Raw genomic sequence first — 51857 nt, forward strand, 5'->3', positions numbered from 1 at the left:
AAGCCGATAGCCATCCATCTCTGGTTTTGGCTCATGGTGCAAGTTACATGAATCCGACTTTTACTCAAACAATAATTAATTTAGATAATATTAGTCAGCAAAAATATCTCAACAATGATAATTCAGCCAGTAGCGAGTGCAATGAATGGTTTGTCGATACTCGTAAAAAGTCATTACTGGCGGAAGTTGGGGTTGGTACATTGGATCAAGCTTTGATGGCTGTAATGCCGTTTAAACATCAATCGTTACGATTATTAGGGTTGCGTCATAAATTACTTATTTTAGACGAAGTTCATGCTTATGATAGTTATATGGTAAAACTATTAGAATCATTATTGCATTATCATGCATCGCAAGGTGGCAGTGCAATTATTCTTACTGCGACTTTACCATTTTTTCTGCGCGAAAAATTGCTTAACGCCTTCTATAATGGATTAACATCAACACCATCATCTTTAACACTTAATACAGATTTACCTTTTCCTTTATTTACTCAACTAAATCAAAAAAACTTAGTCGAACAAGCAATAGAAACAAGAGATGAAGTAAAGCGACAAGTTAAGATTGACTGGATTGATAATATCAATTCCGGTATAGAAAAAATAAAGAAAGCAATTGAGCAAGGAAAAATTATTTGTTGGATAAAAAATAGTGTGGCTGATGCCATTAGTTTATATCAACAAATAAAACAAAATTTGCATCTTGATAGTAAGCAAATTTTGCTATTTCATAGTCGTTTTGCTTATTGTGATCGTTTGGCTATCGAGCAAAAAACTATCGAATGGGCGGGAAAAACCTCAAATAACAACATTCGCTCGGCAAAAATCATAATTGCGACTCAAGTCATTGAGCAATCATTAGATCTTGATTTTGACGAAATGATTAGTGACATTGCACCTATTGATCTATTGATTCAACGTGCAGGGCGTTTACAACGACATGTGCGAGATAAACACGGAAATATCAAATCACCCACCCACCAAAATCAACCACGTGATGAGCGAAATCAACCTATATTGACCGTATTTGCGCCAACATGGCAGGATGATCCAAGTGAAGATTGGCTAGATAATCCAGAATTTTGCAATACTAAATATGTTTACGCTAATCATGCCTATTTATGGTTTACCCAACGGGTTTTACGTGAAAGAGGTGTTATAACAATGCCTGAAGAGGCAAGACTACTTATAGAAGCTGTTTATCGCCATGATCTTGAACCACCAGAAGGTTTACAAGAGGCTTTTTATCAAGCATTAGGACAACAACTAGGACAAAGTTCACAAGCTAAAAGTATTATATTGAATTTTAATAAATGCTATAGCCGTGAACAGTTCAATGGTGAATGGGATAAGGAAATTGAAGTTTCAACCCGTTTATCAAAAGATAATATTGATCTTTATTTAGCATATCAACAAGATGGAAAAGTTATTCCTTACTGTAGTAGTAACGAATACGCATGGGAACAAAGCCATGTTACAATTAGTGCATCTAAATGGGCTAGAGTTAAAAAAGCCGTCCCACAACTTGACCAACAGCATCTAGAAAAATTGAGACAACAAATACATAGACCAAATGCCATTATTGTGTTAATTGAGACAGAAAAAGAACCTTCTTTTTATTCCAAGGAATTAGGCTTTTATCTAAATTAATTTAAAGTTAAATATTAATAATTTTAACTGGCAATAAGTTGAGTGAATTTCATACAGAAAAAATCGGTAAAAAATTACTCCCTTATATTTCAATTATAAAACAATTAGTTATAATTAGGGTGTTCCCTATACACATAGGGATAAACCGCGTGTCGCTGGCAGAGTGACAGCCGTTTTTAAGTGTTCCCTATACACATAGGGATAAACCGTCTCTCCTCGAGCAAATTCTTAACTGTTTTATGTGTTCCCTATACACATAGGGATAAACCGTTTGCTCTTTATAAGATAGCACAATATTGTGAGTGTTCCCTATACACATAGGGATAAACCGAGATATCGCACACATGAAGGATATGTCTAAAAGTGTTCCCTATACACATAGGGATAAACCGCGTGCCAACCGCCCACGTTTTGACGAGCGAATGTGTTCCCTATACACTTAGGGATAAACCGCAGTTTGCACTAGACATGATCCGGGTTGGCTTTGTGTTCCCTATACACTTAGGGATAAACCGCCGATAATTCTTTCCCTGATTTTGTTGATGGTGTGTTCCCTATACACTTAGGGATAAACCGGTAAGTTTAGTGCGACCGTTCGTGGTGTTGGAGTGTTCCCTATACATATAGGGATACACCTTATTACTGGCTAATTCGTTAAAACTGCCTGGCTAGATTTGGGTGAGGATGGAATACTTTGATCATCTGCAAAAATCAGTAGTTCGCCGTCGCTATATCTAACGTTTTATGATTGATGGTGAGGTTAAGACAATGTTAGCTGTATTAGAGTGTTTAAATGAGCATAACTTAAAACCCAATCGCCGACACGTTGGATAGGCTGCGCGTGGGATTGGAGGTCCTGTCGGAGACTGCCCGCGAATACCTTTTAAATAGTATAGGTAAAAAAATGACTGGCGTAAATATTGAATTCAATGTACAAGATGCACTAGACGCACTAATCAACATAGAATTTGCTTTGCTCGATACACATTGTTTATTTAATCATATAAGTGAAACATTACTTGATATTCATGAAGTACGCTTTAATACACAGGAATCACCTGATGGTATACACCATGGCAAGCATTATCACCATGGTATCAAGAAAGTAAGCCAAAACAAAAAAATAAAATCTTAACGCTCGATGGCACACTGCGCAGGTTGTTCCTTATATACATAGGGATAAGCATAGATTTAGTAATTAGTTAGAATAAAATATTAATTAGCTTTGATTAACCCAAGCCAAAATATTTTGGATGGCTGTTTTAGCTTGATGGCTATTTTTCCAACATGATGATCCAGTTAGTAAAGCACCTTTATTTAATATTTCATCTAAATTGCTATTACGTAGTTTTTCGAAGGAATCTAATTCCATCTGTTGTAATCTTTCAATAATTTTATCGCCAACATATTTAAGTTGTAGCAATTGTTCTTTTTCTAATTCTGAAAAGGCCATTTTTTTCCATCCATTTAAAAAAATTGTTATGATGTTACTAATGTGAATTTAGTTTTTTCCATTTCCTGATTTTAGTTCTAAAGGATTTAAATGGTGCAACTGAATTAATGTGAATAAATCGTGCCACAGGCCATGCTGAAGGATAAGGTTTTGTCCAATTGCGAGCATCTTTAGTAAAAAGCGTATTATCATCTAATGACTCAATCCAACTATTCCAAGTAGTCAGTTTTTGCTTAAATAATTGGATCAGTTCTTGTAATGAATAATCTTGATATATTTTATAAAAATGTTGGTATAATTCACCTAACTGATTCCATTTATATCCTTCCGCTGGTAGTATAGGCGTTTGCCCAGCAAGTTCGGCATCATCCCAAGATTTTACAAGATCTAACCATCCTAATTGATAAGCTATCATTTGGGCTGGTGTTCGATCAACACCTTCAATCAGTTTATCTTTCTCCGCTTCGGTTAATCCACTGAATTCATCAATAAATAGCTTAGCTGTTTTATTAATTTCATCTAATAGTTGTTGTTTATTGGCGTAATTCATTTTATTTACCATTATTATTAAAATACTTTAATTCTTCATCAATAAAATATCTAACTAAGTTAGCATACAATTCTTTAATTACATCGCCATTGAGACCTAACTCATCAGCCCAAAGTTTACGTTGCTCAAGCATGCTATTAAAACGTTCTTTAGCTTGCACATCGGTAGCATTTTTTTTGAATTGGCTTGCTGTTTTAACATAGTCAAAACGAGTTGCGAGTAATTGAATTACCAGATGATCTATATTATCAATTTCCGCTCGAATATCATTCATATCACGACATTCATTTGCTAAGATTTTTGGATTGTATTGAATCATATTTAATGACTAATAATTGCTAGTTTTGCTATCTTAGCACTGTATAAATATTTCTAAAAGGATTTGAATTGCAGAATTTAGAATTGGTGGAGCCAAGGGGGATCGAACCCCTGACCTCAACGCTGCCAGCGTTGCGCTCTCCCAGCTGAGCTATGGCCCCTAAAGGGATAAAAAACTGTGGCTAATAATATGCAACTAGTTAAAGGGTGTCAAATAAATTAATATTATTTGCTCAAAAAAAAAGCTAACAAAGCTCTGTCAGGCTATGACAGAGCTTGAATGATTAACGTAAAATTGCGTTTTGATCCGCGCCTTCTGCTTCAACTTTTGGTGGCATAAAGTGTTCACGTTTCACACCTAATTTAAGCGACATATATGCTGCTACGTAAATTGATGAAATTGTACCTAACACAATACCAACCCCTAATGTTTCAGAGAAACCTTTTAACATTGAACCACCGAAAATATATAAGATAATAACAACGGCTAACGTTGTGCCAGATGTCATTAAGGTTCGATGTAATGTTTGAGTTAATGAGATGTTGATAACATCATATGGCGACGCACGTCGTATTTTTCTAAAATTCTCACGAATTCGATCGAATACAACGATAGTATCATTAAGTGAATAACCAATTATAGATAACATTGCTGCAATAATGGTTAAATCTAATTCACGATCAAAGAGTGATAAATAGCCAGCGGTAATGACTACGTCATGCGCTAATGCTACAACAGCACCAGTACCAAATCGCCATTCAAATCGAAATGCAATATAGATTAAGATACATATTAATGCGGCGCAGATCGCCAAAATACCATCTTGAGCTAATTCAGAACCAACCGTAGGTCCAACGAATTCAACTCGCTTAATTTCAGCATTACTATCAATATCTTTATGTACTAAATTAGAGATTTTAGTACCTAATGCATTATCAATTGCAGATGATGCACTACCCTCATTTTGATTGGCGGTGGCTAAACGGATAATAATATCTTTACTGCTGCCATAATACTGAACGACTGGTTCATGATAACCTGCATCACGTAAACTATTACGTAAATCATCAAGATTTACGGCTTTAGTTACTGTCAGTTCAACTGTGGTGCCACCGGTAAAATCCTGTCCAAGATTAAAGCCTTTAACAAGAACAACCACAAATGAAGCAATAACCAATAACATTGAGATAACAAAAGCGATGAAGCCAAATTTTAAAAAGTCGAGTACTCTTCGTCCATGATTTAATTCTCTAACATCATGATTTTCTTTTTTATTAATAGTCACAATAAACCTCTAAATTGATAACTTATTGACGCGACGACCACCATAAATAAGATTGGCCAGAGCTCGAGTCCCTACGATCGAGGTAAACATCGATGTTACAATACCGATACCTAATGTAATGGCAAAGCCTTTGATAGAACCTGTACCTACTGCATAAAGAATAATCGCAGTTATTAATGTGGTAATATTGGCATCAAAAATACTACTCCAAGCGCCAGCATAACCTTCGTTAATTGCATGTTGGACACCTCGACCATTACTGAGCTCTTCTTTTATACGCTCATTAATTAAAACATTCGCATCAACCGCCATACCTACAGTTAGTACGATACCGGCAATACCTGGCATACTTAATGTTGCCCCAGGTAATAAAGACATTGCACCAACAATAAGAATTAAGTTTGCAACTAATGCAAGGCTAGCGAATACACCAAATAAACGATATACCACTAACATAAAGATTACCGAAATTAATAATCCCCATACACAAGATTCTAAACCTTGAGTAATATTTTCTTGCCCCATTGACGGACCAACGGTACGTTCTTCAATTATTTGGATCGGCGCAATCAATGCACCTGCTCTTAATAGTAGTGATAAGTTTCTAGCTTCATCAACACTACTAATCCCAGTTACTTGGAATCGGTCACTAAAAATACCTTGGATCGTTGCTACATTGATAACTCTCTCTTGTTTTTCAAGAATAGGTTTATCATTTTCATCACGTTTTCCTGTATCTTTATATTCAACAAATAATGTTGCCATTGCTTTTTTCAGATGTTTCTGCGTGAAATCAAGCATAGTTTTGCCGCCAGCACTATCTAAGTTAATAGAAACTTCAGGCTGGCTATATTCATTTACTCTAAATGAAGAATCGGTAATATGATCACCTGTTAATACTACACGTTTATAAAGTAAGACCGGACGACCATTTTCCATATATTTTATTTCAGAACCATATGGAACACGCATTTCACCTTTTAAAATAGCTTCTAAGTCAGTTGAACCATCTTCATTTACTTGTCTAAACTCGAGGGTTGCAGTTGCACCTAAAATTCGTTTAGCTAATGCAGTATCTTGAATACCAGGTAACTCAACAACAATACGATCAGAACCTTGACGTTGAACAATTGGTTCAGCAACACCTAATTGATTAACACGATTACGCAAAATGGTGGTATTTTGTTGTACAGCATCACTTTTAGCTTGTTGTAGCCGCTGTTGGCTGACACTAATAACGATGCTATTTTCACTTTGCGAAGTTAATTCATAATCTTGCAATCCATTAATTTTAGTAATAGCTTTGTTTCGATCTTCTGTATTATCGAATTGCATTAAGATTTGTTGATTACTACTTTTATTTAATGCTTTGTAATTTAGATTATTTTTATTGAACTCTGCTTTTAAATTTTCAATCGATTGTTCTGTCAATTTACTTAACGCAGTAGTCATATCTACTTCCATTAAGAAATGCACACCACCACGCAAATCAAGCCCTAATTTCATGGGTTCGGCACCAATCATCGTTAACCATGATGGTGTTGCAGGCGCTAGATTTAGTGCAACAGTATAATCATCACCTAATTCTTGTGATATTAATTCCTTAGCTTTCAGCTGAGTATCATTATCACTTAAACGAATTAAAATAGATTTATTTTCATAAACTAGTGATTTAGGTTCAATTTGATTTTTCACCAAAAGTTGTTTGACTTTATCTTGCGTAGCAACATTAATTTCGGCACTATTTGAACCTGAAATTTGTATAGCGGGATCTTCACCATAAATATTTGGAAGAGCATAAAGTAGGCCGACGCAAATCACGACGACCAACATAATGTACTTCCACAAAGGATAGCGATTTAGCACGACATATTCTCTTGTGGGATTAGATAATTAATACAATGAATTATAATAGCAAAATCTATTATAATGATTTCATTGTTCCTTTTGGTAATACCGATGTGATGAAGTCACGTTTGATAACAACTTCAGTTGTATCATTTAACTCTAACACAATATAACCATTTTCATTAACTTTTGATACTCGACCAATAAGTCCACCATTAGTTAATACTTCATCACCTTTTGAAATAGAAGCCATTAACTCACGATGTGCTTTAGCACGTTTTTGTTGTGGACGCATAATCATAAAATAGAAAAATAGCCCAAACACCACCAACATAATTGGCATTATGTAATCGCCACCAGGCTGAGCACCATCAGCTGCGTATGCATTAGAAATAAAAAAGTCCATATTGGTCCTCTTAATGAATATAAAAATATTAAAGTGCAGAATTATAACACAATAAATAAATCGATTATTAACTATTTCTTGCCAATATCTTTTAAGTCAACAACAAATATCTCTATTATTAACAATTTTATTCAATTAACTAAATAAATACAGTACCCGCCAACAATGAACCAGCAAAAAAATTAAGTCGTTAAATATTGTGCCATACTAACCAAGTTAAATAACCATTTAGGATAAACACCACATACCATGGTTAATAATGCTGCGATAACAATAAATAATTCACTCACTTTTATATCTTGCCATTTCAATTTAATAATAGAATTATTACTTGAGAAATCATCATGGCTGATAGGCGGCCTAATATAAAGATTAAGAATAAGTCGTGAGTAGAAATATAAACCTATAGTACTACCAATCACTACTGCAGCAATTAACCACCATAACTCAGCCGTCACACCTAATAGTACTAAAAGAAAACGTCCTACAAAACCTGCTGTAAGTGGTGCACCTGCTAGAGATAATAAACCAACTCCCATTGCCAAGGCTAAAATAGGGCGACGCCAAAATAATCCTGAAAGATCAATTTCCTTTTCATGATCCTGTAACTCATTGGAATGGGATTCTAAGCTGATCACGCCTAAAACACAGATGTTGGCAAAAATGTAGCCAATTAAATAAACACCTATTGTTTCTAAAGCGAGCACCTGATACTGCACGGCAATTAAAGCCAGCAAAAGATAGCCAAAATGGGCAACTGAGGAATAAGCCAATAACCTTTTTAAGCTACTTTGCATTAATGCCAATAAATTTCCCCATAAAATTGAACAAAAGGCCATGATAACCAAAATAATACGGATTGTTTCATTATTTACTATTGGTGCTAATAAAAATAGTCTGGCAATAGCACAAAACACGGCGACTTTACCTACCGTTGATAGTAGTAATGAAACAACTGTCGGAGCCCCTTGGTAAACGTCAGGTAACCAAAGTTGGAAAGGTACCAGCGAAAGTTTAAAACCAATACCAACTAGCATTAAACAAATACCAATTAATAATAATGTACTTGGATAGGTCATGGTTGATAATTGATAACTTAAACCACTAAATGTCAGTTCGCCAGTCGTAGCATAATAAAAAGCAATACCCATTAACAAAAATGAACTAGCAATGGCAGACAAAATCATATATTTAATCGCAGCTTCTAGCGCATGGGTTTGGATGTATTGATAGCCGATTAAGCCAATAAATGGAATCGAAAGTAATTCAATTCCAAGAAAGAATGACATTAAATGACTAGCATAAACTAAAGTGATTCCGCCTAATGTCATAAATAGTAAAATTATATAGAATAATCCATGGTTGATTTCTTCTTGTACAAACCATCGATAAGCTAATGATGCGACCACAATTGAAATGATTAAAATTAAGCTTGTATAAAGTAACCCATAACCATCACAAGTAAATAACGCAGTAACATGATGAGCTCCCCATTCGTTATTAGCATCATTCTGCTGAGTATCATCTACATTAGGTGACGATCCAACCATATCATTATTTTCTGTAACAGACTCTGTAATTTCCGAATTTTCCGAGGTAGTGATTTCTTGTTCTGTAGGTACGGCATCAATAGCTACCGTTTGTTCAGTTGCAGGCGTTTTATCACTAGTATCTAGTGGCGAAGAAACAGATATTTGCATATTGTCACTACTAATATCTGATATTGCTTGGGTATTAAATGAAATTTTATACCCCAAAATTGCTGAGAAAACTAATGCAAAAATTAATCCCGATATGGTTAAAGTAGCACATTTTTTAGTATCTATTTTGAAAATAAATAATGCGATGAGCAAAACTATTATGGCAAAGCTCAATATAAATATTGGCAATAAAGCTATCATAAGTTATTACTCTCCCACTCTTTCAGTAATTATATATTGCAGTGTTTGGTTGACAATAGAATAAGACATATCTAAAACCATTTTTGGATATAATCCAATAAAAATTAATACAATAAGCACACTAGACAATAGAAAAATATCTTTTTTACTCAGCAAGTGTTTTGTAACCGTAATTTTATCAACTACGCCATAAAAAATAGGTTGCATGCGAATAATTAACGATATCGACAATAACAATAATCCAATTGCCAGTAAGATAGTGTAATAAGGATATGAGTTATAACTACCTAATAACATCATATAATTACCAACAAAGTTAGCCGTTCCTGGAATACCTAACACAGCTAACATAAAAAATAGAGTAAAAGAAGACAAATACTTTACTTGCTCTTTTAAGCCAACGAATTGATTAATGTTTCGGGTTAAATAACATTCTGCTAACAAACCACTTATTATAAACATACCAACAATAGCTAAATTAACAGCTATCATTTGAATAACAACACCTTGGAAAGCAATAACTGAGCCGCTATAAATAATAGCCGTGACAAATCCCATTAAAGCAATATGGATATAAGCAATCAGCTTCTTAATATCTGTCTGATTAAAAGCAAGTAAAGCGGTATAAAACAACGTACATATAGCCAACACTAAAATAAACGGCATAATCGTTAGCGAAGCATTAGGAAAAAGTGGGATCACAAAACGTAATAAACCAAATGCCGCTGTATTAACTAACAAACCACTTATCATCATCGAACCACTTGTTGACGATTCAATATGTGCTTCAATAAACCAATTATGAAAAGGGATTAAAGGAATACGTATAATAAAAGCAGCTAAAAAGCCTAGCATTAATAAAAATTCGGTATTACTTGAAATCGGCGTATTAGTTAAAATTTGATAATCAAAAGTCCATTTCGCCGTTATGTTCCAGTTGATTAAAGCCAATGATACAATCGATATTAGCATTAGTAGGCTACTTATCTGAGTGTAAATTAAAAATTTGCTAGCACCATTAAAACGTAATTGTGAATTTAAATCTCGTCTGCCCCACAACGAAATTAAAAAATAGATTGGAATAGCTACCGCTTCCCAGAAGAAAAACATTAAAAACAGATCAGTGATTACAAATAACATCATAATGGCTGATGCCATAAATAATACACATAAATAAAATAATCCGACATTATTAAGATTTTCTTTACTAGAATAAACAATAACTAACAATACAACAAAGAGTGTTGAACTAATAACAATCAAAGATAAACCATCTAATACCAAATGAAAATGAATACCAAGTAAAGGGATCCAATCAATATTAACTTCTTTAATCCAGTTTGGACTTTGTTCTAAAGAACTGCTTGCATCTGCCCATAAAACAATTACCAAAATAAACGTGATTAATATGGTTATAAGAGCAATCATCATTGGTAAACGTTGCCAACGCAACTGTATATCGGTTGAAGTCATGATTCTCTGTAAAAATACATGACAAAGCCAACCAATAAATCCGCCAATTACAGGTAAGAAAACAAGCCATAACAACATTAAGTTCACACCTTTATCAAATAAAAATCAATAACATTAATATAATAATGCTACCTATTACCATTGAAACCATATACCATCTTATTTGTCCGTTTTCTAAACTGACAATATAAGCATTTATTTTCTTTATCCCCCACATAATCCAATCATCCCATAAGGCTAATGGATCCTTTTTCAATAAGTTTGCTAAATAAATATATGGTTTTACAAAAACATTATTTAACAAATAGTCAAATCGCCAATCACTTTTACATAATTTTCCTAACGATTTGATCATCGGAGTATTGAGAATTTCATGAACTTCAGCGTTCGGATGAGCATAAAGAATATAGGCAATGACTAAACTTAATAAGGTTACTGCACACAGCAATATTCTAAATGGGATCTGACCTTGCGTATCTAAATTGGCTATTGGGATTATCCCTTTTATCGGCAATGGCAAGTAAATAAACAGTGCCGTAGTAAATATCAATAAGATAAAAAGCGGATAATAATTTATTTTTCTGATTCTTATTATCTTTTCAATTTTAATTGAATGATGGAAAACCAAAAATATCAATCGCCAAATACATAAACTAGACAATAAAATACCTAATAAGCCGATAGTACCGGCCATTAAACTATCTTGAGCCATTAATCCCCAAATAATATCACCTTTAATATAAAATGATGCTGACACCCACGGTAAGGCACTAAGTGATAACATGATTACTAAGAAGATTGCATATAAAACTCGATTAGACTTTAACAAGCCACCAAGTTTATTGATGTCTCGTTCACCTTGGCACTGTTTGATTAAAATTGCAGAAGCAAGAATGAGTAATGTGCTAGTTACAGCATAATTAATCAAACAACTTAATGACAAATTCCAGCTCTGGGTCGAAAATGCATAAAATAGATAACTTATTTGCGCTAAATTGATATAAGTTATAATCTGTTTTATATCATTTTGAACCAAAGCAATACTACTGGCAAAAATAACAGTCAAAGAAGCAAATAAAAGCATTATATTAAGCGTATCACTTGACATCATAAACAGATTGCTTAGTCTTAAGACCAGATAAACACCAGCAAATATAACAGTAGAAGATTGCAATAACGCAACCGCTGGCATCGGTGCTAGTGTTGTTTCTTTGAACCATGAATGCATTGGGAAAAGCGCAGATTTACTCATAGCGCCAAGAAATAACATTAACGTAATCCAAAAAATAATATCTGAATCAACAGCTAAATCATTATGCGCTTTTATTAAAATATCGCTAATTTTTAATGTTTCTAAAGTCTGATAAAGTAAGAATATACCTATGATTAGAAAAATATCAGTTAAATGCATCATAACAAATGCTTTAACGGCAGCATAACTATTGCGAGCTTGTTTGTAGTAGATACCAATAAGTAAGTAAGTACTTATACTCACCCCTTCCCAACCAAGTAACATCACAAACAAATTATCAACAAGAACAACCGTTAACACACTTGCTATAAGTAAATTGCTATATGCATAAAAAGTATAAATATCTTTTCTCGATTTTAAATAACAGGCGGCAAAAAAATAAATCAATAAACCAAAGAATGATATTAATACTAAGAATGTTAGTGATAAGCCATCTAGTGTTAAAGATATAGGAACTTCAAAATCACCGACTGAAAACCAAGTCCATAAATTTCTTGTATAAACCAATGTCATATCAGGAACAGTATTGGTAGTAAAATCAATACAAGAAAATATTGTTATTAATCCAACAAGAAACATCGTACAAATCCCGATTAACATAACATTAATGGATTGTATTTGTCGCCCAAAACAGACTAATATCAAGAAAGATAATAATGGAACAATGATAGTTAAATAAAGTAAATTCATCCTTTCATTTCACTCAATGAGTCAATATTAAAGTTTTTACGTCGATAAATTAATTTTACCAGTAAAGCAAGCCCGACAGATATTTGAGCTAATACCGCCGTTACCGCTAATATAGCAAGCACCTCTCCATCAGATTGCTGCCAATAACTACTTGCAACAAAAAGTGCTGCAATGGCTCCATTATTCATGATGACAAGACTTAACAATAAGAAGTAGAGATTACGTCTAATCATTACCCCTAAAAGCCCTATTACAAATAAGATAGAGGCAAAAATCAAACCATACATAAGTGGTATCACATTATTTCTCCGACAGCATTCGATGCATAAAATGATAAGATATAACTGCAGCACCTAATAATAAAAATGTAGCTAACTCAGCCATTAATACATAAGCATAGATTGACATTTGGTGCATCAATTCATGAGATTCCGTGAACTGTGTATAGTCAGTGCTTACTACGCCATAAATAAGAACAACTAATAAAATAAACGCTAAAACTAATGGTCCTAGCCAAATTTTGGGACTGATACCATGTTTACCATTTTCAACATTGTCGCGACGCATTTCGAGCATTAAAGAAACAGCCCTAAACAGAATGACAGCTCCACCAATAAAAAAAAGAATATATAAAACAGCCGAAATATATGTTTCAAGGAGAATAAATATTAATGCTGATGCAAAAAGTGATATAGCCAGATATAAAATTGCTTTTTCTACTCGCCGACAAAAAATCACTTTTATACTTGCAAAAACAGCAATTATCGATGCGATATAAAAAACAACGATCATTAATTCATCCAATACTTATTCATAATGGCATTAGTATATACTTAATTGACAACAATATACAGTTTACTAACGCAGTGTTAATACAAAAAAGTCTTTCTAAATAAAATTTTAACTTTTCATAATAGTAAGAATATTTATTTAGCAAATATAATAAAAACAATAGAAATAATAAAATCCATAAAATTTTATTATTTAAATTCAATACAACATTGTTATAAAGTATGTATCCTGAGCAATTAATCTATATTTATACCTTTTTCTTTAAATTGTCATTTTAATCATACAGTTTAAACGCACTTAGGCAAAAATATAAACAAGTAGAGAATAGAATGAATAATCAATACTCATCAATGCGAAGTAACGTCAATATGTTAGGCACCCTATTAGGCGATGCAATTAAACGCGCAACAGGTAATGAAACTTTCGATTTAGTCGAAAAAATCCGTCAGTTATCCAAATCGGCGCAACAAGGAAATAAACAAGCGCATAGTGAATTACTTAAGTTAATTGAGAATCTTAATGATCAAGATCTACTTCATGTTGCACGTGCATTTAACCAGTTTTTAAATTTAGTTAACACTGCTGCAGAGTATTATGGTATTTCGCCTCATGGCGAAGCATCAAGTAGTCCTAAAAAGATGACTGAATTATTCAAATCACTTAAAAACTTAAATTTTGCTCCTCAGACTATTTCACAAGCGATTGATAATTTATCTATTGAGTTAGTACTTACTGCTCATCCAACCGAAATCAATCGCCGCACAATGATTAATACTTATACCGCAATTAATAGTTGTTTATCACAACTTGACCATAATGATTTAGCCGATTATGAAAAAGAACGGATTATGCGTCGTTTAAAACAGCTCGTTTGCCAAGCATGGTATACCGACGAAATTCGTAAAAAACGCCCTACACCTCTTGATGAAGCTAAATGGGGATTTTCGGTTATTGAAGATAGTTTATGGGAAGGTGTTCCTCTATTTTTACGTGAGTTCAATGATCAACTAGTTGATTCATTTAATGAAGAGCTATCCGTTGAACATGTACCAGTTAAATTTACCTCATGGATGGGCGGAGATCGAGATGGCAATCCAAATGTCACAGCTAAGGTGACAGAAAAGGTCATGTTACAAGCCAGATTAAAAGCAATTGAATTATTTTTAGCGGATATTCAGATTCTAGTTCGTGAATTATCCATGACAGAATGTAGTCAATCGGTTATTGATTTATTAAACGAACAAAATAAAACTGCATCAGAGCCTTACCGAGCCGTAATGAAACAACTACGATCTCGTTTAGTTAAAACCCACGGTTATATCATTTCACTATTAAACAATGAGCAAGTTTTAGCGCCAGCCGATCTTTTGACTAAAAATGAACAATTATGGACACCACTTTATATCTGTTATGAATCTTTAATAGAGAATGGCATGTCAACTATTGCTCATGGGCCATTATTAGATACATTAAGACGTATTAAAAGCTTTGGATTGCAATTAGTTCGATTAGATATTCGTCAAGATAGTTCTATACACACAGAAGCATTAGACGCTTTAACTAAAGAACTTAATTTAGGTAGTTATGCCTCATGGACAGAAGAAGAAAAACAGGAATTTTTATTAGCTGAATTACAATCTAATCGACCATTACTTCCTTATAATTGGCAACCTGATGAAATGGTTCAAGAAGTGTTAGATACCTGCCGAGTTATCAAAAAAGCTGGTGAGGAATCAATTGCTTCTTATGTAATTTCAATGGCCAAAGCACCTTCTGATATCTTGGCCGTTTATTTACTTCTAAAAAGTGTTGATTGCCAAAAAAATATTCCTGTTGCGCCATTATTTGAAACCTTAGAAGATTTAAATAATGCTAAATCTGTTATGCAAAAACTTTTAGATATTCCTTGGTATCGTGAAAAGATCAATGGCAAACAGATGGTAATGATTGGCTATTCAGATTCTGCGAAAGATGCAGGAACACTTGCTGCGTCATGGGCACAATATCGGTCACAAGAAGAATTAGTCAATTTGTTTGAAAAATATAATATTAACTTAGTATTATTCCATGGTCGTGGTGGTTCAATTGGACGTGGTGGTGCACCAGCTCATGCGGCTTTACTTTCACAACCACCAGGATCACTTAAAGGTGGTTTACGTGTTACAGAACAAGGCGAGATGATTAGATTTAAGCTTGGTCTACCTGAGGTTGCACTTAGTAGCTTAATGCTTTATGCATCAGCGATTTTACAAGCAAATTTACTTCCACCTCCAGAGCCTAAGCAAGTCTGGCGAGATATTATGGATGAAATGTCAGATTATTCTTGCCAATGCTATCGAAGCTATGTTCGAGAAAAAGCTGAATTTGTTGATTATTTTAGAGCAGTTACACCAGAAGCAGAACTAGGTAGATTACCATTAGGTTCCCGTCCACAAAAACGTCGAACAGGTGGTGGAATTGAGAGCCTACGTGCAATACCATGGATTTTTGCTTGGACTCAAAACCGTTTAATGGTGCCTTCATGGCTTGGTGCAGGTAGTGCACTTAGAGTTGTTATCCTTGAAGGTAAAAAAGAGCAATTGCAAGATATGTATCATAATTGGCCATTTTTTAATGCTCGTTTAGGAATGCTAGAAATGGTTTATGCCAAAGCAGCACCAAATATTCATGAATATTATGAACAACGTCTAGTTTCCTCTACATTATGGCCATTAGGTGATGAATTAAGAAATTTATTAACTGAAGATATCAATACTGTACTAACCATCACGGATGATATTAGCTTAATGGCTGACTTACCATGGATTGCCGAGTCAGTCGCATTGCGTAATACTTATATTGAACCACTTAACTTATTGCAAGCCGAATTATTGAGTCGTTCTCGTAAAAATAATGATGAAAATAGTATTGTTGAACAAGGATTAATGATAACAATTTCAGGTATTGCAGCAGGAATGCGAAATTCAGGATAATAAAAAAGGGCTTATTCGCCCTTTTTATTTTGAGAAAGTTGTTCCAAATATGCTTTAGCATCTTCATCACCTTGCTCGCTAGCTTTGGTGAACCAATAAATAGCTACATTAATATTTTGTTTAACATCCTGACCTTCAAGGTATTTAATAGCTAAATTATATTGAGCATCAACACTTCCTTGATTGGCGGCTTTATTATACCAATCTATAGCTTTTTGTTCGTCTTTAGGGACCCCACCACCGACATCATACATAACAGCAATATTATATTGGGCATCAGCATTACCACCCTCGGCTGCTTTAGTAAACCAATGAGCTGCTTGAGTATTATCTGGTCTTGTCCCCGAGCCAGTTGCATACATAATACCTAAATTATACATCGCCAATACATGACCTCGTTCTGCGGCTTGCGTATAAAAATAAAGTGCTGCAACATAATCCTGAGTTAAACCATCACCATTTTGAGACATTAATCCTAAATAATATTGTGCTTCAGCATTATTATCTTTTGCAGCTTGACTAAACCAATCAGCAGCAATCATTCGATCTTTTTCTACATCATCACCAAAAAAGTACATAATACCCAGATTTAAATAGGCATCATAAATACCTTGATCGCCTGCTTGGGTAAAATAATTAATCGCAGCAGAAATATCTTTAGCAACTCCTTCACCATTTTTATACATTAACGCCAAATTATATTTAGCTAAAGGATAATTCTGATCAGCTGCCAATTTAAAAAATTTGAATGCTTCAGATAAATTCGCTTTGGTTCCTAATCCATTTTGATACATATAAGCTAAATTATTTTGTGCTTTAGCTAATCCTTGTTCCGCAGCTTTATTGAACCAAAAAAATGCTTTTAAATCATTAACTTCAACACCTAACCCTTGTTTATAAATGGTACCGAGATTATATTGTGATTGCATATCACCCTTTTCAGCAGCAAGCAATAAAGAAGGTATTAGTGAACCTGGGTCGCTCACTTTTAATTCCGTATCAGGCTGTGTTTTAGCTTCACTTGCCATTACTCCATAAGAGATAAATAACATCAAAGCCAATATAATTTGAAGTTTTTTCATAATTGTCTAAATGCCATAATATTGGCAATAATTATACATAATTGCTCCAAAAGGGAATAGTTTTGTTTTGCAATTAACTTTATCCATTACTTTCCCATTAATTAGTTAAATATATTACAAACCAAGTTCCTGCCAAATTTTATCAACATGGGCAACCACTTTTTCATCTTTAGTAATAATGCTACCCCATTCTCGATTTGTTTCACCCTGCCACTTATTTGTAGCATCCAATCCCATTTTAGACCCTAAGCCAGATACAGGTGAAGCGAAGTCTAGATAATCAATTGGAGTATTATCAACAAATGTAGTATCTCTGTGTGGATCCATTCTTGTTGATATAGCCCACATAACATCTTTCCAATCCCTTGCATTAATATCATCATCACAAACAATAATAAATTTAGTATACATAAATTGTCTTAAATAGGACCAAATACCCATCATGACTCTTTTGGCATGCCCTGGATATTGTTTTTTGATTGTGACAATAGCAATTCGGTAAGAACATCCCTCAGGTGGAAGATAAAAATCAACAATTTCAGGAAATTGTTTTTGTAATATTGGAATAAACACTTCATTTAATGCTAATCCCATTACTGCCGGTTCATCTGGTGGCCTACCGGTATAAGTGGAATGATAAATGGCATCTTTGCGTCTAGTTAAATGAGTTACCGTGAACACGGCAAATTTTTCAACTTCATTATAATAACCAGTATGATCACCATAAGGGCCTTCAGCAGCTAGTTCATTGGGATCGATATAACCTTCGAGAATAATTTCAGCTGTTGCTGGCACTTCTAATTCATTTGATAATGACTTAACAACTTCAGTTCGACTATTTCGTAACAATCCTGCAAAAGCGTATTCTGATAATGTATCTGGCACTGGCGTAACGGCACTTAATATAGTGGCTGGATCTGCGCCTATTGCGATACTAACCGGAAAATTTTCATTTGGATGAGATTTTTGCCATTCAGCAAAATCAAGCGCACCACCACGATGTGATAACCAACGCATGATTAATTTATTTTTACCTAATAATTGTAAGCGATAAACACCAATATTTTGACGCTCTTTATGAGGACCTTTGGTTATTGTTAACCCCCAAGTTACAAGTGGGGCTACATCTCCTGGCCAGCAATGCATAATAGGTAATTGAGTTAAATCGACTTCATCATCTTTAAAAATTAATTCCTGACAAGGTGCTGAAGAACGACGCTTTACCGGCATATTGAGAACTTGTTTATATTTAGGCAAAACATCAAAAAATTGTCGCATACCTTTCGGTGGTTCAGGCTCTCGTAAAAAAGCGAGCAATTCGCCAATTGCTCGCAATTCTGTAGTTTCTTCTCGCCCCATCGCCATAGCAACTCGTTTAGCCGTACCAAAAAGATTACACAACACTGGGATTTTATAACCAATTGGATTTTCGAACAATAATGCCGGACCTTGTGAACGTAATACACGATCAGCGATTTCTGTCATTTCAAGATGAGGATTAACCGGATAACTAATTCGTTTCAGTTCGCCTTGCTGTTCAAGGTAATCTAAAAAATCCCGAAAATTAGATAATGCCATTATTGCTCCTTTCAACTCTAAATTACATTAATCAAATACAAGCTGATAAATATTAATTAATCTGCATCGAAATTTTCACTATATATAGGAACTTCTTTGATCTGATTACACCCAACAATTTTAGGTAATAAAATTTGAAACTGTTGCTGATCAATTTCAGTAAATTTATTTTGATCTACTTGATAAAATAAATAATCTTCAGTTTTATTATCAGTTTGAATCGAAGCTAACCAATAATTACGATCATCACTATTTTCATTGGCGAAAATTTTAATAATACTATTTTCTCGTTTCTCGGGTTGATTATGTAATTTATAATCGATGATTTTTTCGGCGATTTGAGAATCATACTCATCAAAAATGATGTAGTCACCTTGATTAACTTTGCACCTTTTTATATTTATCTCAGCATAACTGTTTGATATTAGAAAGGATAAACTAAACAACAAAAAGATATATTGATTAAATTTCATTTTTGATCTCTTAAATTAATTTTCTCAATTGAACCAATTTTACCAATAGCCTCACCATTATTTGGTGATACAGTAAGATTGGCTGCACTATTTATAGTTAACCATTGATAAGATAAATGTTCAGTAAGTACTGGCGTTACCTCATCACAAAGAGGTAAATAAAACCAATGCTCTTTATTTATCTTTACTTCTGGTGCATACCGATATCTAAACTGAGGGAAAATTTCAAATTCAACCACATGTTTTGCATCAATTAATTTAAGATTTTTTCCATTAATATCTATACCGGTCTCTTCAAAAACCTCACGAATTGCCGTATCCCTAGGCAATTCATTTTTTTCCAAACTACCTGTAACTGATTGCCAAAAATTAGGATCATCTTTACGTTGCAACATAAGAACTCGCTGAGTGCTTTTACAATAAATAACAACTAAAACTGACTCAGGGTTCTTATACTTTTGCATATAAATACCGTTACTTTTGGCTCACTTCAATACCAAGTTCCTTTAACGCTGCTGGATTAGCTGGGCTAGGTGCATCAGTTAACAAACATGTTGCTGCAGTTGTTTTTGGAAAAGCAATAACATCACGGATATTATCAGTTCCAGTTAACAGCATAGTTAATCTATCTAAGCCAAAGGCTAAACCTGCATGCGGTGGTGTACCATATTTTAGTGCATCAAGTAAGAAGCCAAATTTTTCACGCTGATCATCTTCATTAATACCCAAAATTGAGAATACAGCTTGTTGCATTTCGTTTCGATGAATACGTACAGAACCACCACCGACTTCATAACCATTAATAACCATATCGTATGCATTAGCTACCGCATTTTCAGGATTATTAATTAATTGCTCTGGCGTGAAATCCTTCGGTGATGTGAATGGATGATGCATAGCACTTAAACCTTCATCTGTTTCTTCAAACATAGGGAAATCAACGACCCAAAGTACCGCCCATTTGTTTTCATCTGTGAGGCCTAAATCCTTACCAACTTTCAAACGTAAAGCCCCTAATGCATCACTAACAACTTTATAGCTATCAGCACCAAATAGTAAAATATCACCATCTTTCGCATCAGCACGATTCAATAAAGCTTCCATTTGAGATTCATTAAAGAATTTAGCTACTGGGCTTTGTACACCTGCTAAACCTTTGTTACGTTCATTAACTTTGATCCACGCCATACCTTTAGCGCCATATACCGAGATAAATTGCGTATAATCATCTAATTGTTTGCGTGTCAATTGTGCACCATTTGGTACGCAAAGTAGCGCAACTCGACCTTTTGGATCATTCGCTGGTGTTGAAAATACTTTAAAATCAATATCTTTTACTAAATCAGCCACATCAATAATTTCCAGTGGATTACGTAAATCTGGCTTATCACTACCGTAACGACGCATTGCCTCGCTAAAAGTCATAATTGGGAATTTACCTAAATCAACATTTTTAACATGCAGCCAAAGTTCGCGTATCATTTTTTCCATGATTTCACGCACTTGTTCGGCTGTCATAAATGAAGTTTCAACATCTATCTGTGTAAATTCTGGCTGACGATCAGCACGAAGATCTTCGTCACGAAAACATTTAACAATTTGATAATAACGATCAAAACCAGACATCATCAGTAACTGTTTAAACAGTTGTGGAGATTGAGGAAGTGCATAAAACTCACCATTATGAACACGACTTGGTACAAGATAATCACGAGCACCTTCCGGCGTCGCTTTGGTTAACATTGGTGTTTCAATATCTAAAAAGCCATGTTCATTCATGAAAGAACGAACAAATGCGGTAATTTGGGCTCTAGTTTTGAAAATGGTAGACATTTCTGGTCGACGCAAATCAATATAGCGATATTTTAAACGTTGTTCTTCACTATTGTTTTGATTAAAATCAAGAGGTAAGACATCACTACGATTGAAAATAGTCAGCTCAGTAGCCAAAATTTCAACTTCGCCAGTTGCCATATCTTTATTAACTTGACCTTCAGGTCTTGCCCTTACTTTTCCTTTAATTTGAATACAAAATTCATTACGTAATTCGCCAGCTAATTCGTGTGCTTGTGGGTAATCAGGATCAAAAAAAACTTGCACAATTCCTTCACGATCACGCATATCAATAAAAATCATTCCACCTAAATCTCGGCGTTTATTGACCCATCCACATAGTGTGACTTCTTGATTAATATAACTTGCGTTTAATTGTCCGCAATAAATTGTTCTCATTAAATATATCCTGTGTACAATTATCAAAAATGATAATTATTATAGAGCAATTTATCGGGGGATAAAGACTATCTATAAAAATAATCCTTATTTAATTTATTTATACTCAGTTTATGATAATAATTTTAATTTATATAATCATTTGTAAATTTATTTAAATTCAATAAGATAATTAATCAAAATACATCTTTTATAAATAAATTTGAAAAATGATTAATTTAATAACTTGTCATAACTGATATTTATTAATAAGCTTTAGGATTATTTAAATATTGTTTATTGGATATGAAAGCTTTAATTTCAATTGATTATACTAATGATTTCATTGCTGATAATGGAGCTTTAACAACCGGTTCCGTAGGTCAACAAATTGAATCAGAAATGATAAACATAACTCAATTATTTATTAAAAATAATGAGTTTATCGTTTTTGCTATTGATGCTCATAATCCCTTAGATAAATACCATCCGGAAAATTCGCTATTTCCCCCTCACAATCTTGTTGGGACTGTTGGCCAACAATTATTTGGTAAATTACAGCAACTTTACCAACAACACCGATATTCAGACAATATCTACTGGATCAATAAACGTCACTACTCAGCATTTTGTGGTACGGATCTTGACCTCCGTTTACGCGAAAGACATATCACTGAAATCCATCTGATTGGCGTTTGTACTGATATTTGTATTTTACATACGGCTGTAGATGCCTATAACTTAGGTTATAAATTAGTTATTCATCAAAATGCTGTTGCAAGCTTTGATCCTATTGGCCATCAATGGGCTTTAAAACACTTTCAAAATACCTTAGGAGCAACAATAGTATAAGAAGTGCAGTGTAAAAATAGATAAAAAAATGAAGAAGGAGCAAGAATGGAAGTTTTACGAGACTATAAATTGCATTTAATTGCCTTTTTAGTAGTAATTATTTGTGAGCTTATCGGCAGACAAACTATATGGATTATTGCTGTTTATCCAATGCTATATGCAATGATTTTTGGTGGCATTATTAGCTTCCCAAAACTAAAAATATTAACCAATAAAAATATGCAAAATGCAAGTCTTGTGATGATGGTTACATTAATTCTACTTGTGGCAAAACTTGGTGTAGCTGTAGGCCCGAAAATTGATATGATTTTAGAAGATGCCAAACTAGCCCTAATTTTTCAAGAATTAGGTCATTTTGCCGGAACCATTTTACTGGGCCTACCATTAGCAATGATCTTAGGTATGAAACGAGAAGCTGTTGGGGCTACTTATTCGGTAGCTCGCGAACCTAATATCGCCATAGTTGCAGATAAATATGGTTTAGATTCACCCGAAGGTCGAGGTGTTATGGCTATGTATGTCTGCGGTACTCTTTATGGTGCGATTTGGATGAGTATTCTTGCCAGCTTAATAGCAAAATTGAACATTCTACACCCATATGCGCTAGCAATGGGAGCTGGTGTAGGTAGTGGAAGTATGATGGCAGCCTCACTTGCACCAATAAGCGATTTATATCCTGACTTATCAGAAAACATTAATGCTTATGCTACCACAGCGAATTTAATGTCGGGAATGGTGGGTATGTATATTTACACACTATTTTCTTTGCCTTTCGCTTCTTTTATGTATAACACTTTAGACCGTTTTCGACGCAAAAAATAAGGATGTCATAATGAAGATTTTCGAGACGATTTTTGTATTTATTTTAGTCGCCATTATTATGGCAGCTGGTAACACTGTGGGATATAAAATTGATTTGATTTCATCGCTTGAAGCAGTAGCGATGCTAGTTATTATCTCTATTGTAGGGCTATTAATAAGTAAGTTACCCGGATTTAATAAATTACCGGTAATTTTATGGGTATCTGTGGTTGCAGCTATCATGTCAGCACCAATATTCCCATACCATCAAGAAATTGTTGCAATTACTGATCAAGTGTCATTACTTGCAGTTTGTACGCCTATACTTGCTTATGCAGGATTAGCTATCGGTAAAGATCTTGCGTTATTTAAAAATATCTCTTGGCGCATTATCCCTGTATCTTTAGCTGTTTTTTCTGGTACATTTATTTTTGCAGCTATAATTGCTCAAGTCACACTACACTGGGAAGGCGTTATCTAAATTTAGATAAGGATTTTATTTATGACAAAAGAAGAACTAAAGAAAAAAGTTTGCGATGCAATTGCCAATCGAAAAGCAGATATCAAGTCAATTGCCGAGGCAATTTGGTCAGAACCTGAGCTTGGCTACAAAGAACACAAAACCGCTAAAAAAGTAGAAGATGCTTTTGAGAAATTGGGTGTTCCTTTTAAAAATAAATTAGCCTTAACCGGTGTGAAAGGTCGTCTTAAAGGTGGTAAAGGTAGCAAATATAGTGTAGCGGTTATTGGTGAGCTTGATGCGATCATCTGTGCCGACCATCCTGCTGCTGATGAAACATCAGGTGCGGCTCACTGCTGTGGACATAATGCGCAAATCGCTAATATGATAGCTGTCACTATGGGACTAATTGACTCAGGTGCCATGCAATTTTTAGCTGGTGATGTAGTACCATTTGCTGTCCCAGCAGAAGAATATGTTGAAATAACCTATCGCAATCGATTAATTGAAGAAGGTAAAATCAAATACATTGGTGGCAAACCAGAATTGATTGCTCGCGGTGATTTTGATGATGTTGATATGGCATTGCAAATCCATTTAACCAGTGTACCAAATGAACGTCAAGATGGTTTTATTGAAATCTCAACAACAAGCAATGGCTTTATTGGTAAACTAATTAAATATAAAGGTGAAGCATCCCATGCCGCAGCGGCACCTCACGCTGGTGTAAATGCGTTAAATGCAGCTATGATGGGAATGATGGGTGTCCATGCTATCCGTGAAACATTTCAAGAAAAAGATTACATTCGATTCCATCCAATTATTACCCAAGGTGGTGATTTAGTAAATGTTGTACCAAGCGATGTAAGAATGGAAAGTTATGTGCGAGCAGGTAATGTACCAGCCATGATTGACGCGAATGAAAGAATTAATCAAGCACTAAAGGCAGGAGCAATGGCTGTTGGTGCTACTTGCGAAATTAAAGATCTTCCAGGTTATCTGCCGTTAAATAATAATCCAACACTGAATGATTTTCTAAAACAAAATGCTGAAAATTTAATTGGTGAAGAAAACGTTTCAATTGCACCTCATATGACAGGAAGTACCGACACAGGTGATCTATCGCATATTATGCCAGTAAGTCATCCTTGGATTGGTTCGGTTAGAGGCGTGTTACATGGCAAAGATTACACTGTATTTGATGAAGATATGGCTTATATTCGCCCTGCACAAATGATGGCATGTACCATTATTGATTTACTTTATGATGATGCGAAATCGGCAGAAACGCTAATGGCAAATTACCAACCACTTATGACAAAAGAAGAATATTTAACATTCCTATCTGGTTTTGATAAATAAAGTTAAAAACTTGGCACAATCATGTGCCAAGTTTTTGTTATACTATACAAATCATTATCAACAATAACTATCACTTCATATGTTAACGCTTTCTGATCAAGAATTGCTACGCTACGACCGACAAATCACTTTGCATGGATTTGATATCGACAAGCAGCAAATTTTAAAAAATAGTACAGCCTTAATTATCGGGTTAGGCGGGTTAGGTTGTGCTGCTGCCGTCTATATAGCAGCATCAGGCATCGGTAAACTAACATTGATTGATTTTGATACAATATCAGCGTCGAATTTAAATAGACAAATTTTATATACTCAACAATCAATAAATCAGTATAAGGTTGAAGTCGCAAAACAAGCATTATGTAATATTAATGCCGATATGATTATTGAAACAATTAATCAGAAACTGAGTGATAATGAGCTAATTTCCCTAATCAAACAACATAATATCGTTATTGATTGCACCGATAATTTAACCAGCCGTGAACAAATTAATCGCTGTTGTTTTCTCGAAAAGAAACCATTAATTTCTGGTGCGGCAATCCGCATGGAAGGTTTACTCACTGTATTCAATTATCAAGATAATCAACCATGCTATCAATGCTTAAGTCAATTATTTGGGCAAAACCAGCTGACTTGTATTGAAGCGGGTGTAATGGCACCATTAGTTGGTATGTTCGGTTCAATGCAAGCTCTAGAGGCAATCAAAGTACTTACCCATTATGGAAAACCTTTAATTGGTCGAGTTCTAATGATTGATACTATGACGATGGAATTTAACCAAGTCATATTTACTAAACAAACTAATTGTATTGTCTGTGGAAACCAACATGCTAAACAGGAGCTAAAATGCAAATAAATCGCATCATTTTAGCACCAATGGAAGGGGTTCTTGATTATCATGTGCGGCAGATATTAACTGAAATTAATCAATTTGATTATTGTGTAACTGAATTTGTAAGAGTAACCCAGCATAAATTATCAAACCGAACTTTTTATCGACTATGTCCAGAACTCTATAATGAAGGAAAAACCTTATCAGGAACGCCAGTCCGAGTTCAACTATTAGGACAATCTCCTGAATGGATGGCAGAAAATGCCATTAAAGCGCTTAAACTTGGTTCTTGTGGCATAGATATCAATTTTGGTTGTCCAGCTAAAACCGTTGTTGGCAGCCATGGTGGTGCTTATCTATTACAATATCCTGAGCAAATATTTAATATTGTAACTCAAGTTAGGACAGCAATTGGCTCTGCCTCAACTTTATCGGTTAAAATTCGATTAGGTTGGGATGATAAATCTCACTGTTACGAAATAGCTGAAGCAATTGAACAAGCTGGTGCTAATGAAATTGTTATTCATGGACGAACCAAAATAGATGGATATAAAGCCGAGAAAATTGATTGGCCAACCATTGGTAAAATTAAACAAAAATTAACCATTCCGGTTATTGCTAATGGCGAAATATTTTCTGCTGAAGATGCTAAAAATTGCATAACACAAAGTCATACAAATGACATTATGCTAGGACGAGGAATACTTAATATTCCTAATTTAGCCAATACAATTCGCTTTAATCATTCACCATTAAATTGGCATAAAGTTATACAATTACTGCTTCGTTATGCAATGACATCCATCGAAGATGCTAAACCACTTTACCATTCGGCTAGGATAAAGCAGTGGTTAGCTTATTTAAGACAATATTACCCACAAGCATCAATATTATTACCTGAAATCAGGCAACTAAAATCACAAAATGAAATCTGTAATTTTTTGAAAACCAAATTAGATAATGAATCTAACTAATTTTGACTCTTTCTAAATACTGCCTTACCAAAATAATATTTAGTTGTTTTATTAATAGTTAGACAAATCAATGAAATAAGCAATATCACTAAAAGTAATTTATTAATATTGTTAAAAACAGATATAAATGAATCAATATAGTATTTTGATGGATTATTATCAATGATAGTAAAGGCAATAAAAATAAAGAAGAAAATTAAACCACTTGATATTGATACACTTTTAAAAAGTTTTTCATATTGAATTTTATCAAAGAAAACATGAAAAGATTGTTTGCTTAATACCAAACCACATAATATCGCAACCAAATAAATAGCCGTTAAATAATTATAAATAGAACCATTAAATACATTTAAAAAGGCTCGATTTAGAAAGATAAAAGATTTAATCAATATAAAGCAACTAAAAATAGAAAAAAGAACGAAGTGAATATTTGGGGAGTCTTTTTTCGTTAAAATAAACTGATTTTGGCTTTTAATAAAATAACCTTTACAAAAAACAATCAAATAACATAAAAGTAAAGCATCAAGTACATAACGGATAATAGCAAATGCTATATTAAAAAATATTAGAAACAAAGGCGATTCTATTTTTAAATAAACGTTCGTATTAATTGTTATGAAATAGGCAACAATACAATAAATCAACATTATAATAATCAACAAAATAATATTAACTTTATTAACAACATAAACATGGGCAGAATGAAAGAATAGAGTTAAAAGGCCAAAAACTAATAAGGAATCTATAAAATAGTGTGCAAAAAAAAACTGTAATAAAGATGAAAAAGGTACATTAAAAAATACATACCAAGTAAAATTACCTAAGAAAAGTTCATCTGCGTGCAAATATAAAGAAAATATATTCAATAATATGTTTAACAAAAAATAGATTAAACAACCTATCAACGGTAGTTTAAAAAAACTCTTTTCCATATGTATATTATACTCCATTCCATTGATTATTTTTTATTATCAAATTTTAAAAAATAATATTTAGTCACTTTATTGAAAATTAGATAAGTTAATAAAAGAAAAAATACAACTAAAAAAAACAGTTTATTATAATCTAAGATTAACGAGGAATAATCAAAATAAAAACTTCTAGACTTTCCTCTTAGAAGTAAAAAAATTAAAACATTAAGTAACAACAAGACACTGGATACGAATACACTTTTAAATAACCTTGCATATTGAATTTCATCAAAAGAAATCATGAAATTTTTTTTACTAACACGCATACAAAATAGTATAAAAAGAACAAAAGTAAATTTTAAATTAGGATTAACAGATAGATCGTAAAAAACTTCAATTATTTCAAATCCACTAAAAAAAATTGGACAAATAAATGCTAAAAAAAGTATCGCATGAATTAAACTACTATTTTGGGGCGTTAAACGAAAAGCTTGCCGATGTTTTAAAAAAAATTTTTTTGATAGTTCAATCAAATAATACAGAAGTAAAGAATAAAAAATATAATGAAGAAAAATGAATACAGAATAACATAATATACGCTGTGATAAAGAAGATAGCTGATCAATATAAGTGTCAATAAAACACCATATACAAAAAGTGATGCCTGAATACATTAATATTAATAGCATTAATAAAAGGACATTATGTAAGTTAACAAGATAAATATTATTAAAATGAAGAAATAATGTTAATACTCCAAAAAGCCATAACACTTCAAAAAATTGATATAAAAAAAACGAATCTAATAAGCTAACGGAGTTAAGATAATCCCAAAATAATTCTTGTGAAAAACCTGTATCTGGTAGACAAGAGCAATAAAAGATAATCAATAAAAAACTCAGAAACAAATAAATTGTACTACCTATCATCGACAATTTAAAAAAAGATGCTTTCTCCATCTTACTTCCTTGTTATCTATATTTATTCAATCCGTTTAATAAAATGCTTTATTTTAAAACCCATTAAAGCCAGTGTTCCAAAATAGATAAAAATACCGATAATAACCAACAGTAATAACCGTCCGACTCTGGCTAACATTGAGCCAGTTGACCAATCGGGTAATAACTGTGCACCAAACCACAAAGTAAAAGACATCAATATAACAGCAATAATTACCTTGATTAAAAATCGGTACCAGCCCGGTTGAGGTTGATAGAGTTTCTTTTTGCGAAGTTGCCAAAATAACAGCCCAGCATTAAAACATGCTGCCAGCCCAATTGATAATGAAAGTCCTGCATGTTGTAATGGCCCAATAAATGCCAAATTCATTAACTGAGTTAATATCAAAGTGACAATAGCTATTTTAACGGGTGTTTTAATATCTTGTCTGGAATAAAACGCAGGAGCCAATACTTTAATTAAAATCAGCCCGAGTAAACCAATTGAATACGCAATTAATGCACGTTGAGTCATTAACGTATCATTCAAAGTAAATTGCCCATACTCGAAAAGAGTTGATATTAATGGTTTTGAAATAACACCTAATGCTACGGTACTTGGCAAAGCTAATAAAAAGCAGAGACGAAGCCCCCAATCTAATAGCTCTGAATATTGTTTTTGGTCACCTTTGGCAAAACTTTTAGCTAAAGATGGCAATAAAATAGTACCTAGAGCCACACCGAGCACACCGGCAGGAAACTCCATAAGTCGGTCAGCATAATACATCCATGAAACAGAACCTGAAATTAGGAATGAGGCAAAAATCGTATTTATAATCAGTGATATTTGTCCAACTGATACACCTAAAATAGCTGGCCCCATCTGTTTTAACACTCGCCAAACACCACTATCTTTGAAGCTAATTCGCGGTAAAACTAACATACCAATCTTTTTTAAATATGGTAGCTGATAAAGCAGTTGTAAAACACCACCAATAACTACCGAAACAGCGAGTGCAAGTACCGGAGGATTAAAATAAGGTGTTAAAAATAATGTACCAACTATCATACTTAAATTAAGTAAAGTTGGCACAAACGCAGGAACAGAAAAACGATTCCAGGTATTAAGTATGGCACCAACTAATGATGCGAGTGAAATAAAAAAGATATAGGGAAATGTTATTCTCAACATCACAGTAGCAAGCTCAAACTTTTCAGTTGAATCTTGCATAAATCCGGGGGCAGTTAACATTATAATAAAAGGTGCAGTTATAACACCAATTAAGGTAACAATAGCCAATACTAGCGTTAATAGCCCCGCAACATAGGCTACAAAAGTACGTGAAGCCTCAATGCCTTGTTGATTTTTATATTCAGCTAAAATCGGTACAAACGCCTGTGAAAACGCACCTTCGGCAAAAATACGGCGAAGCAAATTTGGTAATTTGAATGCAACAAAAAAGGCATCCGTTGCCATTCCCGCACCAAAAAAGCGGGCAATAATAGCATCACGTACAAATCCTAAAACACGTGAAACCATTGTCATCGAGCTAACTGTAGCTAAAGATTTTAAAAGATTCATATATAATTTATGTACAAAGTACATAGCCAAAAACGATTAATTAGGCATAGTCTACAAACTATTGTTCTAAATCACCACGATTTTTTAATAAGCAATATTTTTAGCAGCTACCGTCAGGAAATACTGACGGTAAATAAACTAACGATCTTTTAAAGGAGTAAATGACATAAGTTGGCCAATATTTTTATAGGCCGGACGGATAATTCGACGATCATCAAAATTGAGTTCTTCAATGCGATGAGCACACCAACCAACAATTCGCGACATAGCAAATAAAGGAGTATAAACTTCTTTAGGTAAACCAATCATGTCGTAAACAAACCCAGAGTAAAAATCAACATTGGCACAAACTTGTTTTTTGGTTCGGGCATTTTTACGATTCACCACCGCATGAATAGCTCGTTCTTCTAGTAAATTTAAAAAGTTATACTCTTTTTCTCGGCCTTTTTCTTGAGCGAGTTTATATGCCATCTCTTTTAGTAACATTGCCCGTGGATCTGATACCGTATAAACAGCATGACCAATACCATAAATTAGCCCTTTTTGATCAAAGACCTCTTTATTTAAAATACGTTGTAAATAAGCATCAATTTCATTCACATCAGTCCAATTTTTAATCTCATCAGCAAGATGTTTAAGCATTTTTCCGACTTGTAAATTTGCTCCGCCATGTAATGGGCCTTTCAATGAACCAATCCCAGCGGCAATTGATGAGTAAGTATCAGTACCCGTTGAGCTCGTTACTCGAACAGTAAAAGTTGAGTTATTCCCGCCACCATGTTCAGCATGAATTATCATGGCTAAATCAAGTACTCTTACATCTAACTCTGTATATCCTCCTGAGCCTTTCATCATATAAAGAAAATTTTCCGCAATTGAATAATCCTCATGAGGATGGCGGATATGTAAGGATTTTCCTTTAGCGCTATGGCTTAACATATTATAAGCATACGCAATAATAGCTGGAAATTTAGCAATCAGATCTATGGATTGACGCATTAAATTATCACGAGAAGTATCATCTGGCAGTGAATCATAAGTATACATTTCTAGAACAGTTCTAGCCAAAATGTTCATTACATCGTGCCCTTCAAGCTCCATAATTGCAATCTTGGTTTGCTTTTCTAATGCCATGGATTCACAAAGTAAACGTGAAAAATCACGTAATTCTTCTTTATCGGGCAAAGAACCAGATAAGAGTAAATAAATGGTCTCTTCAAAACCTGTACGTTGTTCTTTTTGAGCATTATGTACAAGCTCTTCAATATCAATACCACGATATAATAATTTACCTGCAATTGGTTTTAGTGAGCCATCATCTAAGCGTTCATAACCTAATACATCACCAATTTTGGTTAACCCAACTAAAACACCGGTATGGTCAGCATTACGTAATCCACGTTTTACATTAAATTGTTCGAATAGCTGAGATTCAATTTTACTGGTATTTTTAATGGTTTCCGATAATTTATAAACTAAAAACTTTTCTTTCATTAACCATCCCCTTTGAATTATAAATTATCGATAACGGCTTGAGTAAATTGGGTTGTTGATAATGGTTGCCCATTTTGCATAAAGCGCGCTAAATCTGCAGTTGCTTTGCCTGATTGAAATAAGCTTTCCATTGCATTAGTAATTAGTTGCCCAACTTCATGCCATCCTAAATATTCAAACATCATCACGCCAGATAATAAAAGTGATGATGGATTGGCCTGATTTTGGCCGGCAATATCAGGAGCGGTACCATGGGTCGCTTCGAATATAGCATGTCCGGTTAAATAGTTAATATTAGCGCCCGGTGCAATACCAATCCCACCTACCATGGCGGCAAGCTGATCGGAAACATAATCACCATTAAGGTTTAATGTCGCAACAACCGAATAATCCTCGGGTTTTAACAAGGTATTTTGTAAAAATGCATCACAAATCACATCTTTTATAATCAATTTACCGGCTGATTTCGCGGCTTGTAATGCTTGTTCAGCTGCTGCCTTACCTTCGGCTTTTTGAATTTTAGCATATTGATTCATGGTGAATACTACGTCAGTAAATTCTCTTTCCGCAAGTTCATAGCCCCATTGCTTAAATCCACCTTCTGTGAATTTCATAATATTACCTTTATGAACTAAAGTAACCGATGGTAATTTATGTTGTAATGCATAGTTAATTGCGGCTCGGATTAAACGCTCAGATCCCTCAATAGAAACAGGTTTAACCCCGAAAGCCGAAGTGTTAGGAAAACGGACTTTGGTCACTTTCATCTGGTCAGCTAAAAAATGATAAAACTTTTCAGCTTCAGCTGTACCTTGTTGCCACTCAATACCGGCATAAATGTCTTCAGTATTTTCACGAAAAATGGTCATACTGACTTTTTCTGGGTGCTTTAACGGTGATTCAACACCTTTAAACCAACGCACTGGGCGCAAACAGACATAAAGATCTAACTCTTGACGCAAAGCAACATTGAGTGAGCGGATCCCACCGCCAACTGGTGTCATTAATGGTCCTTTGATACCGATAAGATAATGTTTGAAGGCATCCATGGTCTCTTGCGGTAACCATGATCCATTTGCATTAAACGACTTTTCACCAGCAAGTACCTCTTTCCATAGAACACTACGTTTGCCTTGGTAAGCCTTTTCAACTGCTTTATCAAAAATAGTTTGAGCAGCATGCCAAATCTCTTTACCAACGCCATCGCCTTCAATAAAAGGAATCGTTGGATGATTTGGAACGACTAATTTTCCATTTTCAATTGAAACTTGCTGATTCATATTGTCTCTTCCTCTTATTTCTTATTTAAATTCTTTTTTTAATTTATTCAATGCGCTACCCGCTTTGAACCATTCAATTTGTGCTTGATTATAAGTATGCGCTACTGCAAAAGAATCTTGACTACCATCACGATGATGAAGGGTTAATGTCAAATTTTTACCCGGCGCAAAATCGCAGAGTCCTGTAATGCTAATTTGATCATCTTCCCGAATCTTGTCATAGTCATCTTTGTTAACAAAGGTTAATGCAAGCATGCCTTGTTTTTTCAGATTAGTTTCATGAATTCGTGCAAACGATTTAACCACAATTGCTTTAACATTTAAAAAGCGCGGCTCCATTGCGGCATGCTCCCTTGACGAACCTTCACCGTAATTCTCTTCAGCAACGACTATTGAGCCGACTCCTTGTGCTTTTAATTTACGAGCCAACGCAGGGACTTCAACATAATCGCCAGTTTGTGCATCCAACACACTGTTGGTTTTCTGATTAAAAGCATTAACCGCACCAATTAACATATTATTGGAAATATTATCTAAATGACCACGAAATTTTAACCATTTACCGGCCATTGAAATATGGTCGGTGGTGCATTTACCGGTTGCTTTAATCAATAACGGTTGCGAAATAATATCTTTACCATCCCAAGGTGAGAAAGGTAACAGCTGTTGCAACCGTTCTGAATTAGGTGCAATACGAACTTCAACTAAACTACCATCAGCCATCGGCTCAATATAACCGGCATCATCGACAGTAAATCCTTGTCTTGGTAACTCATCGCCGATGGGTTCAGGAAGCTTCACTTTTTCACCTTTATTATTGATGAGATTGTCGGTTAATGGATTAAAACTTAATTTACCAGCAATTGATAGCGCTACTACAATTTCTGGCGAGCAAACAAATGCATAGGTGTTTGGGCTACCATCATTACGTTTAGCGAAATTACGATTGAACGAAGTGACAATCGAATTTTTGTGTTCATCGGCAACATCATCTCGACGCCATTGCCCAATACAAGGCCCGCATGCATTAGCCATAATAGCTGCACCAGCTTGTTCAAAACGACTTAAAATACCATCCCGTTTTGAAGTATATTTAACTTGCTCTGAGCCTGGATTGATAATTAATTTGGCATTTACTTTCAAACCTAACTTATTGGCATTATCAATCACTGAAGCTGCGCGCATCATATCTTCGTAAGAAGAGTTAGTGCATGATCCAATAAGTCCAACTTCCATATTATCAGGATAATCATGTTGTTGAACTGCGTTTGCTAGCTGTGAAATTGGATAAGCTAAGTCAGGTGTAAATGGACCATTTACATAAGGCTCTAACGTCGACAAATCAATTTCGATAACTTGATCATAATAGCTTTCTGGGTCATCTAAAACGGCTGCATCAGGATTAAAACAAGAGATTAATGTATTAGCTAAATCAACCACCTCTTGACGACCGGTCATGGCTAGATAATCAGCTGATTTTTGGCTATAAGGAAATATTGAGGTGGTCGCTCCCACTTCTGCCCCCATATTACAAATCGTTGCTTTACCGGTGGCGGATAATGACTCAGTACCTTCGCTAAAATATTCAATAATGGAATTAGTACCACCTTTAACCGTTAAGATACCGGCTAGTTTTAAAATGACATCTTTTGGTGATGCCCAACCCGATAATTTGCCAATCAATTTTACGCCAATAATTTTTGGCATTTTCAGTTCCCATGGCATACCAGCCATTACATCAACAGCGTCAGCACCACCAACACCAATTGCAATCATGGATAAACCACCGGCATTAGGGGTATGTGAATCGGTACCAATCATCATACCACCAGGAAAGGCATAATTTTCCAGCACCACTTGGTGAATAATACCAGCATCAGGCTTCCAAAATCCGATACCATATTTGTTCGAAACATCACGTAAAAATTGATAAACTTCGTGGTTGTTACTTTCAGCTATAATTAGATCGTCATGGGCATTTTTATAAGCTTGGATAAGGTGATCACAATGAACAGTTGAAGGCACAGCGACTCGTTTACGGCCTGAATTCATTAACTGCAATAGTGCCATCTGTGCGGTTGCATCTTGCATCGCGACACGATCGGGGGAGAAATTTACATAATCTTCCCCTCGTTTATAAGCTTTAAGTTCCTCTCCTTCAGCCAGATGAGCATAGAGAATTTTTTCCGTCAATGTTAATGGTTTTCCAATTTTCTGGCGGATAACATCAATTTTTTGTGGATAACTTTGATAAATACCTTTTATTAAATCAATATCGAAAACCATAATTAAGCTCCCATTGCTGATATTATAATATCCTTTAAAGCTCTATTCATAAGCACAATAATTGAATATTTATTCTATTTTTTTGATTAATTATTCATATAATATAGCATTGTTTTTATTTTATGCAATCCTAACGTAATTACTACTATCAATAGTATTAACAGTAATTAGTTTAGCCTTGTTAACTAGTACAAATTCTATACTAGCGAAATATTAAATATTATGCACATTAAAGAAAATTCAAAATTAGCAAATTGTATAAGTAAAAATAATGTAAAAATTTTGAGGAGAGGGGTTTTTAAGTCATAAAATAGCTAAATAAGGATGTTTTTTGATATTAATAAATGATTTTTTGCTACATCTAAATTTTATTTTAAGTTTTTTAACATTAATCTCATTATTCAAATTAGTTGCTCAGAATTATTTAATCAGTCGTTAAAAGATAAGAATAATTAAAAAAGGGAATACTATTCCCTCTTTAATGTATCAAAACCTAATTTAGCTCTGACAAATTCTTATTAACAATTATAATTTATAACTAGCAGTTAGTAAGAAAGCTCTAGGTGTTCCCGGCATACTACTTGATCGCCAATACTCTTTACCCAATAAATTAGTTACTGCTAAAGTTATATCAACAGATCGTGTTTGATAACCTACTGCCGCATTCCATATTCCATAACCAGAACGTTTAACCAGATTTTTATCATCGTTATACATTGGGCCCTTATAATTGAATTCAATTTCGGTAAACCAATTTTCATAAGGTAAATAACGAACACCTAAATAACCGCTATGTTTGGCTGTGTTAGATAAATACTTATCTTTATTATCAGGTGATTTTTTATCTTTATGAACTTTAGCCTGTTGATAACCAACACCACTATTGATATACCAATTTTTGCTCAATTGTCCTATTGCACTTAATTCTATACCTTGGCTTCGATCACTACCTCTAACCTGCCAATTATAAGGGTCATTGACGGCATCTGGTTGATAACGAACATTATATAGTTCAAGGTCATAGAGGGCAATTTGAGAAGATAGCTTATCATTAAACCAATCACTCTTAATCCCGATTTCATACTGGCGTGAATATTGAGGTTTGTCATCATAAACCGTCTTAGAATCAGTAGCAATGGTAATCAAGCCTCGTCCCCCATAAGGTGCAAAATTTTTACTATAAGAAGCATAAAAACTTTGTGACTCTATCGGCTGCCAAATTAATCCTATCCGTGGACTTAAAGAGTGACCATCATAAGAACGACTTTGTTGATTTAATTTATTATCCGAAGCAAACTCATACTTATCATAACGTAATCCTGCCAGTAATTTCCATTGTTCAGTGAAACTGATGAGATCTTGCCAATATAATCCTTTAGATGTAGCTTTATGATTTGTCTTAGTATTTAATTTATTGTAGCGAGGCTTTTTAGAGTTCCAATGAGGATGAAACGGATCAATTGCTTCTGGATATTCACTAGTTAAAGCTAATCGAGGTTGTCGTTTTTCAATATTATATTCAATTCCGATTAACATATCATGAGCAATACTTGCCGTAGCAAATTTACCCGCTAAATCAAGCGTATTACTATAGGTTTTGTTTGAGGTTTCTTGCCAAGCTCGACGGAATTTCAATTTACCTTTGTAGTTACAAGAGGCTTTTCTGATAGTTTTTCCATTCAGATCACAATAAGTACCCGCATAAAGATGATCAAAATTTTGATCAGCTTTACGATACATATTCGTTAATTTGATAGACCAATTATGATTGAATTGATATCCCATTACCGAACGTAATGAATTAAAATTATCTTTGACATAGTCATCTGGATGCGCATAAGCCGTTTTAATCGAAACACCTTTAGGTAAATCATAATAAGCTGGAGCCCGATCAGGTTTACGCCATAATTTATCATTAGTATATTGTACTAACCAATTAAATCCTTCCAAATTATCGTACAATAAACTTGGAGAAATCATTGTATCTCGTTGTTTAATACCTTTACGAAAACTTTTATCCGATTGATGATCAATGGTCATTCGTACCGCAAGCTTATCATGTAAAACATGGTTAATATCTACCATTCCACCATATTTATCCCAAGATCCACCACGAATACTTAATGTCGTTGGTGAATCAAAGTTGGCTTGTTTACTGATCATATTTATTATTCCGCCACCAGAACCTCGACCGTAGAGTACCGAGGCTGGCCCTTTTAGTACTTCAATTCGCTCAATATTAGCGGTACTTTGCCTAACCTGTCCGCTTGCACGAACACCATCTCGGTAAATATCACCAGAACTTGCCGAAAAGCCTCTAATTTTTATGCCTTCATCCCGCATATCATAGGTTGCATCTACACCAGGCAATTTATTGACAATAACACTTAGGTCGTTTTGTCCATAAATTTTCTCTTGTTCAAGATTAACCGAATTGATGGTTTGTGGTATATCCTTAATATCAAAGGATGTTTTAGTTGCTGTTGATGATTTTTTTATGCGCTGATCATTATTATCCTTAATAGTTGCGACAACTTTCATAGTTTCAATATCATTATCACCATTAACTTTTTCTTGGGCATTAACTATAAAAGCTGATGAGCCCAATATACAAGGTAAGACTAATTGATTAACTAATTTCATTATTTTTCCTATTATTTGCTGTGTTATCTAATTAATTTCAAAATAACAACAAATAATGATAATGATTATTGTTTGCATTTACAAATTATTTTATATTTTTTAATCAATTAAAAAAGGTTATCAACTCATATCTTATTGAAATTAATTTATATAATTAGGAAATTTAATTAATTTTAGTTAGGGACCAATTTACTAGTTTAAGCAAATTTTAGAAATGATAAAAAATTGAATAAACGATAATTGAAATAATTCAGACGAATTTATCGAACGCTAGCGTTCTCATCGCTTTATCTATTAATTTTATTTGAGTTGTTTTTTATATTAATGAAAAAGGGTGGTGGGTCGTGAGCTAGATTATTCGACACATCCTGTGTCTCACCCTTTCAGGGCCAACACGTTGTGTTGTTCAAATTCGTTCCTGACGAATTTGTCGAACGCTAGCGTTCTCATCGCTTTATCTATTAATTTTATTTGAGTTGTTTTTTATATTGATGAAAAAGGGTGGTGGGTCGTGAGCGATTCGAACGCTCGACAAACGGATTAAAAGTCCGCTGCTCTACCGACTGAGCTAACAACCCATTTTGAAAAGATAACTTCTGTGAAATTACTTTATGTTTCAAGCAATTTCGGGTTGCTATAATACTTAGAATTGTAAAAAGGCGCAACCCTTTTATTGCTATTTTTATTCGATAGCTGGTTATTTATACACTTTGTTACAGCGATGCTAGCTTTTTATTTGCTTGCTCAACTGCATTTTTATCTTTAGCGTATTTATTTACCACTTGTTGAAAAACAGCTTTAGCATTCTTTTTATCACCTTTATCAAGTAAGATAACACCTACTTTATAAAGACTATCTGCAGCTTTTGGTGAAGAAGGAAAATCTTTTACTACTGTTGCATAATAGAATGAAGCATCATCTTTTTTACCTTTTTTATAGCAAAGTTGACCAAGCCAATAGTTAACATTTGCACGATAGTTGGTCTTTGGATAAGCTTTTAAGAAATTTTGGAAGGCAACAATAGCATTGTCACTTTGTTTGTCATCATTGATAAATTGCATGACAAAATTATAATCAGCTTTATCATCTCCCGATGTCGACCATCCAGATAGTTCTGAAGATGATTGTTCAGGACTCGCAACCGAATCAGAACTGTTTTCTTGTGATCCTGTATTGGAATTACTTGCGGAGAAACCTGTACCATTAGCCATTTCCTGCAAAATCATTTTTTGACGTTCAATAGTTTGATTAAGTTGGTGCCTTGTTTCTTCTAATTGGCCACGAAGTGTATCTAAATCAGATTGTAGATCACTAATTTTTTGTTGATTCTGAATGATTAACTGCCCTTGAGCTTGTATTGTTCTATCAACATCAGAACTACCAGCAGCACAACCATAACCAGCAAACAAAAGAAATAAGGACAATGTGATTATTTTTTTATACATATTATATAAACTCAACGTGAACATTGGAAATAAAAAACGGCTGATGATTCAGCCGTCATTAGATGGGATTAGTATCCAGCGTAAGTAACTACTGCACGACGGTTTTTAGCATAAGCTGCTTCGTTGTGACCTAATACTGCTGGTTTTTCTTTACCATAAGAAACGATTGATAATTGTTCACCAGAAACACCATTACCTTGTAGGTAAGATTTAACTGCTGATGCACGACGTTCACCTAAAGCGATATTATATTCTGGAGTACCACGCTCATCGGCATGACCTTCAATAACAACATTTAAGTTAGTTGAACGAATAAATACAGCATGTGCATTTAACAATGTTTCATATTCTGATTTAACATTGTATTTATCATAATCAAAATAAACAGTGTTAATTTGTTGTAGTTTTTGAAGTTGCTCTAAAGCTTCTTTTGATAAAGCACCGTTACCGCCTGCTTTACTGCTACTGTTTGATGAACATGCAGTTACAGCGATTAATGGTAAAGCAACCGCGGCTACTTTAAGAAATTTAGAAAATTGCATTGTATTAACTCCTTTGTTTTTAAATAAATTTTACTTATTTTTTTATACATCTAACCAACTTCAAAGTAACGCACGGTTACTAACTAGAAAGATTAGAAGTATATATTATAACGACCTTAACATTTACACAATTTTAATAATGTCATTATTGCCTAAAATTTAGCCGTTCTTATAAATAAGGTGACCAAGAAGGGAATTTCACTTGCCCATCCGTTGCTGGTAACCTTGCTTTAAAATTACCATCAGTAGAAACAAGATTTAAAATTGTACCCAAACCTTGTGAAGAACTGTAGATAATCATAGTGCCATTTGGAGCAATACTCGGTGTTTCATCTAAAAAAGTATCGGTTAATCTTTGATATGTATTAGTTTCTACATCATATCGAGTAATATGTTGCTCACCATTATTAGTAGAAATTACAGCAATAAACTTGCCGTCTGGAGATACACGAGCATTTTGATTTTGGGTATTATCCCAAGTTACCCTTTGCGATGCTCCACTACCAATATTAATTGAATAAAGTTGCGGACGTCCAGCCTGGTCAGAGGTATAAACTATGGTCTGATTATCTGGCATCCAAGAAGGTTCTGTATCATTGCTACGTCCTGATGTAATTTGGGTAATTTTTTTAGAACTCAAATTCATCATATATAAATTTAAACTGCCCCCTTTTGACAAAGCAAAAGCTAATTTACTACCATCAGGCGAAAATGCTGGCGCACCATTATGTTGAGGGAATGAAGCAATAGTTTCAACTGCACCACTATCTAAAGTCTTTAATACAAGAGCAGAACGGCCACTTTCAAAAGTTACGTAAGCTAATTTTTTACCATCAGGAGACCATGTTGGCGACATTAATGGCTCTTTAGAACGATGTACTGTAATTTGATCATAACCATCATAATCTGATACACGCAATTCATGGGTATAAGGTCCTTTATTATTTTTTACCACATAAGCAATACGTGTTCTAAATGCACCTCTAATACCGGTTAATGCTTCAAAGATTTCATCACTTGCAGTATGAGAGGCATAACGTAACCAACGTTGCTCTATAGAGAATTGGTTTTCTGCTAATACTGAACCTGGTCGATCAACTGTATCAATTAGTTGATAAGTTATAAGATATTTCCCCGACACATCTGGTTGAATTGATCCTACTACAACAGCAGAAATACCCATATTACTCCAAACGCCAGGATTAACTTCTGATGCTGTAGTTGGTTTTTGTGGCATTGCTGCGACGTCAATAGGATTAAATTTACCACTATTACGTAAGTCAGATGCGACAATATTATCTACAAGTTGGGGAGGCTCTCCGCTACCAGTCCATTTAAATGGTACGACAGCAATTGGTTTGGCCGAACTGACGCCATCAGTAATTACAATCTTAACTTCAGCTGTAGCCATCATTGTTGATAATAAAACAAAACAAGCTATCAAAAAGCGAGAAGCAAATTTGATCATCTTAAATTCCTTAATCAAAGCGAAATACACTAGGTTAAAATAAACTTAACCCCATATAAAGAAAAGTATTTTAAAATTAAAACATTATAATTAATTTAAAATAGATACTATGCTTTACAAAATATAGTTAATTTTACAGCGAGAAAGATAGCCGATATTGTGTAACAAGTCCATAGCCTTTTGAGTAAAAAAGATTTTTTAATTGATACTATTATATTCTTTTTGATTCCATAAATAAATTGTTTATTATCTATACTATTCCGAAATAAACTAAGTGAAAAGAGATTAATAAGTATTTTTATATGATTGATAACTAAAAAGAGTTGAATTTATATTACTATCAATAATTAAAACAATTGTTAGAAAAGAAAAATATAATTAAATTTATCTATTATTTTTGGCAGGTTTCACAATAAAATGTATTACGTTGTCCTATTCTATTAGACTTAATATTAGATTGACAAATTAAGCATTTCTCACCTTCTCGGCCATATACTTGAAGGTTCTGGACAAAATACCCCGGTTTACCATCAGATTGAACAAAATCTTTAAGTGTCGTTCCTCCTTGCTCTATAGATTTTGTAAGTACCAGCTTAATTGCTGTAACTAATCGTTCATATTCAACTAATGTTAAGCTACTAACTTTTCGATTTGGATTAATTTTTGCCAAAAACAATGATTCTGAAGCATAAATATTACCAACACCAACGACAATATGATTATCCATAATCCAACTTTTAATTGGTATTTTTCGATTGTTAGCTTTTTCAAATAAATAATTAGCTGAAAAGTTATCACTAAGTGGCTCTGGCCCTAAGTGCTTCAATTGAGTTAATTCATCAATAGTGTGGGTCCATAGCCATGATCCAAAACGTCTTGGATCGGTATATCTTAATATCACTCCATTCGCTAATACTAAATCGACATGATCATGTTTAGCTGGTTCTTGGTATGATTCTAATATGCGTAAACTACCTGACATTCCCAAATGTATGACAATCCAATCATGTGTCAGTTGTAACAGTAGATATTTGGCACGCCTTTTAATATCTACTATAACTTGACCTTTAGCACCAGAAATAGCCGTATCAATAGGCCAACGAAGTTTTGAGTTTCGGACAATAATCTGCGCGATAGTTTGGCCTTTTAAATAAGGTAAAATACCTCGTCGACTCGTCTCAACTTCAGGTAATTCAGGCATATGATAACCTCATTTAATTATTTAACATGTCAGTCACCCAACTTGGTGCTTGTTGATTAGATACAGCCTGAGGACTAGCCGAACATAAACTTTGAGGATTGATTGTCCATGCAGGTAAACTACGTACACCACCACCATTACACTGCCATTGACCATTACTATCAATAGGTACCATAAATATATTTTGCGGTACGGGAAGTTGTAACCTTTTTGGCGGATTATTTTGTAAGTATTCACTATATATTTTTAAGGCACCTGTTGCACCCGTTAATTTCATCGGAGAATGATCATCAAGACCTATCCAAACTACCGCAACATTTTTACCATCAATTCCGGTAAACCAGCTATCACGAGAATCATTACTAGTCCCAGTTTTCGCGGCTAAATTAAATGATCCATATTTAGCTTTTAACGAGCGCGATGTTCCTGATTCAACTACTTGTTGCATAGCATAAGTCGTCAAATAAGCAGATTGTTGAGAAACCGCTTGAATTTGCTGTGGGTAATTTTGATAAACAAGTTCGCCCTTATCGGACAATACATATCTTAAAATTGTTAGTGGTGACCGTTGACCATTATTGGAAATAGTTTGGAACATCTGTGCTGTTTCTAAAGGTGTTAACTCTAGTGCACCTAATAATCGTGATGGTAAATTCGGAATACGATCTTCTGGCACACCCAGTGCTTGTAAAGTATTTTTGGTTGCATCTAAACCTAATCCCATCCCTAAATTAACGGTAGGGACATTAAGCGAAAGGGCTAACGCATCAATTAACATCACTTTATCGCGAAACTTGCGGTCAAAATTCTTTGGTTGCCAATAAGTACCATTATCCAACTTTATTGATAATGGACTATCATCAAGCCAACTATTAAGCTGATAACGCCCCGGTTGACCTAATGCTGTTAAGTAAGTTGATGGTTTTGCAAGTGAACCAATTGCTCGCCTTGTCAACCACGCGCGGTTATAACCAGGATAACGAGGTTCAGCACTACCAATAATTGCACGAATTTCACCAGTTTCACGACTGACAATGACCATTGCCGTTTGTAAATCTTTATTCGTCGATTTGCGTAAATTTTCAATTTCATTGGTTACGGATTGTTCAGCTGCAGCTTGAGCAACCGGATCAAAGGTGGTAAAAATTTTCATACCAGAAAGATGATCTGCTTTATCGCCTAACTGTTTTCTCAGCTCACTACGCACCACTTGCATAAATGCTGGTTGTGGAGATATTACTCCCCCTTTTGGTAAAACGGAAAGTGGACGCTGACTAAGTAAGTTGAATAACTCCTCATCAATAATCCCTTGCTGTTCAGCAAGCTTTAAGACAACATTACGACGTTCAATCACTTGTTGTGGTTGAGTCCAAGGATTATAGTATGAAGCACCTTTTACCATCCCCACTAATACAGCTTGTTGATCTAATGTCAATTCATTAACTGGGCGGCCAAAGTAATAAAGACTCGCTAATGGGAAACCATGTATCTCTTCACTACCAGCTTGCCCTAGATAAACCTCATTTAGATAAAGTTCTAAAATACGTTCTTTACTATAACGAGCATCTAAAATTATAGCCATATATGCTTCACGTATTTTACGGCTTAAGCTTCTTTCATTGGTCAAAAATAAGTTTTTAACCGTTTGTTGTGTTAATGTGCTGCCACCTTCTGTTCGGCCAGTGGTCAAATTGACAAAAATAGCCCGTCCAATTGAGTATAAACTTACACCATGATGGTCATAAAAACGTTTATCTTCAGTTGCAATTAAGGTTTTTATTAACGAATCAGAAAACTCTTTCAACGGAACAAAAAGTCGTTGTTCACCGTTAGGTGAATGCATCATAGTTATTAATTTAGGATCAATTTTAAGTAAGCCAAAGTCACGGCCGGTATCTAAATTAGATATACGATCAATTCTGTTATCATAAAAAGTTATTCTAACTCGAAAAGCTTGTTCTTCACCATCAGGAAAAGTAAATGGTCGTCGATAGATTTCAACAGCATCGTTTTGGACAATAAATTCACCAGGACGTGTTGCTTTACTATCTTGCTGACGATATTGTGCACCTTTTAACAAAGTAACAACATCACTAAGACTATAATCACTATCAGGTTCAAGATCAACAATTTGACCATATACAGCAGCCGGTAATTCCCAGACATTACCATCGATCCGTTCTTTAATTTGTTGATCTAAATAAATCCCATAAACAACAGTTACTGCAACAAATATAAGAAATAACTTAAATAGCAACCACCAGATACGGCGCCACCATGATTTGTTATTTTTCTTCGAAGCTTTTTTAGTAGATGTCTTTTTCGTTGGTTTGTTCAAACTACACCCGATATTTATTTTAAATAAAATTACCTTATGATAGCACAACTTTTTACTGACGCATTGGCCTTCTTTCGAATAAGAATTTTTAGTTTAAATAATGAATTTGAAGACAAAATCAGTTAAAAGTTAAGTTTAGGTTTAATATTTTTAACTTTTTCAATAAATGCTTTTTTAGATTTACCAGTCAAACCTTCATTAATTGGCAAACTAGCAGTTAATGGATTAACCGGTTTGTTATTGATATGTAATTCAAAATGCAAATGAGGTCCTGTTGAACGCCCAGTATTACCGGACAACCCAATTTTATCGCCTTGCTTAACTTGTTGCCCTGGTTTTACTAAAATTTTATCCAGATGCATATAAGCTGTCATATATTGCCTACCGTGTCGAATAGCCACATAATTACCAGCAGAACCACTATATTTAGCAATAACGACCTCACCATTACCAACTGATAAAACAGGTGTTCCCCGAGACACAGCAAAATCAACACCATTATGCGGAGTAACGATGCCTGTAACAGGATTTAAACGGCGAGGATTAAATCCTGATGATACGCGAGCTTGCTTCGCCAAAGGATAACGGAAAAAACTTTGCGACAAACTACTCGCATTAATATCATAGTATTTACCATCATCAGCCAAAATAGCGTAATAATCTTTAGTTCCATTTTTAATTCGAACACCAAGAAGTTTGCTTTTAGATAATCTTTTACCATGCATTTCTCGTGACAAATATACGGCAAATTTATCTCCGACTTTTAAACGGCGAAAATCCAAGCGCCATTGCAAGGCTCGGGTAATAATACCAATTTCATTGCCAGTTAGACCGGCTTTACGTGCATCAGCAACAAAACTCGTTTTAAGATCTCCAGTAATGACAACATTTTCAGATGTACCTTCTATAGTTTCAGAACTTTCTATAAATTTATTGCCTGACTTTTCAAAAATTCGAACGTTATTACTTGATATTGTCCAATTGAAAGTTAATAAATTATGGTTGTCATCAGTTGTCCAACTCACTTGTTGCCCTATTCTTAAATTGGCGAGCTGTTTAAATTTACTGGTTAGTTGTGAAATATCATTTCGATTAACATTATAACGAACTAAAATATCGTGTAATGTATCTCCACGTGAAATAGTATATTGTACGGTGTTATCTTTTTCTTCAGCAATATCGTCTAATTCATCTTTAGCTATAGCATCTTCTGGAACATCGGACGATTCAGTGACGTTTTCTGATTTTGATTTATCACCAACCATATCTACTCGGCCATCACCAATAACAACTGATGATGTTGATGTATCTGTCACTGTGGTTTGCGCTTGTGAATTTAAAGGAACATACTCTGTACGATCTAAATTTAAAGGACGCCACAATATAGTTACTAAAATCACAGCAACAAGGACTCCCAATATTGAAAAATAAGGAATTTTCAAATTATTTTTTTCAATATCAGAGGATTTAATCTGCCGTACCAAAATTAACCTTAACTATCTATTATCTAAATTATTTTTCATCTAAACAATCCAACAGTTCTTGTGTCAATGCAAATAAAAAGTGTGAATATGAATCTTTTGTTATAGGGATACCTGTCCCTAATGGATTTAACTCACCAATTCGAACATCCGTACCATTCACTATCTTTTTAATTATTGCAGGGCTAAACTGTGGCTCTCTAAAAACACAGACCGCTTGGTGTTCAGCTAACTCTTTTTGAATTGCATAAACTTTTTGAACACCAGGTTGTACTGCTGGATTTATGGTAAAACTTCCTAGATTTTTTAATCCGAAATATGATTCAAAATAGCCATAAGCATCATGAAACACAAAATAGCCCCTATTTTGGACGTTAATTAGTTTTTTTGCAATGTTTTGTTCCGTTTCTGATAAATTTGTAATGAATTTGTCTAGATTTAAGTCAAGTATTGCCGCTTTATTGGGGTATAAATCAAGCAGCTTATCATGAATTGATTTAGCAATGATTTTAGCAATAGTAGGAGAAAGCCAAATATGTTCATCATATTCACCATGATGCTCATCATCTGCGTGCATATCATGATGTGTATCTTCTTCATGGTTTGTGCGGAGTAAGTTTTTAATTTCGCCAACATCCATTAATTCTATTTGTTTATGGTGATCAATATTTTTTAATACAGTTGGCATAAAAGTTTCCATATCCTCACCAATCCAAATTATTAAGTCTGCATTTTTGATTTTAATTAAATCGGAAGGTTTCAATGAATAAGTGTGTGGTGAAGCACCATCCGGTAATAATATATCAGTATCTATTACACCTGATGCGATTGCTTCGGTAATAAATCCAATAGGTCTTACTGAAGAAATTATTGTCGCATTGGCATTAGCTATTAGCCCGAAAATAAATAAAAAAGCTAATAAAAAAAAACGGATAAACTTTATAGTACTATTAATAGAATTTTTCACTTTATCATCCAATATTTATAAAATATGATGGAATAAACCAGAATATTGTTATAATATAACATAACATATTGACCAGCAAGGACTAATAATATCATGACGCAATTAATGTCACTTGATAATGTTTCCATTGAAATAAATAACCAGAAAATATTATATGATATTTCATTAACGGTTAATTTAAATCAAATTATTACAATATTAGGACCAAATGGCGCTGGTAAATCAACACTTGTCAAAATTATCTTAGGTTTAATTCAACCAACCACTGGTACCATTAAACGTGCATCTGATTTAACTATTGGCTATGTTCCTCAATCCATAAACTTAAATCCAACTTTACCGATTAATGTAAAACGTTTTATGCGGTTAAATAAACAGTTAAGTGAAATAGATATCCATAAAACATTATCATTAGTCAAGGCCGAATATTTGATAGATCGATCCATGCATCAACTATCAGGTGGTGAACTACAGCGAGTTCTTTTAGCACAAGCATTAGCCAAACGTCCAAAGTTACTCATTCTTGATGAACCGACACAAGGCGTTGATGTTAATGGACAGGTACTGTTATATGATTTAATTATTGATGCAAAAAATGAGTTTAACTGTGGTGTATTAATGGTTTCACATGATCTACATCTAGTCATGGCAAAAACTGATGAGGTAATTTGTTTAAACCACCATATTTGTTGTTCAGGAACACCAGCAAGTGTTTCAAATGATCCAGAGTTTATTTCGCTTTTTGGACAACATGGTGCATCACAAATTGCTTTATATAAACATCATCACAATCATGATCATGATTTTTGCCAACATCAGCATCAACATGATCAAAAAATTATATTACCTGACCAACTAGGAAAAAAATAATGATAGAGTTACTGTTACCCTCTTTACTGGCAGGATTAAGCTTAACCTGTTTGACAGGACCTTTAGGCACATTTGTTGTTTGGCGAAGAATGTCCTATTTTGGTGATACTTTATCTCACGCTGCATTATTAGGGGTAGCTTTTGGTTTTCTTTTAAATATCAATCTATTTTATGCCATTATTTTAGTAACATTGATATTAGCTATTGGATTATTATGGTTAGAATCTCAAAAGCAACTTCCTGTTGATACTTTACTGGGTATTTTAGCGCATAGCGCTCTTTCATTGGGTTTAGTTGTAATAAGTTTAATGAATAATATACGTATTGATTTAATGGGCTATCTATTTGGTGATCTTTTATCTATAACAATGTTTGATGTTTACCAAATAGTCATTTGTGTAGTAACAATTGGATTATTGCTAATATGGCGGTGGAATCATTTTTTATTTATTACGGTTAGTGAAGAATTAGCATTTAGTCATGGAATTAATGTACCAATAACAAAATTTATTCTAACCATACTATTAGCATTAACGATAGGTATTGCTATGAAATTTGTTGGCGCTTTGATAATTACAGCACTGTTAATCATCCCAGCAGCTACTGCAAAATACTATGCTAAAAATCCTGATTCAATGGCAATCATTGCAATATTAATCGGTATGATCTCAATCATTGGTGGCATACTATTTTCATTATTTTATGACACCCCAACAGGCCCTTCTGTTGTATTAAGCAACACTTGTTTATTTTTTATATCACTATTTATTTCTAAATTCTTTATAAGAACAAAAAATTGAAGTAGTAACAAAATTAGGAAATTTTTTGCGAACGAACACGCATTTTTAGTCATAAATTTATGCACATTCTAGAATTATTAATAAAGTGCTAAAAATCTCAAATTAATGACGATAAATTATGTCACTCGCAATCATTTATACAAGAGCCTCTATTGGTATACAAGCACCTCAAATTAACGTCGAAGTACATATTAGTAATGGTTTACCTGGTTTTGTGCTTGTTGGCCTACCAGAAGCAACAGTAAAAGAATCCAAAGACCGTGTTAGAAGTGCTATTATCAATAGTGGTTTTACATTTCCAGCAAAGAAAATAACCGTTAATTTATCTCCTGCCGATCTTCCTAAAGAAGGAAGTCGGTTTGATTTACCTATAGCTATTGCTATTCTTGCAGCAACAGAACAAATACCAATGGATCACCTTGCTAAATATGAGTTTTTAGGTGAATTAGCTCTTTCGGGCGAAATTAAGGCAGTAAAAGGGGCGATTCCCGCAGCTTTGTCTTCTAAAAAAAATAATCGAACTCTAATTATTTCAGCAGAGAATCAATCTGAAATATCGTTAATTCATCAAAATCATACTTTAATTACGCATAATTTACTGGAATTATGTCAATATTTATATAATGAAATTAACTTATCATCAGTCGAATATAGACAATATCAAGAAGAAAATAATCAACTCGCTAATCTACAAGATGTAATTGGACAAGAACATGCTAAAAGAGCATTAGAAATCGCTGCAGCTGGTGGACATAATCTATTATTGATAGGACCACCAGGAACAGGAAAAACAATGTTAGCAACACGATTAACGTCATTATTACCACCATTATCAGATGATGAAGCACTAGAAAGTGCAGCAATTGCAAGCCTAGTTAACTCAAATGGTTCAATAAAGAATTGGCGAACAAGGCCATTTAGATCACCACATCACAGTGCATCAGCTGCTGCACTAGTAGGAGGTGGATCAATTCCAAGACCAGGCGAAATCTCATTAGCACATAATGGGGTTTTATTTTTAGATGAATTACCAGAGTTTAACCGTAAAGTTTTAGATGCATTAAGAGAACCCATTGAGTCAGGTGAAATAGTTATTTCAAGGGCTAATGCAAAAATAAAATTTCCAGCAAAGTTTCAACTCATAGCAGCAATGAATCCAAGTCCCACAGGTCATTATCAAGGCACTCATAACAGAACAACACCACAACAAATAATACGTTACTTAAATAGGCTATCTGGGCCATTTTTAGATCGGTTTGATATTTCTATTGAAGTACCATTACTACCAAGAGGCACATTAAGTCAAAAGGCTACAGCAACAGAGCCAACTGAAATAGTAAAAAAAAGAGTTATTGATACAAGAAAGATTCAAATGACAAGAAATAACAAATTAAACAGTCAATTATCACCAAAAGAAATTCAAATACATTGCCTACTAAGTGATGAAGACAATAATTATTTGGAGCAGGCTTTAATCAAGTTAGGTCTCTCTGCTAGAGCGTGGCATCGGATATTAAAAGTATCGCGTACTATTGCTGACTTAGACAATTCAAAAAACATAGAACGAAAACATATTTCAGAAGCACTGAGTTATCGTTCTATGGATCGTTTATTAATTCAACTGCACAAAAATATTGGCTAAAGCATTAATCATCACTATCAACAAAATCATCACTTACATCAACTTGAGGTTTTCCTCCTGATAATGTGTGAAAACGTTTTGGCTTATTAATTTTAGAAAGGTACTTTATCCACGCTTTTTCATAATCAGTAGATGGCTCTTTTTTCCCTTTACAAACCGCAACAAAAGATTTTTCTTCTGGAGTAGCTGGCTTTTTAGCTTCTGTATCAAGATCTCTAAAAGCACAACCATATTTTTCTAAGATCTGAGCTTCTTTAATAGTAAAATCACCATGACGAGAAAAACCTCTTGGATAATTCTTATTATCAAAAAAACGTTGTTGACTTACAAAACTCTCAGCCATGTTATATCCTCTAGATTATAAATATTGTTGGGCGGGAATTATAATTGACAAAGTAAATCTGTAAACAAAATTTTTTTATTTATGTAAAGAAATTTGAATAAGTGATTAAATTTAGAACAAAACATCTTTATTTATGGCAGGGGCGGAGAGTCTCGAACTCCCAACACCCGGTTTTGGAGACCGGTGCTCTACCAATTGAACTACGCCCCTAGAAAAGGTGGCGGAACGGACGGGGCTCGAACCCGCGACCCCCTGCGTGACAGGCAGGTATTCTAACCAACTGAACTACCGCTCCACCGTATTTGGTATGTATATATAAAATTTAAAAGTCTGGCGGCACCCTACTCTCACATGGGTAATACCCACACTACCATCGGCACTACGGCGTTTCACTTCTGAGTTCGG

43 protein-coding genes, 4 tRNA genes and 1 CRISPR repeat array (1 of these 48 cut by a window edge) are annotated in these 51857 nt (G+C 34.2%); of the genes, 13 read left to right on the plus strand and 34 right to left on the minus strand.

Annotated features, from left to right (window positions below):
* Together cas3 and H3U97_RS05680 are read left to right on the plus strand one after the other, a co-directional pair.
* Positions 1–1649: the 3' portion of a CRISPR-associated helicase Cas3' gene (gene cas3, locus H3U97_RS05675; protein WP_198198477.1), read on the plus strand. 1060 nt of this gene lie to the left of the window's left edge; the window shows 1649 of its 2709 coding nt (coding positions 1061–2709); the start codon falls outside the window, past its left edge; the stop codon is at positions 1647–1649.
* A gap of 119 nt (positions 1650–1768) precedes the next feature.
* Positions 1769–2286: direct repeats of the CRISPR family, unit length 29 nt; unit sequence GTGTTCCCTATACACATAGGGATAAACCG.
* A gap of 267 nt (positions 2287–2553) precedes the next feature.
* On the plus strand, positions 2554–2784 hold the full coding sequence (locus H3U97_RS05680; RefSeq protein ID WP_198198478.1) for a hypothetical protein: 231 nt from the start codon (positions 2554–2556) through the stop codon (positions 2782–2784).
* An 84-nt stretch (positions 2785–2868) separates the two neighbouring features.
* Here the strand turns inward: H3U97_RS05680 and H3U97_RS05685 are convergent, their stop codons facing one another.
* The 12 genes from H3U97_RS05685 to H3U97_RS05740 all read right to left on the minus strand — a co-directional run bounded on the left by H3U97_RS05685 (position 2869) and on the right by H3U97_RS05740 (position 13618).
* Complete coding sequence (locus H3U97_RS05685; RefSeq protein WP_065577746.1) at positions 2869–3102, minus strand: hypothetical protein; 234 nt, start codon at positions 3100–3102, stop codon at positions 2869–2871.
* A gap of 37 nt (positions 3103–3139) precedes the next feature.
* Entirely contained in the window at positions 3140–3652 is a 513-nt protein-coding gene (locus H3U97_RS05690) for a ClbS/DfsB family four-helix bundle protein (protein WP_198198479.1), read from the minus strand.
* 1 nt (position 3653) lies between these two features.
* A complete protein-coding gene (locus tag H3U97_RS05695; RefSeq protein ID WP_065650830.1) occupies positions 3654–3971 on the minus strand; it encodes a chorismate mutase in 318 nt (105 codons plus the stop codon).
* Positions 3972–4055: 84 nt separating this feature from the next.
* Positions 4056–4131: transfer RNA gene (locus tag H3U97_RS05700), tRNA-Ala, on the minus strand.
* Positions 4132–4254: 123 nt separating this feature from the next.
* Positions 4255–5250: a protein translocase subunit SecF gene (gene secF / locus H3U97_RS05705; protein ID WP_198198503.1), complete on the minus strand. Its 996-nt coding sequence runs from the start codon at positions 5248–5250 to the stop codon at positions 4255–4257.
* Positions 5251–5265: 15 nt separating this feature from the next.
* Positions 5266–7122 (minus strand): protein translocase subunit SecD, encoded by a 1857-nt coding sequence (secD, locus tag H3U97_RS05710; RefSeq protein WP_081298790.1) that lies wholly within the window; start codon positions 7120–7122, stop codon positions 5266–5268.
* A 58-nt stretch (positions 7123–7180) separates the two neighbouring features.
* Positions 7181–7510: a preprotein translocase subunit YajC gene (gene yajC / locus H3U97_RS05715; protein ID WP_065577759.1), complete on the minus strand. Its 330-nt coding sequence runs from the start codon at positions 7508–7510 to the stop codon at positions 7181–7183.
* 182 nt (positions 7511–7692) lie between these two features.
* Positions 7693–9411, minus strand: a complete 1719-nt coding sequence (locus tag H3U97_RS05720) for an NADH-quinone oxidoreductase subunit N (RefSeq protein ID WP_065577760.1) — start codon at positions 9409–9411, stop codon at positions 7693–7695.
* Positions 9412–9417: 6 nt separating this feature from the next.
* Positions 9418–10962, minus strand: coding sequence for a NuoM family protein (locus H3U97_RS05725; RefSeq protein WP_198191932.1), 1545 nt, complete (start codon positions 10960–10962; stop codon positions 9418–9420).
* Between the two features lie 16 nt (positions 10963–10978).
* Positions 10979–12826: an NADH-quinone oxidoreductase subunit L gene (locus tag H3U97_RS05730; RefSeq protein WP_065577762.1), complete on the minus strand. Its 1848-nt coding sequence runs from the start codon at positions 12824–12826 to the stop codon at positions 10979–10981.
* Positions 12823–13125 (minus strand): NADH-quinone oxidoreductase subunit NuoK, encoded by a 303-nt coding sequence (nuoK, locus tag H3U97_RS05735; RefSeq protein WP_065577763.1) that lies wholly within the window; start codon positions 13123–13125, stop codon positions 12823–12825. The genes H3U97_RS05730 and nuoK overlap by 4 nt, the downstream gene beginning before the upstream one ends.
* A 1-nt stretch (position 13126) precedes the next feature.
* Positions 13127–13618 carry an NADH-quinone oxidoreductase subunit J gene (locus tag H3U97_RS05740; RefSeq protein WP_065577764.1) on the minus strand — a complete coding sequence of 164 codons (492 nt, stop codon included), beginning with the start codon at positions 13616–13618 and terminating at the stop codon, positions 13127–13129.
* Between the two features lie 329 nt (positions 13619–13947).
* Here H3U97_RS05740 and ppc point away from each other — a divergent pair, with 329 nt between their 5' ends.
* Positions 13948–16590, plus strand: coding sequence for a phosphoenolpyruvate carboxylase (gene ppc / locus H3U97_RS05745; protein ID WP_198198480.1), 2643 nt, complete (start codon positions 13948–13950; stop codon positions 16588–16590).
* A gap of 11 nt (positions 16591–16601) precedes the next feature.
* On the opposite strand, the gene H3U97_RS05750 is transcribed toward ppc, so the two are convergent.
* The 5 genes from H3U97_RS05750 to aspS form a co-directional block, all read right to left on the minus strand.
* Positions 16602–17672, minus strand: a complete 1071-nt coding sequence (locus H3U97_RS05750; protein ID WP_198198481.1) for an SEL1-like repeat protein — start codon at positions 17670–17672, stop codon at positions 16602–16604.
* A 114-nt stretch (positions 17673–17786) separates the two neighbouring features.
* On the minus strand, positions 17787–19250 hold the full coding sequence (ubiD, locus tag H3U97_RS05755) for a 4-hydroxy-3-polyprenylbenzoate decarboxylase (RefSeq protein WP_065577767.1): 1464 nt from the start codon (positions 19248–19250) through the stop codon (positions 17787–17789).
* A 56-nt stretch (positions 19251–19306) separates the two neighbouring features.
* Positions 19307–19723, minus strand: coding sequence for a hypothetical protein (locus H3U97_RS05760; protein ID WP_065650835.1), 417 nt, complete (start codon positions 19721–19723; stop codon positions 19307–19309).
* Positions 19720–20187: a dihydroneopterin triphosphate diphosphatase gene (nudB, locus tag H3U97_RS05765; protein ID WP_065614346.1), complete on the minus strand. Its 468-nt coding sequence runs from the start codon at positions 20185–20187 to the stop codon at positions 19720–19722. Before nudB ends, H3U97_RS05760 begins: the two co-directional genes overlap by 4 nt.
* A gap of 10 nt (positions 20188–20197) precedes the next feature.
* Complete coding sequence (aspS, locus tag H3U97_RS05770; RefSeq protein ID WP_198198482.1) at positions 20198–21955, minus strand: aspartate--tRNA ligase; 1758 nt, start codon at positions 21953–21955, stop codon at positions 20198–20200.
* Between the two features lie 285 nt (positions 21956–22240).
* On the opposite strand from aspS, the gene H3U97_RS05775 reads away from it, so the two are divergent.
* From H3U97_RS05775 to dusC, 6 genes are all read left to right on the plus strand, one after another.
* A complete protein-coding gene (locus H3U97_RS05775; RefSeq protein WP_198198483.1) occupies positions 22241–22786 on the plus strand; it encodes a cysteine hydrolase family protein in 546 nt (181 codons plus the stop codon).
* Positions 22787–22831: 45 nt separating this feature from the next.
* A complete protein-coding gene (locus H3U97_RS05780) occupies positions 22832–23608 on the plus strand; it encodes a DUF3100 domain-containing protein (RefSeq protein WP_065650838.1) in 777 nt (258 codons plus the stop codon).
* A gap of 10 nt (positions 23609–23618) precedes the next feature.
* Complete coding sequence (locus tag H3U97_RS05785) at positions 23619–24068, plus strand: hypothetical protein (protein ID WP_065577773.1); 450 nt, start codon at positions 23619–23621, stop codon at positions 24066–24068.
* Between the two features lie 21 nt (positions 24069–24089).
* Positions 24090–25409, plus strand: a complete 1320-nt coding sequence (locus H3U97_RS05790) for an amidohydrolase (RefSeq protein ID WP_198198484.1) — start codon at positions 24090–24092, stop codon at positions 25407–25409.
* A gap of 79 nt (positions 25410–25488) precedes the next feature.
* The gene (locus tag H3U97_RS05795) at positions 25489–26268 is read left to right on the plus strand and encodes a molybdopterin-synthase adenylyltransferase MoeB (RefSeq protein WP_198198485.1); all 780 of its coding nucleotides are present in this window, start codon (positions 25489–25491) and stop codon (positions 26266–26268) included.
* On the plus strand, positions 26259–27218 hold the full coding sequence (dusC, locus tag H3U97_RS05800) for a tRNA dihydrouridine(16) synthase DusC (protein WP_198198486.1): 960 nt from the start codon (positions 26259–26261) through the stop codon (positions 27216–27218). Before H3U97_RS05795 ends, dusC begins: the two co-directional genes overlap by 10 nt.
* On the opposite strand, the gene H3U97_RS05805 is transcribed toward dusC, so the two are convergent.
* The gene (locus H3U97_RS05805) at positions 27215–28153 is read right to left on the minus strand and encodes a hypothetical protein (RefSeq protein WP_198198487.1); all 939 of its coding nucleotides are present in this window, start codon (positions 28151–28153) and stop codon (positions 27215–27217) included. The genes dusC and H3U97_RS05805 overlap by 4 nt on opposite strands.
* A 412-nt stretch (positions 28154–28565) precedes the next feature.
* On the opposite strand from H3U97_RS05805, the gene H3U97_RS05810 reads away from it, so the two are divergent.
* Positions 28566–28709 carry a hypothetical protein gene (locus H3U97_RS05810; protein ID WP_165601659.1) on the plus strand — a complete coding sequence of 48 codons (144 nt, stop codon included), beginning with the start codon at positions 28566–28568 and terminating at the stop codon, positions 28707–28709.
* A 404-nt stretch (positions 28710–29113) separates the two neighbouring features.
* On the opposite strand, the gene murJ is transcribed toward H3U97_RS05810, so the two are convergent.
* From murJ to znuA, 13 genes are all read right to left on the minus strand, one after another.
* Positions 29114–30652: a murein biosynthesis integral membrane protein MurJ gene (gene murJ, locus H3U97_RS05815; RefSeq protein WP_198198488.1), complete on the minus strand. Its 1539-nt coding sequence runs from the start codon at positions 30650–30652 to the stop codon at positions 29114–29116.
* 138 nt (positions 30653–30790) lie between these two features.
* The gene (locus tag H3U97_RS05820; protein ID WP_198198489.1) at positions 30791–32146 is read right to left on the minus strand and encodes a citrate synthase; all 1356 of its coding nucleotides are present in this window, start codon (positions 32144–32146) and stop codon (positions 30791–30793) included.
* A gap of 17 nt (positions 32147–32163) precedes the next feature.
* Complete coding sequence (icd, locus tag H3U97_RS05825) at positions 32164–33426, minus strand: NADP-dependent isocitrate dehydrogenase (protein ID WP_198198490.1); 1263 nt, start codon at positions 33424–33426, stop codon at positions 32164–32166.
* A gap of 21 nt (positions 33427–33447) precedes the next feature.
* Positions 33448–35712, minus strand: a complete 2265-nt coding sequence (locus H3U97_RS05830; RefSeq protein ID WP_198198491.1) for an aconitate hydratase — start codon at positions 35710–35712, stop codon at positions 33448–33450.
* A 525-nt stretch (positions 35713–36237) separates the two neighbouring features.
* Positions 36238–38355 carry a TonB-dependent siderophore receptor gene (locus H3U97_RS05835; RefSeq protein WP_198198492.1) on the minus strand — a complete coding sequence of 706 codons (2118 nt, stop codon included), beginning with the start codon at positions 38353–38355 and terminating at the stop codon, positions 36238–36240.
* 502 nt (positions 38356–38857) lie between these two features.
* Positions 38858–38933, minus strand: a tRNA-Lys gene (locus H3U97_RS05840).
* Between the two features lie 135 nt (positions 38934–39068).
* The gene (gene ybgF / locus H3U97_RS05845; RefSeq protein ID WP_065577784.1) at positions 39069–39800 is read right to left on the minus strand and encodes a tol-pal system protein YbgF; all 732 of its coding nucleotides are present in this window, start codon (positions 39798–39800) and stop codon (positions 39069–39071) included.
* A 68-nt stretch (positions 39801–39868) separates the two neighbouring features.
* Complete coding sequence (gene pal / locus H3U97_RS05850; protein ID WP_065614331.1) at positions 39869–40342, minus strand: peptidoglycan-associated lipoprotein Pal; 474 nt, start codon at positions 40340–40342, stop codon at positions 39869–39871.
* Positions 40343–40511: 169 nt separating this feature from the next.
* Positions 40512–41807 carry a Tol-Pal system beta propeller repeat protein TolB gene (tolB, locus tag H3U97_RS05855; protein ID WP_065577804.1) on the minus strand — a complete coding sequence of 432 codons (1296 nt, stop codon included), beginning with the start codon at positions 41805–41807 and terminating at the stop codon, positions 40512–40514.
* Between the two features lie 394 nt (positions 41808–42201).
* Entirely contained in the window at positions 42202–43011 is an 810-nt protein-coding gene (gene mutM, locus H3U97_RS05860) for a bifunctional DNA-formamidopyrimidine glycosylase/DNA-(apurinic or apyrimidinic site) lyase (protein ID WP_198198493.1), read from the minus strand.
* Positions 43012–43024: 13 nt separating this feature from the next.
* Entirely contained in the window at positions 43025–45349 is a 2325-nt protein-coding gene (gene mrcB / locus H3U97_RS05865; protein ID WP_065577786.1) for a bifunctional glycosyl transferase/transpeptidase, read from the minus strand.
* Positions 45350–45471: 122 nt separating this feature from the next.
* Entirely contained in the window at positions 45472–46806 is a 1335-nt protein-coding gene (gene mepM, locus H3U97_RS05870) for a murein DD-endopeptidase MepM (protein ID WP_370527994.1), read from the minus strand.
* Between the two features lie 55 nt (positions 46807–46861).
* Entirely contained in the window at positions 46862–47773 is a 912-nt protein-coding gene (gene znuA / locus H3U97_RS05875; RefSeq protein ID WP_086362293.1) for a zinc ABC transporter substrate-binding protein ZnuA, read from the minus strand.
* A gap of 117 nt (positions 47774–47890) precedes the next feature.
* Here znuA and znuC point away from each other — a divergent pair, with 117 nt between their 5' ends.
* From znuC to H3U97_RS05890, 3 genes are all read left to right on the plus strand, one after another.
* Positions 47891–48667 (plus strand): zinc ABC transporter ATP-binding protein ZnuC, encoded by a 777-nt coding sequence (znuC, locus tag H3U97_RS05880; protein WP_198198494.1) that lies wholly within the window; start codon positions 47891–47893, stop codon positions 48665–48667.
* The gene (gene znuB / locus H3U97_RS05885) at positions 48667–49467 is read left to right on the plus strand and encodes a zinc ABC transporter permease subunit ZnuB (protein WP_198198495.1); all 801 of its coding nucleotides are present in this window, start codon (positions 48667–48669) and stop codon (positions 49465–49467) included. The genes znuC and znuB overlap by 1 nt, the downstream gene beginning before the upstream one ends.
* A gap of 118 nt (positions 49468–49585) precedes the next feature.
* A complete protein-coding gene (locus tag H3U97_RS05890; RefSeq protein ID WP_198198496.1) occupies positions 49586–51109 on the plus strand; it encodes a YifB family Mg chelatase-like AAA ATPase in 1524 nt (507 codons plus the stop codon).
* Positions 51110–51113: 4 nt separating this feature from the next.
* Here H3U97_RS05890 and H3U97_RS05895 read toward each other — a convergent pair whose 3' ends face one another.
* From H3U97_RS05895 to H3U97_RS05905, 3 genes are all read right to left on the minus strand, one after another.
* Positions 51114–51452 (minus strand): DUF413 domain-containing protein, encoded by a 339-nt coding sequence (locus tag H3U97_RS05895; protein ID WP_065650855.1) that lies wholly within the window; start codon positions 51450–51452, stop codon positions 51114–51116.
* Positions 51453–51586: 134 nt separating this feature from the next.
* Positions 51587–51662, minus strand: a tRNA-Trp gene (locus H3U97_RS05900).
* A gap of 8 nt (positions 51663–51670) precedes the next feature.
* Positions 51671–51747, minus strand: a tRNA-Asp gene (locus H3U97_RS05905).
* Positions 51748–51857 lie beyond the last annotated feature (110 nt).

It is taken from the genome of Gilliamella sp. W8128 (assembly GCF_016100545.1).
GTDB lineage: Bacteria > Pseudomonadota > Gammaproteobacteria > Enterobacterales > Orbaceae > Gilliamella > Gilliamella apis.

What these genes read in the sequence shown, in the direction of transcription:
- H3U97_RS05680 (WP_198198478.1), top strand. Translation starts at nt 2,554, where the DNA reads ATGACTGGCGTAAATATTGAATTCAATGTACAAGATGCACTAGACGCA.
- H3U97_RS05685 (WP_065577746.1), bottom strand. Translation starts at nt 3,102, where the DNA reads ATGGCCTTTTCAGAATTAGAAAAAGAACAATTGCTACAACTTAAATAT.
- H3U97_RS05690 (WP_198198479.1), bottom strand. Translation starts at nt 3,652, where the DNA reads ATGAATTACGCCAATAAACAACAACTATTAGATGAAATTAATAAAACA.
- H3U97_RS05695 (WP_065650830.1), bottom strand. Translation starts at nt 3,971, where the DNA reads ATGATTCAATACAATCCAAAAATCTTAGCAAATGAATGTCGTGATATG.
- yajC (WP_065577759.1), bottom strand. Translation starts at nt 7,510, where the DNA reads ATGGACTTTTTTATTTCTAATGCATACGCAGCTGATGGTGCTCAGCCT.
- H3U97_RS05720 (WP_065577760.1), bottom strand. Translation starts at nt 9,411, where the DNA reads ATGATAGCTTTATTGCCAATATTTATATTGAGCTTTGCCATAATAGTT.
- H3U97_RS05725 (WP_198191932.1), bottom strand. Translation starts at nt 10,962, where the DNA reads ATGTTGTTATGGCTTGTTTTCTTACCTGTAATTGGCGGATTTATTGGT.
- H3U97_RS05730 (WP_065577762.1), bottom strand. Translation starts at nt 12,826, where the DNA reads ATGAATTTACTTTATTTAACTATCATTGTTCCATTATTATCTTTCTTG.
- H3U97_RS05740 (WP_065577764.1), bottom strand. Translation starts at nt 13,618, where the DNA reads ATGATCGTTGTTTTTTATATCGCATCGATAATTGCTGTTTTTGCAAGT.
- ppc (WP_198198480.1), top strand. Translation starts at nt 13,948, where the DNA reads ATGAATAATCAATACTCATCAATGCGAAGTAACGTCAATATGTTAGGC.
- H3U97_RS05750 (WP_198198481.1), bottom strand. Translation starts at nt 17,672, where the DNA reads ATGAAAAAACTTCAAATTATATTGGCTTTGATGTTATTTATCTCTTAT.
- ubiD (WP_065577767.1), bottom strand. Translation starts at nt 19,250, where the DNA reads ATGGCATTATCTAATTTTCGGGATTTTTTAGATTACCTTGAACAGCAA.
- H3U97_RS05760 (WP_065650835.1), bottom strand. Translation starts at nt 19,723, where the DNA reads ATGAAATTTAATCAATATATCTTTTTGTTGTTTAGTTTATCCTTTCTA.
- nudB (WP_065614346.1), bottom strand. Translation starts at nt 20,187, where the DNA reads ATGCAAAAGTATAAGAACCCTGAGTCAGTTTTAGTTGTTATTTATTGT.
- aspS (WP_198198482.1), bottom strand. Translation starts at nt 21,955, where the DNA reads ATGAGAACAATTTATTGCGGACAATTAAACGCAAGTTATATTAATCAA.
- H3U97_RS05775 (WP_198198483.1), top strand. Translation starts at nt 22,241, where the DNA reads ATGAAAGCTTTAATTTCAATTGATTATACTAATGATTTCATTGCTGAT.
- H3U97_RS05780 (WP_065650838.1), top strand. Translation starts at nt 22,832, where the DNA reads ATGGAAGTTTTACGAGACTATAAATTGCATTTAATTGCCTTTTTAGTA.
- H3U97_RS05785 (WP_065577773.1), top strand. Translation starts at nt 23,619, where the DNA reads ATGAAGATTTTCGAGACGATTTTTGTATTTATTTTAGTCGCCATTATT.
- H3U97_RS05790 (WP_198198484.1), top strand. Translation starts at nt 24,090, where the DNA reads ATGACAAAAGAAGAACTAAAGAAAAAAGTTTGCGATGCAATTGCCAAT.
- H3U97_RS05795 (WP_198198485.1), top strand. Translation starts at nt 25,489, where the DNA reads ATGTTAACGCTTTCTGATCAAGAATTGCTACGCTACGACCGACAAATC.
- dusC (WP_198198486.1), top strand. Translation starts at nt 26,259, where the DNA reads ATGCAAATAAATCGCATCATTTTAGCACCAATGGAAGGGGTTCTTGAT.
- H3U97_RS05805 (WP_198198487.1), bottom strand. Translation starts at nt 28,153, where the DNA reads ATGGAAAAGAGTTTTTTTAAACTACCGTTGATAGGTTGTTTAATCTAT.
- H3U97_RS05810 (WP_165601659.1), top strand. Translation starts at nt 28,566, where the DNA reads ATGCTAAAAAAAGTATCGCATGAATTAAACTACTATTTTGGGGCGTTA.
- murJ (WP_198198488.1), bottom strand. Translation starts at nt 30,652, where the DNA reads ATGAATCTTTTAAAATCTTTAGCTACAGTTAGCTCGATGACAATGGTT.
- H3U97_RS05820 (WP_198198489.1), bottom strand. Translation starts at nt 32,146, where the DNA reads ATGAAAGAAAAGTTTTTAGTTTATAAATTATCGGAAACCATTAAAAAT.
- icd (WP_198198490.1), bottom strand. Translation starts at nt 33,426, where the DNA reads ATGAATCAGCAAGTTTCAATTGAAAATGGAAAATTAGTCGTTCCAAAT.
- H3U97_RS05830 (WP_198198491.1), bottom strand. Translation starts at nt 35,712, where the DNA reads ATGGTTTTCGATATTGATTTAATAAAAGGTATTTATCAAAGTTATCCA.
- H3U97_RS05835 (WP_198198492.1), bottom strand. Translation starts at nt 38,355, where the DNA reads ATGAAATTAGTTAATCAATTAGTCTTACCTTGTATATTGGGCTCATCA.
- ybgF (WP_065577784.1), bottom strand. Translation starts at nt 39,800, where the DNA reads ATGTATAAAAAAATAATCACATTGTCCTTATTTCTTTTGTTTGCTGGT.
- pal (WP_065614331.1), bottom strand. Translation starts at nt 40,342, where the DNA reads ATGCAATTTTCTAAATTTCTTAAAGTAGCCGCGGTTGCTTTACCATTA.
- mutM (WP_198198493.1), bottom strand. Translation starts at nt 43,011, where the DNA reads ATGCCTGAATTACCTGAAGTTGAGACGAGTCGACGAGGTATTTTACCT.
- znuC (WP_198198494.1), top strand. Translation starts at nt 47,891, where the DNA reads ATGACGCAATTAATGTCACTTGATAATGTTTCCATTGAAATAAATAAC.
- znuB (WP_198198495.1), top strand. Translation starts at nt 48,667, where the DNA reads ATGATAGAGTTACTGTTACCCTCTTTACTGGCAGGATTAAGCTTAACC.
- H3U97_RS05890 (WP_198198496.1), top strand. Translation starts at nt 49,586, where the DNA reads ATGTCACTCGCAATCATTTATACAAGAGCCTCTATTGGTATACAAGCA.
- H3U97_RS05895 (WP_065650855.1), bottom strand. Translation starts at nt 51,452, where the DNA reads ATGGCTGAGAGTTTTGTAAGTCAACAACGTTTTTTTGATAATAAGAAT.